Annotated in this window: 45 protein-coding genes; 21 read left to right on the top strand and 24 right to left on the bottom strand. The window is 35.1% G+C overall.

Annotation, left to right across the window (positions count from 1 at the left end):
* From A8143_RS17010 to A8143_RS05790, 3 genes are all read left to right on the top strand, one after another.
* On the top strand, positions 1 to 523 hold a 523-nt coding region (locus A8143_RS17010), incomplete at its 5' end, for a T9SS type A sorting domain-containing protein (protein ID WP_175437491.1).
* A 104-nt stretch (positions 524 to 627) separates the two neighbouring features.
* A complete protein-coding gene (locus A8143_RS05795) occupies positions 628 to 1,476 on the top strand; it encodes a hypothetical protein (protein ID WP_066756950.1) in 849 nt (282 codons plus the stop codon).
* A 93-nt stretch (positions 1,477 to 1,569) separates the two neighbouring features.
* Complete coding sequence (locus A8143_RS05790) at positions 1,570 to 3,684, top strand: T9SS type A sorting domain-containing protein (protein ID WP_066756947.1); 2,115 nt, start codon at positions 1,570 to 1,572, stop codon at positions 3,682 to 3,684.
* 57 nt (positions 3,685 to 3,741) lie between these two features.
* Here the strand turns inward: A8143_RS05790 and A8143_RS05785 are convergent, their stop codons facing one another.
* The 4 genes from A8143_RS05785 to A8143_RS05770 form a co-directional block, all read right to left on the bottom strand.
* Positions 3,742 to 5,175 carry a TolC family protein gene (locus tag A8143_RS05785; protein WP_066756943.1) on the bottom strand — a complete coding sequence of 478 codons (1,434 nt, stop codon included), beginning with the start codon at positions 5,173 to 5,175 and terminating at the stop codon, positions 3,742 to 3,744.
* Positions 5,162 to 8,329 carry an efflux RND transporter permease subunit gene (locus A8143_RS05780; protein WP_066756940.1) on the bottom strand — a complete coding sequence of 1,056 codons (3,168 nt, stop codon included), beginning with the start codon at positions 8,327 to 8,329 and terminating at the stop codon, positions 5,162 to 5,164. Before A8143_RS05780 ends, A8143_RS05785 begins: the two co-directional genes overlap by 14 nt.
* 24 nt (positions 8,330 to 8,353) lie before the next feature.
* Positions 8,354 to 9,460 (bottom strand): efflux RND transporter periplasmic adaptor subunit, encoded by a 1,107-nt coding sequence (locus tag A8143_RS05775; RefSeq protein WP_317040031.1) that lies wholly within the window; start codon positions 9,458 to 9,460, stop codon positions 8,354 to 8,356.
* Between the two features lie 105 nt (positions 9,461 to 9,565).
* Positions 9,566 to 9,937: a hypothetical protein gene (locus A8143_RS05770; RefSeq protein WP_066756937.1), complete on the bottom strand. Its 372-nt coding sequence runs from the start codon at positions 9,935 to 9,937 to the stop codon at positions 9,566 to 9,568.
* Between the two features lie 189 nt (positions 9,938 to 10,126).
* Here A8143_RS05770 and A8143_RS05765 point away from each other — a divergent pair, with 189 nt between their 5' ends.
* Positions 10,127 to 10,732, top strand: coding sequence for a hypothetical protein (locus tag A8143_RS05765; protein ID WP_066756934.1), 606 nt, complete (start codon positions 10,127 to 10,129; stop codon positions 10,730 to 10,732).
* Positions 10,733 to 10,735: 3 nt separating this feature from the next.
* Here A8143_RS05765 and A8143_RS05760 read toward each other — a convergent pair whose 3' ends face one another.
* From A8143_RS05760 to A8143_RS05725, 8 genes are all read right to left on the bottom strand, one after another.
* The gene (locus A8143_RS05760) at positions 10,736 to 14,248 is read right to left on the bottom strand and encodes a caspase family protein (protein ID WP_066756931.1); all 3,513 of its coding nucleotides are present in this window, start codon (positions 14,246 to 14,248) and stop codon (positions 10,736 to 10,738) included.
* A 119-nt stretch (positions 14,249 to 14,367) separates the two neighbouring features.
* Complete coding sequence (locus A8143_RS05755) at positions 14,368 to 15,957, bottom strand: hypothetical protein (protein WP_066756928.1); 1,590 nt, start codon at positions 15,955 to 15,957, stop codon at positions 14,368 to 14,370.
* Complete coding sequence (locus A8143_RS05750) at positions 15,941 to 17,383, bottom strand: FAD-dependent oxidoreductase (protein WP_066756924.1); 1,443 nt, start codon at positions 17,381 to 17,383, stop codon at positions 15,941 to 15,943. Before A8143_RS05750 ends, A8143_RS05755 begins: the two co-directional genes overlap by 17 nt.
* Positions 17,384 to 17,401: 18 nt before the next feature.
* Positions 17,402 to 18,943: an ArnT family glycosyltransferase gene (locus A8143_RS05745; RefSeq protein WP_066756922.1), complete on the bottom strand. Its 1,542-nt coding sequence runs from the start codon at positions 18,941 to 18,943 to the stop codon at positions 17,402 to 17,404.
* 23 nt (positions 18,944 to 18,966) lie between these two features.
* The gene (locus A8143_RS05740) at positions 18,967 to 19,623 is read right to left on the bottom strand and encodes a 3-oxoacid CoA-transferase subunit B (RefSeq protein ID WP_066756919.1); all 657 of its coding nucleotides are present in this window, start codon (positions 19,621 to 19,623) and stop codon (positions 18,967 to 18,969) included.
* A 5-nt stretch (positions 19,624 to 19,628) separates the two neighbouring features.
* Entirely contained in the window at positions 19,629 to 21,488 is a 1,860-nt protein-coding gene (locus A8143_RS05735; RefSeq protein WP_066756917.1) for a hypothetical protein, read from the bottom strand.
* 20 nt (positions 21,489 to 21,508) lie between these two features.
* Complete coding sequence (locus A8143_RS05730; protein ID WP_066756907.1) at positions 21,509 to 22,207, bottom strand: CoA transferase subunit A; 699 nt, start codon at positions 22,205 to 22,207, stop codon at positions 21,509 to 21,511.
* Positions 22,208 to 22,218: 11 nt separating this feature from the next.
* Positions 22,219 to 24,639, bottom strand: coding sequence for a transglycosylase domain-containing protein (locus A8143_RS05725; protein WP_175437490.1), 2,421 nt, complete (start codon positions 24,637 to 24,639; stop codon positions 22,219 to 22,221).
* A gap of 210 nt (positions 24,640 to 24,849) precedes the next feature.
* Here A8143_RS05725 and A8143_RS05720 point away from each other — a divergent pair, with 210 nt between their 5' ends.
* Positions 24,850 to 25,917: a mechanosensitive ion channel family protein gene (locus A8143_RS05720; RefSeq protein WP_066756903.1), complete on the top strand. Its 1,068-nt coding sequence runs from the start codon at positions 24,850 to 24,852 to the stop codon at positions 25,915 to 25,917.
* Here A8143_RS05720 and A8143_RS05715 read toward each other — a convergent pair.
* From A8143_RS05715 to A8143_RS05705, 3 genes are all read right to left on the bottom strand, one after another.
* Entirely contained in the window at positions 25,907 to 27,037 is a 1,131-nt protein-coding gene (locus A8143_RS05715; RefSeq protein ID WP_083261237.1) for a serpin family protein, read from the bottom strand. The two genes, A8143_RS05720 and A8143_RS05715, sit on opposite strands and share 11 nt — an antisense overlap.
* Before the next feature lie 139 nt (positions 27,038 to 27,176).
* On the bottom strand, positions 27,177 to 27,923 hold the full coding sequence (locus A8143_RS05710; RefSeq protein WP_066756898.1) for a uroporphyrinogen-III synthase: 747 nt from the start codon (positions 27,921 to 27,923) through the stop codon (positions 27,177 to 27,179).
* A 16-nt stretch (positions 27,924 to 27,939) separates the two neighbouring features.
* Positions 27,940 to 28,635, bottom strand: coding sequence for a DUF4271 domain-containing protein (locus A8143_RS05705; RefSeq protein ID WP_066756895.1), 696 nt, complete (start codon positions 28,633 to 28,635; stop codon positions 27,940 to 27,942).
* Positions 28,636 to 28,740: 105 nt separating this feature from the next.
* Here A8143_RS05705 and A8143_RS05700 point away from each other — a divergent pair, with 105 nt between their 5' ends.
* Positions 28,741 to 29,937 carry an acyl-CoA dehydrogenase family protein gene (locus tag A8143_RS05700; RefSeq protein ID WP_066756893.1) on the top strand — a complete coding sequence of 399 codons (1,197 nt, stop codon included), beginning with the start codon at positions 28,741 to 28,743 and terminating at the stop codon, positions 29,935 to 29,937.
* A gap of 47 nt (positions 29,938 to 29,984) precedes the next feature.
* Here the strand turns inward: A8143_RS05700 and A8143_RS05695 are convergent, their stop codons facing one another.
* Positions 29,985 to 30,749 (bottom strand): CFI-box-CTERM domain-containing protein, encoded by a 765-nt coding sequence (locus tag A8143_RS05695; RefSeq protein WP_066756890.1) that lies wholly within the window; start codon positions 30,747 to 30,749, stop codon positions 29,985 to 29,987.
* Between the two features lie 58 nt (positions 30,750 to 30,807).
* A complete protein-coding gene (locus tag A8143_RS05690) occupies positions 30,808 to 31,572 on the bottom strand; it encodes a DUF2797 domain-containing protein (RefSeq protein WP_245676473.1) in 765 nt (254 codons plus the stop codon).
* 265 nt (positions 31,573 to 31,837) lie between these two features.
* On the opposite strand from A8143_RS05690, the gene A8143_RS05685 reads away from it, so the two are divergent.
* The 5 genes from A8143_RS05685 (at position 31,838) to A8143_RS05665 (ending at position 35,642) form a co-directional block, all read left to right on the top strand.
* Positions 31,838 to 32,584 (top strand): MlaE family ABC transporter permease, encoded by a 747-nt coding sequence (locus A8143_RS05685; RefSeq protein ID WP_066756887.1) that lies wholly within the window; start codon positions 31,838 to 31,840, stop codon positions 32,582 to 32,584.
* Complete coding sequence (locus A8143_RS05680) at positions 32,584 to 33,342, top strand: ABC transporter ATP-binding protein (protein ID WP_066756884.1); 759 nt, start codon at positions 32,584 to 32,586, stop codon at positions 33,340 to 33,342. The genes A8143_RS05685 and A8143_RS05680 overlap by 1 nt, the downstream gene beginning before the upstream one ends.
* 19 nt (positions 33,343 to 33,361) lie before the next feature.
* Positions 33,362 to 34,393, top strand: a complete 1,032-nt coding sequence (locus tag A8143_RS05675; protein ID WP_066756881.1) for a hypothetical protein — start codon at positions 33,362 to 33,364, stop codon at positions 34,391 to 34,393.
* A gap of 4 nt (positions 34,394 to 34,397) precedes the next feature.
* Positions 34,398 to 35,012: a DUF1684 domain-containing protein gene (locus tag A8143_RS05670; RefSeq protein WP_066756877.1), complete on the top strand. Its 615-nt coding sequence runs from the start codon at positions 34,398 to 34,400 to the stop codon at positions 35,010 to 35,012.
* A 117-nt stretch (positions 35,013 to 35,129) separates the two neighbouring features.
* Complete coding sequence (locus A8143_RS05665; protein WP_066756875.1) at positions 35,130 to 35,642, top strand: thioredoxin family protein; 513 nt, start codon at positions 35,130 to 35,132, stop codon at positions 35,640 to 35,642.
* A gap of 34 nt (positions 35,643 to 35,676) precedes the next feature.
* On the opposite strand, the gene A8143_RS05660 is transcribed toward A8143_RS05665, so the two are convergent.
* The 3 genes from A8143_RS05660 to fbp all read right to left on the bottom strand — a co-directional run bounded on the left by A8143_RS05660 (position 35,677) and on the right by fbp (position 38,443).
* Entirely contained in the window at positions 35,677 to 36,678 is a 1,002-nt protein-coding gene (locus A8143_RS05660) for an NAD(P)H-dependent glycerol-3-phosphate dehydrogenase (protein ID WP_066756873.1), read from the bottom strand.
* 202 nt (positions 36,679 to 36,880) lie between these two features.
* Entirely contained in the window at positions 36,881 to 37,378 is a 498-nt protein-coding gene (gene tpx, locus A8143_RS05655) for a thiol peroxidase (RefSeq protein ID WP_066756870.1), read from the bottom strand.
* Positions 37,379 to 37,444: 66 nt separating this feature from the next.
* The gene (fbp, locus tag A8143_RS05650; RefSeq protein WP_066756869.1) at positions 37,445 to 38,443 is read right to left on the bottom strand and encodes a class 1 fructose-bisphosphatase; all 999 of its coding nucleotides are present in this window, start codon (positions 38,441 to 38,443) and stop codon (positions 37,445 to 37,447) included.
* 86 nt (positions 38,444 to 38,529) lie between these two features.
* On the opposite strand from fbp, the gene A8143_RS05645 reads away from it, so the two are divergent.
* Positions 38,530 to 38,769, top strand: coding sequence for a hypothetical protein (locus A8143_RS05645; RefSeq protein WP_066756866.1), 240 nt, complete (start codon positions 38,530 to 38,532; stop codon positions 38,767 to 38,769).
* Between the two features lie 74 nt (positions 38,770 to 38,843).
* Here A8143_RS05645 and A8143_RS05640 read toward each other — a convergent pair whose 3' ends face one another.
* The gene (locus A8143_RS05640) at positions 38,844 to 39,035 is read right to left on the bottom strand and encodes a hypothetical protein (protein WP_066756864.1); all 192 of its coding nucleotides are present in this window, start codon (positions 39,033 to 39,035) and stop codon (positions 38,844 to 38,846) included.
* Between the two features lie 55 nt (positions 39,036 to 39,090).
* On the opposite strand from A8143_RS05640, the gene A8143_RS05635 reads away from it, so the two are divergent.
* The 4 genes from A8143_RS05635 to A8143_RS05620 all read left to right on the top strand — a co-directional run bounded on the left by A8143_RS05635 (position 39,091) and on the right by A8143_RS05620 (position 42,561).
* Positions 39,091 to 40,047 carry a hypothetical protein gene (locus tag A8143_RS05635; RefSeq protein ID WP_066756862.1) on the top strand — a complete coding sequence of 319 codons (957 nt, stop codon included), beginning with the start codon at positions 39,091 to 39,093 and terminating at the stop codon, positions 40,045 to 40,047.
* Between the two features lie 91 nt (positions 40,048 to 40,138).
* Positions 40,139 to 40,828 carry a phosphoribosylformylglycinamidine synthase subunit PurQ gene (purQ, locus tag A8143_RS05630; protein WP_066756860.1) on the top strand — a complete coding sequence of 230 codons (690 nt, stop codon included), beginning with the start codon at positions 40,139 to 40,141 and terminating at the stop codon, positions 40,826 to 40,828.
* Between the two features lie 151 nt (positions 40,829 to 40,979).
* A complete protein-coding gene (locus tag A8143_RS05625; RefSeq protein ID WP_066756854.1) occupies positions 40,980 to 41,348 on the top strand; it encodes a BlaI/MecI/CopY family transcriptional regulator in 369 nt (122 codons plus the stop codon).
* The gene (locus A8143_RS05620) at positions 41,341 to 42,561 is read left to right on the top strand and encodes a M56 family metallopeptidase (protein WP_066756851.1); all 1,221 of its coding nucleotides are present in this window, start codon (positions 41,341 to 41,343) and stop codon (positions 42,559 to 42,561) included. The genes A8143_RS05625 and A8143_RS05620 overlap by 8 nt, the downstream gene beginning before the upstream one ends.
* 97 nt (positions 42,562 to 42,658) lie before the next feature.
* On the opposite strand, the gene A8143_RS05615 is transcribed toward A8143_RS05620, so the two are convergent.
* Together A8143_RS05615 and A8143_RS05610 are read right to left on the bottom strand one after the other, a co-directional pair.
* On the bottom strand, positions 42,659 to 45,028 hold the full coding sequence (locus A8143_RS05615) for a ribonucleoside-diphosphate reductase subunit alpha (protein WP_066756848.1): 2,370 nt from the start codon (positions 45,026 to 45,028) through the stop codon (positions 42,659 to 42,661).
* 85 nt (positions 45,029 to 45,113) lie between these two features.
* The gene (locus tag A8143_RS05610) at positions 45,114 to 46,091 is read right to left on the bottom strand and encodes a ribonucleoside-diphosphate reductase small subunit (protein ID WP_066756845.1); all 978 of its coding nucleotides are present in this window, start codon (positions 46,089 to 46,091) and stop codon (positions 45,114 to 45,116) included.
* A 490-nt stretch (positions 46,092 to 46,581) separates the two neighbouring features.
* Between A8143_RS05610 and A8143_RS05605 the strand changes: the two genes are divergently transcribed.
* From A8143_RS05605 to A8143_RS05585, 5 genes are all read left to right on the top strand, one after another.
* Positions 46,582 to 47,277 (top strand): ComF family protein, encoded by a 696-nt coding sequence (locus A8143_RS05605; protein WP_066756954.1) that lies wholly within the window; start codon positions 46,582 to 46,584, stop codon positions 47,275 to 47,277.
* 9 nt (positions 47,278 to 47,286) lie between these two features.
* A complete protein-coding gene (locus A8143_RS05600) occupies positions 47,287 to 48,324 on the top strand; it encodes an NAD(P)/FAD-dependent oxidoreductase (RefSeq protein WP_066756843.1) in 1,038 nt (345 codons plus the stop codon).
* 111 nt (positions 48,325 to 48,435) lie between these two features.
* The gene (locus A8143_RS05595) at positions 48,436 to 48,846 is read left to right on the top strand and encodes a BrxA/BrxB family bacilliredoxin (protein ID WP_066756840.1); all 411 of its coding nucleotides are present in this window, start codon (positions 48,436 to 48,438) and stop codon (positions 48,844 to 48,846) included.
* A gap of 90 nt (positions 48,847 to 48,936) precedes the next feature.
* Entirely contained in the window at positions 48,937 to 49,245 is a 309-nt protein-coding gene (locus A8143_RS05590; protein WP_139134276.1) for a hypothetical protein, read from the top strand.
* Positions 49,246 to 50,292, top strand: a complete 1,047-nt coding sequence (locus A8143_RS05585) for a M42 family metallopeptidase (protein WP_066756834.1) — start codon at positions 49,246 to 49,248, stop codon at positions 50,290 to 50,292. It begins immediately after the preceding gene.
* An 80-nt stretch (positions 50,293 to 50,372) separates the two neighbouring features.
* Here the strand turns inward: A8143_RS05585 and A8143_RS05580 are convergent.
* On the bottom strand, positions 50,373 to 51,105 hold a 733-nt coding region (locus A8143_RS05580; RefSeq protein ID WP_139134275.1), incomplete at its 5' end, for a T9SS type A sorting domain-containing protein.

Genomic DNA, 51,105 nt, shown 5'->3' with positions numbered 1-51,105 from the left:
CTTAAATCTTGAAGATGGAGGATCAGTGGATTTAGCTCCGTTTATGGATAATACGGATAATCAAAATTTAACGGCTGCAACATTGACAGGAACAGTACTAGAAATTGAAATTGAAGGAGGAACATCTGTTTCTGTAGACTTGTCAAGTTTATTAGCGGACATACAAGCGCAACTCGATGATCATGAAGAAAGAATTACTGCACGAGAAGAATGTGAATGTGGTCATGTCGGTATTTCTCCTGAAGAGAATGAAGGGTTTGTTGACCGACCAATATTGTATCAGAACATTCCAAACCCATTCAACAATACCTCAATGATAAAGTATTATATTCCGCAAACTTCCAATAATGGGAACCTTGTAATTAGTGATAATATGGGGCAAATTATCTCTATGATTGAATTAAATGATAAGGGGTATGGTTCAACGCACGTCAACGCCGAAGGTTTGGCTCCTGGACCTTATTATTACACATTGTATGTCGATGAAGTTTTAATTGATACAAAAATTATGATCGTTCAATAAAAACATCAAAATTTTAATAGAAACCTCACCGTTCTTCGGTGGGGTTTTTTTATTTAAAAAAAACAATTTAGGGAATTCATTGTTCTAATTTAAAACAGAATTTTATGCGTTATTTATCATATTTGTTGCTATTTTTTAGTTGGTTCAATATTAGTTTGATACAAGCTCAGAACAGTGAGATTCAAACAATATCAGCGAAAAATTATAGTTTAAAGGCAGTGGCAGAAATTGGTTTTTTAGCCGTATTGGATCATAAAATACAATTTGGTCAAAATGGCACTTATTTTAACTATAGGCAGGATGGTGGGCAAGATGTCCTTTTTCCAATTATTCGGCCTTCATTAGAGTTGACGTTGAAAGAGAGAAATATTATCACTTTTTTATATCAACCGCTTCGTTTAGAGTCTACAGTTTATTTGAATGATAACCTTATTGTCGATGACTTGGTTTATCCAGCTGGGACGAGTGTAAATTTATTATATAACTTCCCCTTCTATCGAGCAAGTTATATGCGCGAGTTGATGCCAGATAATGAGAAATGGAGTTTTGCTCTTGGTGGAACAATTCAAATTAGAAATGCAACCATTTCATTTGAATCGACCAATGGAAATCGTTTTAGAACAAATAGAGATGTAGGTATTGTTCCAGCACTTAAGTTCAGAACTCGCTATCAATTTAATGAGAATGTCTATTCTGAAATTGAGGCGGATGGAATCTATGCTCCGGTGTCTTATTTAAACGGAAGTACGAATGAAATTATCGGTGCAATTCTGGATGCAAGTTATCGTTCAGGTATTAAAATTCATCCTAATGTGAATGCGTTTTTAAATCTCCGTTATTTGGGTGGTGGAGCGGTTGGAACATCAGAAAATGACCCAGGTCCGGGTGATGGATATGTGAAAAATTGGCTTCATTTTGGAACGGTTTCAACAGGCTTTGTTTACGAATTCTAGGTATATCAAGTTATTAAGTTTCTTATAAATTGCTTATTGATTGAAAGTTATTGATAATGGTTTAACTTTGTGCTTTCAATAATAATGTGACTTATGAAATTTAAATTGACTCTTGCTGTATTTTTGTTTGCAGTAGTTGCAGTAGCTCAACCTGCAGGAGAACTTGACCCAACGTTTGGCGATGAAGGCAAAATTTTACAATCAATAAATGTGGGTGAAGATAAGGCTTATGGTGTTGCGCTACAGGATGATAACAAAGTTGTCGTTATTGGTTCAACATTCGACGCGGCTACAGGACTTGATTTTTTATTAATACGATTTAACGAAGATGGATCTTTGGATACTGATTTTGGAGAAGAAGGAATTGTCCAAACTGATGTTCAATTCGGTAGTTCAGATGTTGCGTATGATGTCGTCATTCAGGGTGATGGAAAAATTATTCTCGCAGGATCAAGTGATGATGGTGTCGACCAGAATGCCGCACTAGTTCGTTACCATACGGATGGAACAATTGACGCTGATTTTGGGACGGATGGAGTGGTTTTAACTGATTTTGATGAAGGAAAATCGGATGAGATAAGGGTAGTTAAAATTCATGCTTTAACAGGAAATATTATTGTTGGAGGCTCTGCGATTATCAGTTCGACAAAATCTAAACCTGTTGTTGCTCGATATTTAAGCGACGGTTCCCTGGACGAATCGTTTGAAACAGACGGTATTCGTTTGCTTTGGATTGATGATTTAGATTATCAATACCTCTTCTCTGTGGAGGATTTAGCCGTAACCTCTGCAGGTAAAATTACAGCTGTTGGTTGGAGAGATTTTCCTGATTTATCTTGGGATTCAGATTATTGGGCAGGTCGTATTAATGCTGATGGCACGATGGATCCAACTTTTTCTTCAGATGGTGTGAACGTTTATAATGGTGCATTTAATGGACATGATCGGGCTTATGGTTTAATATTAAATCCTGATAATAGTTTTTTTATCGCAGGTGGTGGATATATAGAAACCCTGAGATATGATGAAACGTTGATTGAGATTAACGAGTCTGGTTCGGTTGGTGATGATTATGCCATTGCAGATTATGGTAGTTGGTATAATGATATCGCTTACAGTTTAGCTAATGATTCAGAAGGTCGGTTCATTCTTGCCGGTTCAACCAAAAATGATGATGAAGCAGAGTTTACAATTACTCGGTTTACGTCGGGATTTGAGCTTGACGCTGATTTTGGAAGTGGAGGGAAGGTCACAACGACTTTTGGGTCAAATGATTTTAATGAGTCCTTTGACATGTTGATTCAACCAGATAATAAAATTATTGCTGTTGGTTATAGTGGCAATGATGTCGCGATTGCTCGTTATTTGGGGGAAGATACCCCCGAATTAAATGAATTTATACTACAAACTCCGGCGGCAGGTGCAACTAATCAGAATTATGCTTCGCTCGCGTTTAATTGGACAAATGCATTTGGAGCAACCGGGTATGAATTTGAGTTTGATACTTCTCCTGATTTTACAGACGCGCCAGAAGTTTATACCCCAGTGTCTTCAGCCTACACCGTTACTGATTTATTGCCTGATACCGAATATTTTTGGAGAGTAAGAGCAACTGATGGTGATGTTTGGGGTGATTATTCAGAAGTATGGAGTTTTACTACAAACTCGCTCGATAATTTTAACCTTGTGTCTCCAGCAAATGGTGCAACGGATCAAAGTGAATCTAGTTTAGATTTGGACTGGACAACTGCGGTTGGTGCGCTGGAATACGAAGTTCAATACGCACTAAATCCAACGTTTACCGAATCTCCAGTTACTTTTACGACGGGTTCTTCAAATTACACTTTAACGGGATTAGCATTAGAAACACTTTATTACTGGCGCGTAAGAGCAACTAATGATGGTGATAACTTTGGTGACTGGACATCGGCATGGAATTTCACAACAGCTTCGGATGTTGGTATTGATGATTGGTCAGCGGACAATTTAAAAGTATATCCCAATCCTTCTAATGGGGTTTTTTATGTCGAATTTTCTGAATTAGCGTTAGGTGAAGTTTATCAAATCATGGATGTAACTGGAAAAATTGTAGTGGAAGGTGATGTAAACCAGATAATTATACCATTTGATATACAGCTCAATAAAGGTGTTTATTTTCTTCAACTAAAAAATAATCCTAAAAGTTTAATCAAACTAACGATTCAATAAATTTAAAACCCCAACCAAATGAGCTGGGGCTTTTTTTTAAGATGTGATTAATTAAAATTATTGCCAACCACCACCCAGTGTGCGATATAATTCAATTAAGTTTTCAAATTGTTCTTTTTTAATTTCTATTAGCTCCAACTGAACAGCTAATACATCTCGTTGAGCAATTAAAACTTCCATGTAATCTGCTTTTGCAGAACTGAATAATTTATTGGCGATTATAATTGATTCATTTAGTACTTCTACTTCTTTTAACTTTAATTTAAATCCTTGGTTTAAATTATTCATTTTGGAAATTTGATTAGCGGTTTCAATAAATGCATTCAAAACAACTTGTTCATATTCATATATGGCTTGCTCTTGACGTGAATTAGCATTTAAATAATGCGCTTTGATAGCTTTTCGATTGATTACTGGAGCAACAAGCTCACCAGCTAAACCGTATATAATCGATTCAGGGCTTTGGACAAAGTATTTTGCATTAAAAGCTTGTAATCCAAATCCTGCTTGAATTCCAATAGAGGGGTAGAATGCTGCTCGCGCAACTTTGACATCTAGCTTGTTGGCCATTAACTTATATTCTGCTTGGCGTATATCAGGGCGATTTGTGAGAAGTTGTGATGGAATTCCAAATTGTACCGAATCGGGTGTTTTTTGATCAAAAGAATTTTTATTTCGATCAATTTTTTGGGGAACTCTTCCTACCAAATAATTAATCTTATTCTCTTGTTCAAAAATTGCTTGTTTAATTAAATAAGCTTCCCCCTTCGTGTTTAAAACCTCCGCCTCAAATTTTTTGACGGCTAGTTCGGTAGCATCACCTGCTTGTTTTTGAATACGAACCGCTTTTAAAAAGTTGTTTTGTACATCAACATATTCATTGATTAGTGCAAGCTTATTGTCTAGCTCTAACAATTTATAATAAGCTGATGCAATTTCTGCAACCAAATTTGTGGTCATAAATTTTTGACCTTCAATAGAGCACATGTACCGATTTATAGTTGCATCCCTTGCATTTCTTAGTTTTCTCCAAATATCAATCTCCCAACTCGCTGTTCCACCAATTTTAAGGTCTGATAACGGTTCAGGCATTTCTTCCCCAGGTGAAATTTCCGTGTTTGCATCATTAGCACCTTGACTTGTATAGCGTCCCACTTTTTCAACTCCACCACCAAGTTCTAAATCTAATTGAGGTAAGTATTCTCCTTTCTTAGCTTGTATTTCGTTCCTTACCCTATTAACTTCTTGTTCAAATATTTTTAATTCCTGATTATGTATAAGGGCAGAGTCAATTAATGCAATAAGCTGCTTATCCTTAAAAAACTCCTGCCAACTGAGATCAGCAATCGTTATGGAATCTTTGTTCTTGAAGAATGATTCTGGTAAAGAATTCTTCTTTGTTAAGGTATTTACTTTAGGAATTCCACATGAATTTATAAGAATCACTCCCAAAACTAAAATAGTTCGAATGTATTTTTTATTCTTTTTCATAATGTATAAAATCTTCGGTTAATGGTTGGTCATCTTCATTTTTAATAAGTGATTTTGAATCGGCAATTTTGGCGAAAATGAAATAAAGTCCTGGGATAATTAAAACTCCAAATACGGTTCCAAAAAGCATTCCTCCTAATGCAGAACTACCGATTGTTTTATTTCCTATTTCTCCGGCGCCATGTGCTAGCATTAATGGGATTAAACCTGCAACGAATGCGAATGAGGTCATTAAAATAGGTCGAAATCTAACTTTTGCACCTTCAATTGCGGCGTCCAAAATTGTCGACCCTTCTTGTCTTTTCTGCACGGCAAATTCAACAATTAATACTGCATTTTTACCTAATAAGCCGACTAGCATAATTAATCCAACTTGGGCGTAAACATCATTTGCTAATCCCATTATTTTTAAAAGTAGGAATGATCCAAAAACCCCAATGGGTAATGAAAATACGACTGCTAATGGCAATACGAAACTCTCGTATTGAGCGGCTAAGACTAAATAGACAAAAATTAAAACTACAATAAAAACATATAGCGATTCATTTCCGCGATTTGCCTCATCGTAAGACAATCCCTCCCATGCTATGTCGTATCCATTTGGCAACGAATTTTCAGCAACTTCTTTAATGGCTTGAATCGCATCAGCTGTTGTATAACCTTTGGAAGGTAAGCCACGTATTGACGCAGAGTTGTACATATTGTAACGGGTTATTTCATTAGGTCCTTGTGTTTTTTTTAATTTCATGAAAGCCGAATATGGTACCATTTCACCGTGATCATTTCGTACGAACAAGTTTAAAACATCAGAAGGTAGTTGTCTAAATTTAGGATCAGATTGAACATAAACCTTAAAGAAACGTCCAAATCGTATAAAGCCTTGCTCATAGGTACTCCCAATTAGAATATTCAAATTTTCCATAGCATCCCCAATAGAAACACCTTTTTGCATGGCTGCTTTATTATCAATTTCTAATTCGTATTGCGGATAATTTGCCGCAAAAAATGTAAATAATCCGGTCAATTCTTTACGTTCCTCAAGTTTTTTCATAAAGTTTTGGTTTACTCGGTCAAAATCGTGGTAATCGGTTGTCGTGTTTTTATCGAGTAAACGGAGCGAAAATCCTCCAGAAGATCCAAAACCAGGAACCGCAGGAGGTTCAAAAAATTCAACAATTGCTCCTAAGTTTTTGGCTTTAATTTCTAATTCTTCCATAATCTCATGGACAGAATGATGTCTTTCAGACCATGGTTTAAGGTTAATTAGACAGGTTCCTGCATTCGACCCTCTGCCCTCAGTCATTATTTCATATCCTGCTAAGGAGGAGACAGATTCTACACCATCCATTTCTTCGCAAATTTGTTGAAGTTGATGAGAAACAGCATTCGTTCGTTCGAGTGTAGCTCCAGGTGGTGTTTGAATAATCGCATAAATTGTACCTTGATCCTCATTTGGAATAAACCCTGCTGGAAGAGTTTGATTTATGCTAAATATTCCAAAACCAAATACAATTAAAACTAAAAATGTCACCATTCTTCGTTTAACAATTCTGCTTAAGAAACGTACATATCGATTGGTTAAACGATCAAAACCTGCATTGAATTTATTTAAGAACCAGTTAATAGGAGTTTTTCGCTTAGCTTTACCATGGTTGTTTTTTAAAAGAATGGCGCATAAAACTGGTGTCAAAGTCAAAGCAATAATGGCCGATAAAACGATTGAACTTGCCATTGTAATCGAAAATTGCCTATAAAACGTACCTACTGGTCCAGACATAAAGGCAATGGGAACGAAAACGGAAACCATTACTGCGGTAATCGCTATAATTGCTCCGCTAATTTCACGCATTACAAGTTTTACAGCCTGATAAGGATTAACATGATCCGAATCCATCTTAGCGTGAACAGCTTCTACAACAACTATTGCATCATCCACAACAATTCCTATAGCCAAGACAAGAGCGAATAAGGTGATAAGATTTATAGATAAACCAAAGAGTTGCATCACAAAAAATGCACCGATAAGCGAGACAGGTACGGCAAGTATAGGGATAAGTGTTGATCTTAAATCGCCAAGAAAAATAAAAACAACCAAGGCAACTAATATAAAGGCATCTCTTAAAGTGTGCGTAACTTGTTCTATTGATGCATCCAAAAACGTTGAGACATCATAACTAATTTTGTATTTTACATCGGGAGGGAAATCTTTTTCCATATCCAACAGTTTAGCTTTCACTGCTGCAATTACTTCAGTAGCATTACTTCCAAAAGATTGTTTTAGCATAATAGACGCTGAAGGATGACCATCGAGATTAGAATAAATGTCAAAAAACTCACTGCCTAACTCAACATTACCGATATCTTTTAAGCGAATACTTTCTCCTTCAGCATTGGCCCTTATTATTATATTTTCGTACTCAACGGGTTTATTATATCGTCCTTTGTAAGTGAGAACATATTCTAAAGACTGAGCTTCAATTCCGGAACTTCGACCAATTCGCCCTGGTCTCCCAATTATACTTTGTTCACCTAAAGCTTCCATTACTTCTTCTGTCGAAACATTGTAAGCCCTCATTCTATCTGGATTCAACCAAATCCGCATTGCATATTTTCTGCTACCTAAAATTTGAGCACGCGCAACTCCATTTATTCGATTGATTTCAGGTATCATATGAATGTTTGCGTAGTTGTAAAGAAATTTTTCATCGAGCTGATGTCCATCACTGTATAAGTTGACGTACATCAACATGCTGGGTTGAATCGGCGTAATGACTACTCCTTCTCGCTGCACAAGTTCGGGCAGTAGGGGCATAACTTGATCTACCCTCGTTTTGACGCGAATTACTGCTTCATTAGGATCTGTGCCGGGTTCAAATATAACACGTAAAGTTGCTTCACCGGCGCTAGTAGCGTCTGTGGCCATATATCGCATTCCTTGAACACCATTAATGGAATTTTCTAAGGTTACTAAGGTTGATTTTACAAGTACTTCAGCACTTGAACCTGGGAATGCAACGAAAATGTTTACGGTAGTAGGTGCAATTTGCGGAAATTGTGAGGTTGGTAATTTTTGAATTGATAAGACGCCAACAAAAACCATAATGATGGATATGACAATTGCCAGAACTGGTCTGTGAATTATATTTTTAAACATGTTTTAGGATTTTAGCGTTGATTATTATTCCGCATAAAGATTGAGGTGAGATATCACTTCCTTGGGATCTTTGAATTTGTATTGAATTTTATCACCTGCCTTCACTTTTCTTAAACCGTCTAAAAGAATTTTATCACTAGGTTTTAAACCGTCTTTTATTGCGTAGAGGTGAGGAAATTCTGCCTCGATAGTTATAGGTTGCGCATGTAAAACATTTTGGTCATCCAATAAAAACACATAGTTACGGTCTAAAATTTCATAGGTCGCTTTTTGAGGAATAAGCATTGCGTTTTCTAGGTCTTCCTCCATGATAATATTCCCTGTTTCACCATGTCTTAACAGTCCTTCAGGATTGGGAAAAGTAGCTCTAAAGGCGATGTTACCTGTTTCATGATTAAAGTCAGCTTCGATAGTTTCAACCACACCAGGATAGTTAAAGTATTTACCATTGGCCATTAGCAGTTTTACTTTCAAAGCTTTTTCTTCTCGGGCATTCTCTTTAAAATTTAAATATTCGACTTCTGGAACATTGAAGTAAATCCACATTTGACTATTGTCTGATAGATGAGTTAACAAATCTCCTTCGTCAATTAAACTACCTAGTCGAGCATGAAATCGATCGATTATTCCATTAAACGGAGCTCGTATTTCAGTGAAATTTAAATGAACTTCAGCTAGGCTTAATGCTGCATTTGCCTTTTTATAGTTGGCTTCAGCTAAAGAAAGTTGGTTTTTTGATACAACATTACTATCTGCAAGGATTTTAGTATTTAAATATTCAATCCTCGCATATTCTGCCTCTGCCTGAGCTCGTTCATATTCTGCCTCATAAATCTTAGGCATGATTTTGAATAAAAGGTCCCCTTTTTTAACGGATTTCCCTTCGTCAATATAAATTTTTTCGAGAAACCCTCGTTCTTGAGCTCTAAGTTCTATATGATTGATTGAATGAATTTGACAAACATATTCTTTATAATTGATGGTGTCTTTTACTAAAGGCGAAGTAACCTCATAGACTGATGTTTCATGTTCATGCCCTTGCTCATTTGCACTGGCATTGCAACTTGAAATTGTTAAACTTACAATAGCACAACAGCTTATTGCAAGTCCCAAAATTTTTATTTTATTCACGACTGTATTTAATCTTTAATTTAATTTTCTAGTTCACAATAGTCTTGCTGACTATGTTGAAAGTGTGTTACTTTCATTGACCTTATTAAGCCAAATAGCTAGAAATCATAATAGAAATACATCGTATAAAAGATACCACTTGAATGCCTTTTGCCCAGAGAATTTATAAGCAATTGGCCTAATTTTTTGGTTAGGTAGATAATAGATTTGAGAGAAACCGTGACTTTTGGAAAACGTATGTTTTTTATTTTCTTTATCCTCCTCTTCTTCGACTTCATCCAAAAGTTCAATTGAAAATTGGTTCTTGGAGCTAATTGAGAATAGCGCTTTCTTTACCTTTAAGTTAGTTGATTGCTCAAGACTTAATTCGGAATTACCTGATTTTTTGGGAAAAGGGCGCACAAAAGATGTTGCACTTATTACTAATAATAACAATGCAATTAATCGCGATAAATATTTGAATAGCCTCTTACGCATTCTGAAGCAAATGTATATTTAAAAAAAGTAGAATTAAAAAATTATAACAAGAATTTAACTTTTATTCATTAGGTATTGCTTAACTAACGCTAATAAATAAGTTAGATTCATATATTGAATGTATTATTAAGGATTTATATGTTATTTTATCAGATGTCAATTCAAGATCCAAGAAAATAGTGATTAAAAATGCAGCTTTTTAATGCAAATCATCCAGTGAACAGAAGTTATATCATTTGGGAACATGTCGTCAAAACTGTTTTTGCTTTGGTTGGTACTTTTGCGCTTCTCATTTTTGGTCCAATGATTATGGGAGGAAGAAATACACGACATGGAGGTGGTGATACTGCTATTCATATCCTAGATTTTTTTATGTCAAATTTATGGATACAGGTCTTAATTTGTTGTACAGTTGCTTTAGTTTACAATTTTAAAATTTATCGAAAGAATAATCGTGTTAATTACTTGATATCGGCTGAAGTATTCAATGATAATATCCGTTTAATGACCAATACCTTTTATTTTAATCGCCCAAATGAAGTGATAGTAGCTCCGTTCGATTTAAAAGTAAAAATTCTATCCAAGTATAACGACGTTGAAGGTCGTTATCATTTTTTCGAATTTATACATCAACCTAAAAACGAGCAAATATGTTGCATAAAAAGCAATTCGTTTCTCTACGAAAATATGCCTTTTAAAATTCGAGAACTGATCCAAGAATTAAAAAAGCGCGGTACTAAAGTTGAACAACTCCAAAAAAAGCACAAGTCGGCTTTCGATACGATTTTTAAATAAAGACTACCAGATTTGAAAGTCGAGCTCTAAATTTTTAATTCTAGTATTAGGTATTTGGCGTCCATGGGACAGAGACTTAACTTTTTCAACTACGTAAGACTGTAATTCTAATAGCATTATTTTACCATCTTGATTTAAATCTGCAGTGCGGTTTTTTAAACCATTTAGTAAACAGTAAGTAAATAGGCCGTTTTTCCATTCCTCACTTTCCATAGCAAATTCTGCGCCGCCAGCAGATGAGATTACAGTAGCTCCGGTGCCTTTTCGAAGGTCATTGAATAATTCAGACGACAAACGACCCGGGCTAGCATCGGTAGAATTGTCTCCAATTTGAGGGCCAACTGAACGGAATGAAATGTCGTTGTTGTTTTCTGATGATTCATTTTCAGAAAAAAATATTTCTTCTTTATCAACCTCACCACTGTGGCATGTATCCATAATTAAGATTTTTTTATTTGCATTTATGCCGTCAATAATTTGTTCGAGTTTTTCATAAGCAAGACCAGCTTTTTCAGGGGCATTAAAATCAATATTAAATGTGCCAAAATAATAATCGAAATTAGCATCCAAGACACCATGACCAGCTACAAATACTACAACTACGTCATTTGCTTTGGCTTGAGATAAGAACGATTTCAATTCCAAAACGTTTTTATTGGTTACAGCTTCGTTTGTAAGTGTTTGGGTTATTATTTTATTATAAATTCCACTTGTGTTTTGTGAGAACAGGGTAGCTAGATCATTGGCATCTTTTACCGGATAATTCAAATCATATCGGTCGTCTTGATAATCTGAGGTGCCTATAGTCACTAAATATAAATCACGTGTCGGTAATGGCCCTTCTTTTTCTACGTAAAATGTTTGTATTAAACTTTCATAACCATTACTGTTTTGACAAGCTATTTGAATTTTATTTAAGCCATGCACTAAAGGAATTGAAGATTGAATTTTTTTAAAATTACCCGAAACCATTTGCCCTTTTTTACCATAAAAAGGAACATTGTTTACCCAAATATTATAATTCGATAAATTGTTGCGATCCTCGATTTGAAACTCTAATTGAAGTTTTTCTTTACTGGTAATAGCAGGAATAGCGGCGAGATTGGTTATTTTGGTTGTAGGGATGTCCTCTAACTTAATTGTTTTAGTTGGATGAATGCCTAACTTTTTAATTCGTTTTTGGTAAGCCTTTTCGTACAGTTGAATTAAATCATCATCCTGACAACCCATGTTTTTGAGTACTAGATCTGGTCGATTAAAAATGGCATCAAACTGTTCAAAAGGATAGGCCCTATTCCCAATCCTAAAGGTGACTAAATCATATCCTTCTTTTGATACTTTGTAATAATTGTTGACCGTTTTAAAAATATAATTATCGCCATCAGCAACTAATAGCACCTCTTCTTTACCTGTTTTTGGATTGATGAGTCGAAATTGTCCATTCGTAAATGTAATACCAACCATACCATTTGGGTTTATAGAAATATTAGTAATTTGATTTGGCTGTACGTGAATACTTTCAACGACACTTCCATTGATTACATTCTCAAAATAAACCAGGTTATCTTTTATGGTAATGGCATAGTTTTCCGGTTGATCAATAGGGGCAGAATAACCGTCAATTTTTAGTGAAGTAGTAGAAAATAGGTCAAAGTTTTTTGTTCTGTATTTGCGCAAGCCAAGCATCGTTTTTACAATCATAAATTGGCCATCTTTCGTGAAATTCACAAAAGGACTTTCCACATAACCTAAATTATCAGGTAAGCTATTTTCAAAAATCAAATCCCAATTAGTTGTATTAAAAACGAAGGTTTTACCAGTGTTAAAACAAACCGCAAATAAAGTTCCATCAGGGCTGAATGCCATTGAGTTTGCTTCGTATAAATATTTGAAATTTCCAGTGGGTGCAGGTGTGCTTAATTTTCGTAGAAATTTTTTTGTTGACAGGTCAATAATTGAAACTGCCGAATCCCCACTTCCAATGACAACGAGAAATTTTTCATCAGGCGATGTTTGAATTTGATTTATAGAGATTTGATACGAAAATAATGGCTGTAAATAATTTGGTCGGCTTTCTTTGAGGTCATATAATCGAATCTCATCTTGTTCTAATTTAGTGATTAGATAACTTCCTTTTTTACTAAAACGAATCAAATCTCTTTCTTTAAACATGCGTTTGGCTATTCCCAGGCCAATTTCTTTACCTTTTCCATTGCCTGCACCTTTTAAAGCGCTCAAGTCACCTTCGCTTACCCGTTCAACAACACGTCTAAACTTATTTACCTTACTCAAAGTAATATTTTCGGTATTTGGTTTGCGCATTCCCGCTAACTCTCGTTTCGGTTCTTGCAATTCAATTTCACCATATTTTTCGGCAAGGTTAAAGTCCCAAAATGTAAGCTTACGATCTTTACCTAAAGTTGCCAGTTTATTTTGTTCTGGATGGAAATCAAAGGCGTATATGGGATTTACTTTGCCTTCCAGTGTTCTGTACAATGTACCTCGGGTTAAATCCCAAATATGAATGACATTTTTTGAATCTATAGAATTTGTAAATGGTATTGATCGATAACCCGAGGTAGCCATAGTACTCCCATCAGGACTGATTTTTATGGCTTTAATTGGAGCTTGATTGGGGTTTGAATCGCCATCATGAGAATACTCCTTCAATAATTCACCATTTAAATTCCAGACTTTTATCATACTGTTTTGTCCTACAGTTACTAATTTTTCTGAGGATGGATTGATGTCAATTGCTGAAATGGGTAAGATTGAAGCATTAATCGACCTGATTTCATTTAGGTTATCCGGCGATAATAATTGGATTTTCCCATTCGTTGAGGCAACAATTAATGCTTGATTCTGCGGATGAACATCAATTCCAATTATAGAAAAACGGCTGACTTGTTTAGTTTGTAGGTTTTCACTTTTGCTTATCGAATAAATGTGTAGGTTCCCTTTTTTGTCACCAATTATAATCTGATCTTTATGCTGTTTAATTCTTGTGAAATGTTCGTTAGCTGAATAAAGCGGTTTAAATTTTTGTAGTTTCTCGGATTCCCAATAAATTAATTGACCGTCATCACTTACGCCAAACATGGCATTATCCTTACTGGCATCTATTGAAAACTCTCTAATGGGAGCCTCCATACTTATTGAATCTTTTATCTGCCAAGAGATTAAATCCCATAAAATGATCTTGTTATCCTTGGACGAACTAATTAAAGTTGTACCGTCTTTATTAAAGGACAAAGCAGTAGTTTCACCGTCATGTCCGTCTAGTTTACCAATGATTTTACCAGAATTTAAATCCCATATTTTTATGGAATATTCGGATTCCGATCCGCATGCCAATAAGCTACCATCCGGGCTATAGGTTAAAGAAGTTATCAATCCTTGGATTTTTTGCTGAGTGATAATTTCAATTGAGCTATTTGTATCATTTTGACCGAATACAGTAAGCGTGTTACTGGAATACAAAAAAGATAAAATTAATATGGACCAAATTACTTTCATGACAAATAAAGAATGGTACTAGTAATTATTATATTACGTTATGAATTTATAAAAAGCGGGTAGCCAATACAAAACTAATCAATCTAATAAGTTAATGCATTGAAAAAATGAAAAGTAACTCAAGGAATTAAAACTTTATTCCCAAAAATTAGTTGATCATTTTTACGGTATATTTCCTGAATAAATGTTAGTTTTTCTTTTGTTTGATGAAAATAGAGAGCGGTATCATTTCTTCTTAAATCCATTATGTCGCTCATATAATCGTAATTTAACGCTGGTGTTGTCGTGTAACAATGATTAGCATAAAAGACATATTGGGGAGTTACAGGGATATTTGAAAAATACGCCCAATTTGGATAATCATAATTCCGCATGATTTTTGCAATCTCCAAATGGTTTTTAAAACTTGCAGACGTTTTATGTTGCGTTGTAAAGCGCTGAATAGAAAATGAAACGCAGAAAACGGCTAAAATTATTAGTGTAATTTTAAAATGATTTGGTTGTATAATATGTTTTTCATTGATTTTATTAATCAAAATACCAGCAATAAAAAGAAAAAACACCGCTGTTTTTAATCCGCCAAATGAATGCATGACATTGAAATTATAAAAGAGCAAATAGTGCATCAAGATTGAAATCGTAAAGGCAAAGAAAATTTTCTCTCCATAATTAATAATGAGTAATTTGTTTTTGCTAACCGTTGTAATCATAAAATAAGCAAAAAATACGATTAATGTAAATACCCATAAGTACCTAAATTGTCCGTCAAATAAGTTAATCATGTACTCGAAACTATCAGAGTTGTGTAAGTTAAACTGTTGAGATGAGTCTTGTATTTGACCATGACCACTGCGTTCAATAAATTTACGTCGCGATTGTTCGAAAAATTCCTTCCATCCAGCGATGCTGCTGTATTGTATAAGCGTAAGACCAATTGCTAATGCAGTTGATAAACCAGCTCCTATAAACGCGAATAAATAGCGTTTTTTTTTCTCCTTGTACGCAATAAAAGCAGATGTTATGCCTAGTATAAAACCTGAAAAAACCCCTAACCATTCGGTGTAACTTGCTAAGAATATGAATAGGCATAAGAAAAATAAGTTCCAGTTATCAAGATTTTTCCAAAATCGAACTGCAAAAATGAGCGTCAGTAAGAAAAGGGGTATAACCATTATGTCAACAAAAAATAAATGTCCATGAATCCACATAAATCCATCCATAAGAAGGTATAAACAGGCCGTTATTATACCACCAAAATTAAAGTGGTTTTTATTTTTGTTATTTTGAAGAAGCTGTATTAGGTAAAGTAGGAGCAAAGCAGAGACTAGATGTAAAATCAAACCTATTGTCCGGGTGTTTTGAATGTTTTGTCCACCTAGAAATTTGTTTCCATAATAAAGAAAATAAAAGGATAGTGGAGGGTAAGAAACATAATATACATCACCGTTTTCAGCAAATACGCCACCCAGATAATCTCTGTAGTTATTCCCTTTCCCTGGTTTTGTGTAAACCGGGTTAAAATTATATGCTAAAGGACCACCGTGATCAGCCCAAATTTGGGTTGTGATTAGGGCATGAGCGGTAATCCACTCTTGATCTCCCAATGGTTGTTCGCGATAATCATTTCGAATGAAAATACTAATGACAAAAACAAACAATAAAATAACATGTCCCAACCAACGATATGTCCAATTATTTTTCGTTTGCATGGGTAAAATTTAATCCGCTAGCAGTAATTGTAGATTTTTCTTGATATGTTTCATAATCGGTGTTAATTTTCCATAGATTATGATTCTTTTGAGAAATTATATTTTCAGCCGCCAAAATACCCATTAAAATACTATGATCTTGATTGTTATATTTAAATGAACCATAACGACCAATTACCGTTAAGTTGTGAATTGTGGAGAGGTGGCTTTCAACTTTGGAGAGTGATTCTTTATATCCCGTCTTATAAACTGGATAACATTTTGGGAGGCGAATGACGTGACCATCACTTATTGAAAGGTTTTTAATTAATCCTGTTTGGTGCAATTCATTTTTTGCGAGTGAGATAATTTCATCCTCAGATGCTAGCCAAAGTTCATCATCATTATAACTCCAATATTCAACAGCAACAATAGTGGATTTTGCTGCACAGTTAATTTCCGGAACCCAATTACTGAAGTTGGTAATTCTGCCCATTTTTAAATTTTTAGCATGAATATACACCCAATTATCTGGAAAAATATTTTGACCATCAATCTTTAAATAAACTAAAGTAGTATTTCTAAATTTCAACTCTTTTGCTGCGAGCTTGACGGTTTGAGGTACTTCACTGAGGTTTTCTACTAAATGCGTGATTGGCATTGTTGAAACGATATGATCAAATTCTAAGGTTTCACCATTATTCAACTCAATGCGATTGGCTTTATTATTGGCAGTAATGACCGATTTTACTGGACAATTTAAATAAACCTTGTTATTGGCATTTTCAATTGAACTTTTCATGCGCTCGTAAACCATACCTGTACCTTCTATGGGATATGCGAATTGATCAACTAGCGTTTTATGCTTCGGATTTTGTGATGAAAATAAAGCATTTTTTAAGGCTTCATAAAGCGATAGTTTTTTTATACGTTGCGCCGCAAAATCTTCATCTAAATCTTGACAAGATATACCCCAAAGTTTTTCGCTATACGTCTTAAAAAAAATTTCATAAAGTCTTCTTCCAAATCGTTGAATGACCCATGTTTCGAATGACCCATCTTTCGTGGTTGGAAAAATTTTTTCCTTTAAATAACTTCCAACACATAACGTAGCTTGACCAATTCCAAGTTTTTTAAGCGCATCAAATGCGCGTAAAGGGTAATGGTAGAATTTATTTTGATAATAAATTCTGGTTAAACGATCGACCATGCGATAATCTTTACCAACTACTTCAAGCCATAGTGAATTTACGCGGGCATCATCACTGAAAAATCGATGAGGTCCTAAGTCAACTTTTTGATTCCATAACGGAATTGTTTTGGATAACCCACCTACACTAGAAGAGGCTTCGAATACGGTTACATTAAAACCTGCTTTTGTCAGTTCATAAGCAGCCGTTATTCCTGCTGGTCCCGCTCCTATTATGGCTATTTTAGTATTTCTCAAAGTGTATTATTCGAATGGTTATTGTCGGTACGGTCTGAGGTCATAGATAAATATTTTGTTTGTATCGGCAATAGGATAGTCCTTAAAATCTTGAATGTAAATTGAATCCCTAACTTTGAATTCGCGCTCATTTACAATTAAAAAATCAGCGCCTTTAGCCATTAAAGAGTCAATTGGCATTAACCCACTATAAGTTTGATAGCCTGACCAACCTTTTCGTTTCATTAGGCTAAGGGCAAAACTTGGAGATTTATCGGAAAATGCAATGACTAAATCGTCTTTTTCTATACCATTTCGACTCAAAAAGCTATCTGTACCTTCATAGTTCTCAAAAAAGTATTTACCATTTAAAAAATCGTCTCCCCTGCGATGTTGCATTCGATTGAAGGTGTTTTCTAAAGCAATCATAAATAAACCAAAAACAAGTATAGAAATAACATTGATCACTGTGGTTGATTTAATTGTTTGCGACAGATGATAAATGAATTTCCCCAAGGTTAGTGGAAGAAAAAAAAGTGTAGGATAAATATAGTAATCGTGATGTTCGAACATGTTAAAAAACAACATATAGAAAGCGATACATCCTAAAAAAGAAAAAAGGTAAAAAATATTGATTAAGAGAGTTTTTTTGGTCCACCAAGCTAAATTGATAATTATTAGAATAAGGAAAGTGATTTGAAAGTCAGGATGTAAATAATCAGCTAACCAATGAACTCGAATTGCTTCTAATGTGATTAAATTTTCCGTAGCTGAAAATTCCCAAAATGCTCTAGTATTTGATAGGAAATAATCGCTATTAACGGCCTTGTTATAAAGGTTTACATATAAAAACCATCCTATAGTGGCTAAAACGGGAACTAGATAACTCAACTTAAATTTAACAGAGCTAATTTTTAAAAACAGTTGATTAAAAAGAATAGTGAGCAGAATTGCTAAGTAAGGAATGAGAAAGAATGGTTTCATCATTCCTGCAATAGCAATAAAAATAAGGCTACCGATGAGGGATTTGTTTTTTTGATTTTGTGTGTGTCTTAGCAATAACCACATGCCAACGAAAAGAAAGTACATCGCAGCAGGGTCTGGTAAAAAGTCAATCGAGTAAATAGTATAGATCGGACTTATAAAAAATGAAAGTGCTATAATTAGACTAAACAACCAATGTTTTAAATAGTGTTGGGATATCTGAAACAAAGAAAATAATCCGACCATTAAAAGTACAATCCAGTTGATTTTAGCGATAATTTCGTGAGGTCCAAATAGTGTTTGTTGAAAGGCTATTAAATAGTAAAAGAGAGGGAATTCGGCTAAAGCTTTACCTCCAGAATTAAGTTGGTTATAATAGATAGAATGATCAAAAAAATTCAGCCCATTATAATAGTAATTTGTGATTTGCGCGTAGGTATCGCTTTTTCTCCAATAATGAAAACCTATTATTCGATCTTTGATGTGTCTATTAATTTCTAAATGAACAAATAGCAACCAAACTCCGGAAACAAACAATAAAAATTGGATCCAGACATTCGATAAAATAGTTTTAAGGTGTTTTATTTTATCGAGCATTGGAAAGAATTAATTTATAGGAATTAAAGCACCATTTCGGGTACATTGTCAGGTACCACTAGTTCACCTTCAGTAGCATCAATAATCTCTTGTACACTTACACCTGGAGCACGTTCAACTAGATGAAATTTACCTTCTTCTATTTTAATTACGGCCAAGTTGGTAACAACTCGAGTAACACATCCCACACCAGTTAGCGGTAATGTACATTCTTTTAAAAGTTTAGATTCACCTTTTTTGTTTGTATGCATCATCGCCACGATAATGTTTTGGGCAGAGGCAACTAAATCCATCGCACCTCCCATTCCTTTAACCATTTTGCCAGGAATTTTCCAATTTGCAATATCTCCATTTTGAGCAACTTCCATGGCACCTAGAACTGTGAGTTGAACGTGTTGTCCTCGAATCATAGCAAAAGATGTTGCAGAGTCAAATATTACGCCACCATCCATGACTGTAACAGTTTGTTTGCCAGCATTAATTAAATCCGCATCTTCCTCGCCCTCTATTGGAAATGGCCCCATGCCTAATAATCCATTCTCTGATTGAAATTCAACTTCAATTCCTTCAGGAATATAATTGGCAACTAAGGTAGGAATGCCAATTCCTAAATTTACATACCATCCATCTTGTAATTCTTGAGCAATTCGTTTTGCAATTCCAATTTTATCTAATGCCATAGTCTTTAGTATTGATTTGGAAAATCTCTTTTCAGTTGATAAAGATAACACTTTCCGTTAGGAATAGAATAGGAAGTTTTATCAATGTTCCAAATGTAAAATTTTAATGTTTTAGCTTTTTCAGGAATATAATGAAGTAAAGTGCCTTGCAAAAGGTTGTTTTCATCCCCATTCCAGTTTTTACGAAGCCAGTCTAATGCAATATACTCGTTATATAATGAATTGCCTTCTTCATCAAATATTCCAGCTGATAACCAAGAAACAAAGGGTTTGGATTGTGCGTTTAAGGTCAATTCTGCTCCAAGATATAGTGTCTCGTTTTGGAGTGAATCAATTTCAATTTCAAATATATTAAAATACTCGTCATTGATGAAACCTGTTGTTGATTTTGCCTGCTCAGTAAAAATGAGTTTTTTGTCTAGTTTTTTCTTACGTTCAAATAAGGTTAAATCTACTTTAGGGTCGTTAAAGACGGGTTTGTAGTATTCTAAAAGAAGTGGATTATCAACTTTACCATCGCGAATTAATTGAAAGTCGGCATCCAAGTTTATATGGTAATTGGTGTGAATTTTTCCGTATTGCCCTCCACGTAAAGCAGATTGATAGTACCAGCAAAATTCCTGTGTTTTATACCCGCCAATTGTTGTGGGAAATTTAAAATCAGTTGGTTGAGATATGAAATACTCAAAAAGTTCAGGTGCAGTTCGTTCTTGACGGGAAAATATAGGTTCGCTTGGGTTTATTTGCGATGTAAATTGAATGGGGAAGTAAATTAAAACAATCCCAATAACACCAATGACGTTCTTTTTGTGAGTCAATTGATTAAGTAAGAAAACACAAGTTGGAATGAAAAGAAAATAAAGGTACATTGCAGCTCTGTCCTCAGGGAAATTCACACCCATACCATAAGAAAGGAACAAGATTGAAAATACAGCAGTTACTAGTAAGAAAGGAAAATAACCAACTGGCTTTTTTATTACATCACATGATTTGTTTGCAATGATTTGATAAATTAGGTAAATACCAGATATGCAAAATAAGGTTGTTAGAAGGATAGCAATAAATAGATTGTATCCTCCCAAGAAAAAATGACTTAAAGAAGAAACTGTGAAGTCATAAAATCCAGTGTCACCACCGTAATATAAGGCTCCACGACCTTTGAGTGCAAAGGAAAATTTGATTAAATATAAAAATGGTGACGCGAAGAGTAATAAGATGGCTAGTTCTTTAAGAACACTTAATTTGGAAGTTTTAAAATTTTCTATGATCCTATAAAAACCTATGAGCGCAATGGTGATTAAAGAAGGAATGATAAGCGTGAGGTTAGCGGAAGTTGCCAGGAAGAGAACAAGTAATAATAAGGCCAAAGAATTTTTATTGCCAACCTTCTGAAGTCGGATAAAAAGATGAATAGCAAGAAGGAACAAAGCAATTGACAGTCCATAACCTCTACATTCTGCTAAATATTCTAAGAGATAAGGGGGAGTTGTTAAAGCGAGTAACATGCCCCATCTCAAAATACTACTCTTAAGATTATCTGAAAGTTTAAATGCGGCAAAAAAGAGCAAGGCAAATGACAAAACATTTGGTAATCGTAAGGCAATTGGTGACATGCCAAATAGTTTATACGAAAGAGAGCCTAAGAAGGAGTTTAAAACATGATTATTCGCATCCCAATGAGCATATGGCGGCAAGTAAACATCCGTTTGGATATAATAATAAAAAGTAGCCAATTCATCGTGTAGTACGGGTAAATAGATGGCTTTTATAAATAAATAAATCCAGAGAAAACCAAACAACCCTAGCGCAATCCACTTCTCAACTCGCGTAAAATGGTTTGTATTAAATAGGTTTAAAATTTGCATGAGCGCATTGACATAATGGCTTATGACTTCGGTCTTGTCGTGCGTTGCTCGATTCTTTTTTCGAATCGTTCTCCTTTAAATACACGTTGAACAAAAATTCCTGGTGTATGAATAAAATTAGGATCTAATTCACCTGCAGGCACAATTTCTTCAACCTCGGCAATCGTAATTTTTCCCGCCATCGCCATCATTGGGTTAAAGTTACGGGCCGTTGCTTTGTAAATAAGGTTGCCTGCCGTATCCGCTTTCCATGCTTTTACAATCGCAAAATCTGCTTCTAATGCAGATTCTAAGATGTGGGGTTTTCCATTAAAAATTTTCACTTCTTTACCTTCTGCAACTTCAGTTCCAAAACCGGCTGGGGTATAAAATGCTGGGATGCCAGCTCCGCCAGCACGACACCGTTCGGCTAATGAACCCTGAGGAATTAAATCAACTTCCAATTCTCCACTTAACATTTGTCGCTCAAATTCGTCATTTTCACCGACATACGATGAAATCATTTTTTTGATTTGTTTTTTTTGTAAAAGTAAACCTAATCCAAAATCATCAACACCGGCGTTGTTTGAAATGCAAGTTAAATCTTTGATGCCCATATCAACAAGCTTTTGAATGCTGTTTTCAGGAATACCACATAAACCAAATCCGCCTAACATTATTGTTACACCGTCTTTAATACCAACTAAGGCTTCGTTTACATCTTTTACTATTTTATTCATATCAATACGTATTATAATTCTGGTCCTACTTCTTCTATTGTGCAGTTGAATTTACTCATGTCGTAATTTGGAGGAGCCTCAAAGTCTTTTGTGGAGAGATTGATGGATTTGTCTTTATAAACTTGTTGCATATAGTATCCATAAATCGGAAGGGCCATTCTTGCTCCTTGTCCCCAAGGATAACTTCTAAAATGGATGTCTTTATCATCCGCTCCTACCCAAACACCGGTAACAAGTTCGGGTGTCAATCCCATAAACCAACCATCAGATGCTCCGTTTGTTGTACCTGTTTTACCTGCTGTTGGATATTTAATTCCACCCCAAGGCTGACTGCTTCTTAAAGAACTACTTGTAGCGTAATATTTATTGTTTTGATGAATATTAGGAGCTCCGTTCACAGCACCTTTCATCATGTTAATCATTGTATACGCTAATTCTTCTGGCATTGCTTCACGGATGTCGTATTCTAAATCTATAATAACGTTACCGTTTCTATCTTCAACACGCATCACGTAAATTGGTTTGATGTATACGCCTTTGTTCGCAAAAGTACTTTGTGCACCGACCATATTGTAAAGTGATACATCCATTGGACCTAGACACATAGCTGGAACAACATCTTCAATTCTTAAATTTATACCAACTTCTTTTAACATTTTATTCATGGTTGTAGGACCAGCCAATGCTCCCATGTCTTTCATTATTGCTACAGTTATATTGTTTAATGATCCTGCCAAAGCACTTTTCGTTGTAATTAAATCTCCAGTGTTTTTTGTTCCAGTTTGTGGACACCAAGACTCATCTCTAGTTGCACTTACCGGTACGTCTATACAATACTCCATGTCGATATAAGCCTTACATGGATCAATCTTTCCTAGACTAATAGCAGCAGCATATACAAAAGGTTTGATGGTCGATCCAACTTGTCTTTTAGCTTGTTTAACATGGTCAAAAGCAAAATGATTAAAGTTTGGACCGCCAACCCAGGCTTTAACAAAACCTGTTTTCGGGTCCATGGACATAACACCTGCCTGTAAAATGGATTTATAATACTTAATGGAATCCATGGGAGTCATAATCGTATCAAAATCGCCTTTGTAGCTAAAGACTTTCATCTTAACAGGTGTGTTAAAGGATTTGTCTATTTCTGCTTCGCTAGCACCTGCCTGATTTAGTCGATAATACCGGTCTGAAGCTTTTACTGCTCGATTCATAATCGCAGCTATTTGTTCTTCATCAATTTCATTTCCAAATGGCGGTCTTTTGTTCTTTGCATTATTCTTGTCAAACTGCTCTTGTAACGTCGACTCCATGTGTTCTTGAACTGCATGCTCAGCATAGGTTTGCATGCGGGAATCAATGGTAGTATAAATTCTCAAACCATCACGATAGATATTATATGGAGTGCCATCTGCTTTTTGGTACTTATAGGTGCCATCGTCATTGGTTTCTTTAAAACGATCGGTTAATTCTTTTCTTAAAATTTCTCGAAAATGGGGAGCTAAACCTTCTTTATGATCAACAATTTGATAGTCAACTTCTATTGGTAGATTTTTTAACGAATCGTATTGAGCTTCATCAATTTTCACTAATAAAGATTCGTTCCCTTTTTTACTGTTTTTGTACCATTGGTGTAACACTGTATTTCTTCGGTTGTAGGCTCTTGTGCTATCCAATTCATATTGACGTCTTCCATCTTCATCATCGTCGTAATCTTTATATTGAAACTTTAGCGGGTTAAACATTCCAGGGTTTTTACACATCCCAACAAGCATGGCAGCTTCTTCCATTTTTAAATCTTCCGGTCTTTTGTTGAAATAAACTTGCGATGCTGACGAAATTCCTACTGCGTTGAAAAGAAAATCGAAATTGTTCAAGTACATGGTTATAATTTCCTCTTTTGTATAATGAGTTTCTAGACGAACAGCGAGAATGTTTTCACCAAATTTTTGTTTAAGTCTTCCCCATTTATTTCGTGCAACCCCTCCATTCATCGTATCACTTGCTGTATATAAAAGCTTCGCTAATTGTTGTGAGATGGTACTGGCCCCTCCACCATCTTGACCTAGAGCAGCTTTCGATAGAGCACGACCAATTCCTTCTGCATCTACTCCAGCATGTTTGTAAAATCGTTCGTCTTCAGTAGCAATTAAAGCTGAAATTACATAAGGTGAAATTCGATTATAATCAACACTTTTTCTATTTACACTCCAAAAACGGCCCATTTCTTTGCCGTCAGAAGTATAAATTATAGAGGCTTGCTTATCTGGAGGGCTCGCCAATTCTTCGTAAGAAGGTATTCCTGGTCTCGCCTGATTGAGCATAAAAAGGATAAAGAATAGTGGGATAAATGCAGCTAACCATACAATTAAAAGTATAATTCTACGGGTTCGTTTTGCTAATACTACTTTTTCTGTTTTTTTCTTATTCATTGCCATCTCAAAGCGATAAAATTAAGAAATTAAATGGGGAATTTCGGTATGGCTGGTCTAGAATGAATAAAAACTTATTATTTATTCTTATTTCTTTTGAATTCTCGTATTTTCAATGATTATTTGAAAAAAATATTCTGCTGTTTTTTTCATCGATAAGAACCTATTTTTTATAGAATTAATAGTTTTGACCAAATTAAATAAAGTGTAATGGATAATTTTTCGGATTTTTTTAATCGTACCTATTATGGCAACACGGTACAAGAATATTTTATTGCTTTTGGAATAATATTGGGTGCAATTTTAGCAGGAAAATTAGTGTATTGGATTTCAAAGCGTTTTATTTCAAAATTAACAGCGAAGTCTAAATCTAAATTAGATGATATTATTGTTGATAAGGTGGAAGAACCGGTTGTGTTTGGATTGGTTTTAGGTACATCTTGGTGGGCAATAAACACTCAACTTACCAATGCAGGAGTATTTTTTGATCATGTTTTCGGCTTTTTAATTGTAATCAATATCACATGGTTAATTGCTCGTTTATCAGATGCTTTAATTGAGGAGTATGTGGTGCCAATGACTGAAAAAACTGAATCTGATTTGGATGACCAATTGCTTCCAATTTTTCGCAAAGGCTTGCGAATAATAATTTGGGTTCTTGGAATTATTGTAGGTTTAAATAATGCGGGTTATGATGTCGGAGCAGTGATTGCAGGTCTAGGTATTGGAGGTTTAGCATTTGCTTTAGCCGCGCAAGATACTGTGAAAAATTTCTTTGGTGGAATAATGATCTTTGCGGACAAGCCTTTTTCGATTGGTGATAGAATACAGATTGGTTCGATTGATGGAATTGTAAAGGAAATCGGTATTCGATCAACGCGTATTGAGACATTGGCAGGTAGAATAGTAACTGTGCCAAACTCTATGTTTTCTGACGATGCAGTAGAGAATGTAGATAAGGAACCTAACAGGAAAATTGTGTTAAATATTGGTTTAACTTATGATACAAGCGCGGAGCAAATGGAAAGGGCAATCGCAATTTTAAAAGAAATCGTTCAAGAAAATCAAACGATATTAGATGAAAAGGTGTTAACCAGTTTTAATGCTTTTGGAGATTTTTCGCTTGGAATTCTATTCGTTTATTATATCCGTAAAGAAGCGGATATATTAGAGTCACAAACGATCGTTAATTTGGCAATCTTAAAAAAGTTTGGTGCGGCAGGTTTGGATATGGCATTTCCTACCCAAACCCTTTATCACCAATCGATTAATCCATAGTTTTTAACTGATTCATTTTACCCATAAATAAGATTGTTTCAGTAGAATCTTCTTGGATAAAATAGTAGAACGGTTTGTCTATTCTCATTTCCATAACTGGGTTGGGTATGTGTATGGCAGAGGTCGTTCTTACCATCCCGATAACTGTTGCAGCGGCAGCTTCTGTTCCTTCTTCGTTTACAATTATTTTAGCCTTGTGTAATGCCGTACCAATTTTCAGGTCCTTTTGTGTACGCATTCTACCGAAATTGGCGCGATCACTAAAGGCAGAGCCTAATCCTAATTTGATGAGTTGATTTTTTAGCTCAAAAGTTTTAGTTTCGAACGTAAATCGAGGTAAATGTAACTTAACCTCTTGATTGTATGAGTTTAGTTTTAGTCTTTGATACGTTTTTTTGTCGAGTTTATGATTTTTCATCTTGCTCGGCAGTATTATAATCATAGAAGTCTTGCCGTCGGCATAGGGTATTCTGATGATTTGTTCTCTTTCATTCTCATAGGCCATGTACATTCCTCGATTAAACATTAAAGGTGTTTTAGATGTACTACCATCTAAATTGGTAAATTCTTCTTCTTTTGTTACGTCTTTATCGAATGGTTTTTTCCAAGATTGTTTAAAGTAAATAGCGTTTACTATGGCTAAAGTAAATGCTTTGACATCGGCTGGTGTTACCATCTTACTTATCATTCCGTTAGTCGCTTCTTTAATCCAGTTGTTAATCTTTTTTGCACTTTCGTCGGGGTGATTTAGAAAATCTGTATGACCTATAATGGCGTTGTGTTTTTTGGATACGCTATTAATATATTTGTCCAATATTTTGTAACCTGTTTGTATCCAAACGGCATTATTAATCTCAGCGTATTTTTTTAATTCATTAAGCTGTAAGATGAAATCATCATTCGTTTCAGAAAAGCCGAATGTTTTTTGAAATGCTTTTTTTGTTTCTCCTTCTGAACCTTCGTAAGCTATTGAAAAAGCCGCTAATATGCTGGTTGGTGAGAAAAGGATATTATCATCTTGTTCAAATTGATTAAAAAAGTGGAATGCAAAGTCGTTTTGTGAAATCGAGAAAAAAGGAGTTAAGCTTAATAACATTGTAATCAAAGTGTGTCGTATCATAATTTAGTGTTTGGCATTCGGTACAATGCTCTTCTGTTAAAGTTCATTTATTAGATGCAAGACTGTAAATAATTCCATAATTAGAGCAAAAAAAAAACGCTCGGTTTTGCCGAGCGTTTTTTGTAAGGAATTTAATTTATTATTTTTTTTTGCCGTTTTTAATGAACTGTTCAATTGCCATGGTCATGCTCGGTGCTTGTGGCTGTGGGGCATGAATGTCAAGACGCAAATTGTTCTGCTTTACGGCGTTTGCTGTCGTTGGTCCAAAAGCAGCAATTTTAGTTGTGTTTTGCTTAAATTCTGGAAAGTTTTTCAATAAAGATTCGATTCCAGATGGGCTAAAGAATACTAAAACGTCGTACTTTACATCTTCAAGATCTGACAAATCAGAAGCAACTGTTCGGTAAAGAACAGCTTTTTGAAAATTAATTTTATTCTCTTCTAATGTGTCTGGAATATTAGCTCTGAGAATATCAGAACATGGGAGTAAAAATTTTTCGTTTTTATGCTTTTTTAATACGTCGACAAGATCGCCAATTCTTTGACGACCGAAAAATATTTTTCTTTTTCTATAGACAACATATTTCTGCAGATAATAAGCAACTGCTTCTGACATACAGAAATATTTCATTGCATCAGGAACTTTGAATCTTGTTTCTTCAGCTATTCTAAAAAAGTGGTCAACTGCAGTTTTACTTGTTAAAATAACAGCTGTGCATTTGGCTAAATCTACTTTTTGCTCTCTAAATTCACGCGTAGATACTCCTTCTACATTTATGAAAGGGCGAAAATCGATTTTAAGTTTATATTTTTCCGCTAAATCGAAGTACGGAGATTTCTCACTTTCGGGTTTTGGTTGAGAAACTAGAATTGTTTTTACACTCATAAATCCTTCCTCTATTTTAATTTAATATCTCGCTATCTTGGAGAATCACTCGAAATCCGACCAGTAATGGTATTATTTCGAGCGTGCAAAGATACAAAATAATATAGAAAATAGAAATATTATATTGTATGGCGCGAACCAAACTTTGTAATTCCCTTACTGTTATGAGTAGCGCAACGATTATCGTAAGCACAATTAATAATAAATTAACATAACTAGCAGGGATATAGTGTGTAAAGATTAGGATAGGAGTTAAAATAATACCTCCAACCTGAAAGAAAATGAAGTGATTAAGAAAGTGTTCTTGTAGACCTATACGCGTATTTGTAAGGATTACAGTTAAACGAATTATGAGGAGTTTGACGATGGCAGACGCAAGTAAAATGAGGGCGATGGAGTATATCCAAGTGTTTTCAAGTTGCGTTGTTGCCATCCAAATTATTACCGATACAGCATTAATATAGGTGAGATTTAACAGGATAGCAGGAAGACGTTTAAAATTCAACTCTTCTCTCAAGTTGTTTATCAGCTGTCGATTGTGAAGTGCCGTGTCAAAAAGGGCATTTATATATCCTGGGGTTGTGGTTCGAACAATTGCAATAATAATTAGATTGAGTCCCATCAAGACCCAAAAAGCAAGGTTGAAATTATCCGTAATCGGCATAGCGTCCCCAACTTTATCAACATATTGTATAATATTTTCGCTGTTCACACCGCTAAATTAATGTAAAATTGCTTGAATAAAATTTAAGTTTATACGTTTAGAGCAAATCTTGTTAAATTTTTTACTTTTGCGATAGATTAGAAATTAAGAATTATGGCGACGGATTTATATACACATCCTGATTATTTTAACATGGACGATTTGCTATCTGAAGAGCACAAACTCGTACGTGAAACAACTCGTTCTTGGGTTAAACAAAATGTATCTCCAATTATCGAAGATTATTACGAACGTGCTGCTTTTCCAGAACATTTGGTAAAACAACTTGGTGAAATCGGTGCTTTTGGACCTTATATCCCAGAGACTTATGGTGGTCCAGGTTTAGATCAAATTTCATACGGTCTAATTATGCAAGAACTAGAGCGATGTGATTCTGGTTTACGTTCTACTTCTTCCGTTCAAAGTTCGTTGGTAATGTATCCAATTTGGAAGTACGGAAATGAGGATCAAAGACAAAAATACCTTCCAAAACTTGCTACAGGTGAGTTTTTAGGTTGTTTCGGTTTAACTGAACCTGATCATGGATCTAATCCGGGAGGTATGATTTCGAATTTTAAAGACATGGGTGATCATTACTTGCTAAACGGTGCGAAAATGTGGATTTCGAATGCACCAAAAGCGGATATCGCTGTGGTTTGGGCAAAAAATGAGGAAGGTCGTATTCATGGTTTGATTGTAGAAAAGGGAATGGAAGGTTTTTCTGCACCAGAAATGAAAGGAAAACATTCTCTAAGAGCATCGATTACTGGAGAATTAATTTTCGATAATGTAAAAGTTCCAAAAGAAAATTTATTGCCAAACAAAAGTGGTTTAGGTGCTCCTCTTGGCTGCTTAGATTCTGCTCGATTCGGTATTGCGTGGGGTGCTCTTGGTTCTGCTATGGATTGTTATGATCAAGCTTTGAGATATTCAAAAGAACGTACGCAGTTTAACGTGCCAATTGGTGCATTCCAATTAACACAAAAGAAATTGGCTGAAATGATCACGGAAATCACAAAAGCACAGTTGTTGACTTTTAGATTGGGACAGCTTAGAAATGAAGGTAAAGCAACTTCAGCTCAAATTTCTATGGCGAAAAGGAATAATGTTGAAATCGCGCTAAAAATTGCTAGAGAGGCAAGACAAATATTAGGCGGAATGGGGATTACTAATGAGTATTCTGTAATGAGACATATGGCCAATTTGGAGTCAGTTGTAACTTATGAAGGAACTCATGATATCCATTTACTTATAACTGGAATGGATGTGACTGGAATTCCAGCATTCACAAGAGAAATGCCAAATAAATAATTGGATTACGATAAAAAAGTGAGCCGCTGCCGTAGGTAGCGGCTTTTTTATGCCTTAAAAAATGGTCTTAAAGTTAATTCAAAGCAAGATAGTGTTAAGCGAATAAATCGCTTAATTAGTTTTTGATGTTTTACAAGTCGAACGAAGTGAGGTGAGTTCTTGTAGTAGAGAAGAATGAATTTTTTACCCCACCTTCTTTTCGAAAGGTATTGATCTCTAAAAGCTCTAAAGGTTTGAACTTTAGGGTGGTCGTATGACTCATAGGCCATGGTGGCGATGTAGCACGCCTCTTCAACCGCATCTTCTGCAGCATTATTCAAGGCTTTAATCATAAGTTGGAAAAGTACATAGGCCAAAACACCTGCTAGAATTACTAAAACAAAAATTACAATAAATAAGGTGGTGATTGTTTTGTCGTTTTTATTTTCTTCTTCATCATCTTTTCTTGTGCGAATTTCATGTTTTCGTTCTACGACTTTCTTAAATTCAACCTTTTGTAGTTCAAGAGGAATATTGTCAACGATATGTTTTGAAGATAGGGTTTGGTGAGTTTTATGATCTTCTTTTAAAATTGAAAAATCACTAGAGTTTTTTTCATTATTCGTTAAGTTAAAACTGTCTACACTAGGGTTTTCTGTTTTTGAATGTATGGGGATCAGGTGGTCAGTTTTGGATTGCGTATATGACTCTTTTTTAATGACTTTGTTTTTACCGTAAAATTGATTAGGGTTGTTTATTCTGTGAGAAAAATTTACGCAAGAAATCAGTAACGCGCAAAATAGTGAAATGTAGGCAAGTTGTAATCCTTTCATAAAAAGTTAATTTTAAGAAAGATAACTAAAAAAAAGAGTAGTCAGATTCGCAGGTCAATCAGAATTCAAGATTCACCTCATATCCCGTATGTTTTCGAATGTTTAAGACCCGGTCTTTATCTAAAATGAGGTATTGTCCCTTTATACCTAAAAGTTTACCTTCAATAATTGGTTGTTTATCAAATCCTACGCTCTTAACTTTTTCGGGAAACTTTTCGACAGGGTAATTGATGGAGGTGATTTCATCATCTTCAATCATGTATTGGGATAAATCATTTGGTAGCATTTCTTCAATTTGCCACTTTTCTTCTTCTAAGTCGTAGTCTGCTATTTCATTCTTAAGCATTCTCCGCCAATTGGTTTTATCCGAGAATTCATTTTTCAGAGCAACTTCGATTTCACCAGCCAATTGACGGTAAGGTGTTTCTGCTACTTTTATTGCAAAAGATGCGCCTTGATCAATCCAGCGGGTAGGAACCTGTGTGGCGCGAGTTACGCCGACCTTTAATCCGGATGCTACTGCGAGGTATACAATGTGGGGCTGAACGTGATTGGCCTCTTCCCATGCTAAATCTCTTCCTTTGCCTAAATGACCCTCGCAGAGTTCTGGATTAATTATACAAGGACTAGATTCTGGTGCATTCATAAAGCAATCATAGCAAAATCCTTGAGCAAATATTTTTCGTTCATTTTTACAAGCCGAGCAAACCGTTTTCCCTGTGAACGTTAGTTTAATTTCGCTGTTGATCAAATCATTCATAACGATTTTTTGGTCACTATCTTCTAGGGTGTATTTTACGAATTGATCTAATTCGGTACGCATTTTTTTTAGCAGCATAATTTCTTTTATTCTAATACAGTGTTCTCTTGTTTTAGTAATCATTTAAACAAGCAGCATTTGTCAATTATTCTTCGGTTAATGCCAAAAATAACAAATAAATGAAGGCTTTATTTTCTGTGGTTCAACAAAGTTATTCTTGTAAGTTAAATCTTCTTTTTTACCATTCACAACCGACTTCTTTTATTCGGTCGAATATCTGTATTATTTTACCGATTAAAACCCATTTATTACTTATTTTAGCGTCGAAATGAATTTATTTGAACACATAGGGCGCTTCTTTTTGATGTTGAAATCGGTTTTTGCAAGACCCGAAAAAGGGAAAGTATTCCGAAAAATGTTTTTTTTCGAGGTTGATGCAATAGTAATTAGTTCGATTCCTTTGGTGGCTTTCTTATCTGTGTTTATGGGAGGGGTGATATCATTGCAGACAGCGGCTAACATGGGGTCTCCACTGTTGCCAGAATACACAATTGGTTACATTACCCGGTCATCTACTATTTTAGAATTTTCTCCCACCATAATCTCTCTAATCATTGCTGGTAAAGTGGGCTCGAATATAGCTTCAGAGATTGGAACAATGAGAGTGACAGAACAAATTGACGCCCTAGAAATTATGGGGGTAAATTCAATTGGATATTTAATGTTGCCAAAAATTTTAGCAACAACATTCTTTTTTCCTTTTGTTGTAATTATTTCAATGGTGCTTTGTCTTGTGGGGGGATGGGTTGCCGGCGTTCAATCTGGATTATATTCAACCCATACCTATATGGTGGGAATAAGGGCTTTTTGGCATACTGATGCGTGGTATGTTTATTATGCATTAGTAAAAACCGTTGTTTTTGGATTCTTAATCACATCAATTGCTTGCTATTTCGGATACTATACGCGAGGTGGATCATTAGAAGTAGGAAAGTCAAGTACCCGAGCTGTAGTAGCGGCATCTGTTGCGATTTTATTAGCAAATTACATACTAACACAATTGATTTTGGTGTAATGATTATAGTGGATAATATATCAAAGTCTTTTGGAGATACGCAAATTTTATTTGATGTTTCAGCCAAGTTTACGGAAGGTCAAGTAAACTTAATTATTGGTGCTTCTGGACAGGGTAAATCTGTACTAACAAAATGTATTGTAGGCTTACATGAAGTCGATCAGGGAGCTGTTTTGTATGATGGTCGAGATTTTTCTGCTATGAACAGAAAGCAACGGATTGAGATTAGGCAAGAAATAGGAATGCTTTTTCAAGGGAGCGCACTTTTTGATTCTTTAACGGTTGAAGAAAATGTCATGTTTCCGTTAAAAATGTTTACCGATATGTCTCAGGAAGAGATGCGAGAAAGAGCTAATTTTTGTCTAAAAAGAGTGAACATAATTAATAAAAATGATTTATTGCCGGCAGAAACTAGTGGTGGTATGCAAAAGAGAATTGCCATCGCAAGAGCCATCGCAATGAATCCGAAATATTTGTTTTGCGATGAGCCAAATTCAGGCCTTGATCCCAAAACTTCTATCGTAATTGATAATCTAATAAAGGAAATTACGTATGAATATAATATGACCACAGTTGTGATTACTCACGATATGAATTCTGTAATGGAAATTGGTGATCACATAATTTTTATCAATCAAGGTAGAAAATGGTGGCAAGGTAACAACAAAGAGATTATCAGAACAGATAATCAGGAAGTTGTTGATTTCGTGTATGCATCAGCATTCATGAAAAATTTGAGAGAAAAGTTAATCAATTAATTTAAAAAAACTAAGTATTATGAGTGAAGAAGAAGAAGGAGGTAAAACGTTCATCGACACTTCGATGCGCGATAAAAAACCAACCACAGTTGATCAGCCTGAAGGAAAAAAAAGAGACGGGTTGTATATTGTAATTATCATCCTGTTATTATTAGGAGGAGGGTATATGGGATATGTACTGTCTGAAAAGAATAAGGATTTAAACCAATGTACCAATGATCGTCAGGCAATTGAAAATGAAATGGCAGATCTGAATGATATGATGTATGATCAAGGTTTGGATAGAGGTGAAGATGTGAAGAAAAATCTCGAAAATATGCTCACGATGTATGAGAGAATGGAAGGAGATAATCAAGCAATGAATGATAGCATCGCCATTCAACGTGATAAGATTAAAACTTTAATGGAGGATTTGGAGAAATCGAAAGGCGATAAACGTCACTACATGAGTAAGGTGTATAAATTGGAAAAAGAAACCGAAACACTTCGCTCAATTATGAAGGATTATATTAGAACAATTGACTCGTTGAATACAGCTAATGGGGTGCTGACAGAAAACTTAAATATGACCTTGGCTGACCTTGAAAAAATGACTGAATCGCGTAATTCATTCCAAAATGAAGCGGAAGAACTTGGTGATAAAGTGAATAAAGGGTCAAAATTGAATGCTTTTGGCTTTTTAACAGAAGGTATCCGTGAAAAAGGTTCTGGAGCCTATAAAGAGAATAATCGAGCTTCAAGATGTACGCATATTCGCTCTTGTTTTACACTAGGAGATAATGCAATTGCGTCGGCTGGAAATAAAACCGTTTATATGCGTGTGATAACCCCTGGAGGATCTGTTCTAAGCTCAAGCAACAGTAATACATTAAAGACGGAATCCGGGCAATCTCTTTTGTATTCTGATAAAAAGCTCGTAAATTATCAGAATAAAGCAGTTGATTTATGTATTTTCCATGAATTATCTGTTGAATTAGAAGGAGGGAATTACCTCGCAGAAATTTATTGTGAAGGGGTTAAAATAGGATCGGATAGCTTTGTACTGAAGTAGAATTTTGAAGAACGCTATTTATATAATTATTTTGGGACTAGCTTCTGTGCTTCAAGCGCAGGAGCTAGATTCTTTATGGTTAAAAGAGATTAAAGTTTTCCAAACTGAACAGGACGAACACTATTTCAATAAAAAAACCAGTCCACTCAACAAAAAAGAGCGAAAGTCGTTCAAAGGGCATCATTTTTTTCCAGTAGACATTGATTATTGCGTTGAAGCTAGTTTTCATAAGATAGAAAAGGAAGATACTGTTGCGATGCAAACTTCATCAGGATCAATAAAATATTATAAGCCATACGCTTATGTGAGGTTCATGTTGAAAGATACCCTTTGTGAACTTACGTTGTATCAAAGCTACTGGTTAAGGGATAAAGATGAGTATAAGAATTATTTGTTAATGCCTTTTACTGATGCTACTAGCGGGAAGTCCTCATACGGTGGAGGTAGATATTTGGATATTGAAATTCCTAGTAAAGATACAATTACTCTTAATTTCAACTTAGCCTATAATCCCTATTGTGCTTATACATCGGGATATAACTGTACAATACCACCAAGAGAAAACAGGTTAAACGTTCATGTTCTGGCGGGATTGGCCGCACCTGAAAATCACGATTAGCTTGTAAACCTAAAAAGTGTGATTTTTGTAAATAAATGCGTTTAACAAATTAATAACACACTTTTAAGGATAAAATTCGTTACTTTATTAGATCTAATTAAAAATAAAGAAGAAATTATGAGATTGATGTTTTTAACCTTATTAATTGTGTCGTTCAATTTTAGTTTTGCTACAGTTAATGAAGAGGTAAAAGGGGGATTGACATGGTATACCGATTTAGCTAAAGCACAAGAGGCATCGGAAAAATCGAATAAACCTATATTTGGCTTTTTTACAGGTAGTGACTGGTGTGGTTGGTGTAAAATGCTGCAAAGAAATGTATTTGTTAAAGAGTCGTTTATTGCTTGGGCAAAAGAAAATGTGATATTGTTAGAATTAGATTTCCCAAAAAAAGTACAACAGTCTGCTGAATTGCGAACGCAAAACAGGAATCTAGCTACAGCTTTAGGTGTTCGTGGATATCCGACAGTATGGCTTTTTACGGCTTCAGTTAATCCTGAGGATGGAGGGTATCACTTGACTAGAATGGGTAAATTAGGTTATCCTAGAGCAGAAAAAGGAAAAGAAGCAGAAAAATTTTTAAGCGATGCTAACGCGATATTAGCAGCTGTGGAAAATACCGCGAATTAAATCGAATTAAATAAATTGTCGGAGAGCTCGGTTTTTAACTGAGCTTTTCGCATAATATTCTAATTTCAATTAAAGGCGATATGCGTTCGTAAAGGATGTTATTTACGGCTTCTAAGATTGGCATCTCAACGCCATATTCCTTGTTTATTTCAATCAAACATTTCGTTGCATAATACCCTTCAGCAATCATGTCCATTTCCATCTGGGCAATCTTGACAGAATACCCTTTACCAATCATATAACCAAACGTTCTATTTCTAGAAAACTTAGAATAGGCTGTCACTAATAAATCACCTAAATAGGCACTAGAGTTCGTGTCTCGGTGTATAGGATGAACTTCATCTATAAAGTTTTCAATTTCTTGAATTGCGTTTGAAATTAAAACAGATTGAAAATTATCCCCATATCCTAAGCCTGCACAAATACCACTCGCAATTGCGTATACATTTTTCAAAACTGCAGAATATTCTGTTCCAAATATATCATCAGAGACTGCAGCTTTTATATAACGAGACCTTAGTCGTTCTGCAACGTATTCTGCAATGTCTTCATCTTGCGAAGCGACGGTTAAATATGAAAGCCGTTCCAAGGCTACCTCTTCAGCATGACATGGTCCGCAGATTATGCCGATGTTATCATAAGGAACACCAAGATAATTGTGATAAAATTCCCCAGGTATTTCATTTAATTCAGGAATAATACCCTTAACGGCTGAAAACACGAATTTGTTCTTTAGCTTTTTTGAAGGAAATTTTTCAAACAACTCGTGTAAAAAAGCTGAGGGAGTAGCGATTATAATGATGTCTGATGGTTCGATAATTTCAACTAAATCTGTGCCCACGTTAATTCGCTCTAAATCAAACTCAACGGCTTGTAAGTACTTAGGGTTGTGTCGATGTTTCAGGATGTGGGCAGCTGAAGATTCGTTATGCATCCACCAGTTGATAACATGTTTTTGGTTGGTTAATATTTTAACCAAAGCTGTTGCCCAACTTCCACCACCAATAACTGCTATTTTTTTTTCTTTATCTCCCATTATTGCAGTAAACAAAAATATAAAAAACTTGGAATAAGTAACATGAATTGATAAAGGAGTTGTGGATGGTTGTTAATTCTAATTTTAACGATTCATAGAAAATGCGATGAATGTGACTTAAAGTTAATTTGTTAGCTCGGTTAATGAATAAAAAATGCCACAGCATTTTTTGCGTGGCACCAACAGTTAGAGTTAAAGGATCTTAAAGCGCAGCGAGTGCAGCTTCATAATCGGGTGCTTCTCCTATTTCAGGTACTTGTTCAGTATATTTAACTTCACCATTTTCGTTAAGAACGACAATTACTCTAGAGTGAAGTCCTTCAAAACCACCGTCTTCAATCATTAAACCATAGTCTCTGCCAAATGAACCATCAACAAAATCTGAAAGATTTATAACATTATCTAGACCTTCTGCTCCACAAAAACGTTTTTGCGCAAAAGGAAGATCACGGGAAATGCAGAGCACTTTAGTGTTTTCTAATTGTGAAGCTTTTTCGTTGAAATGTCGCACGGATGATGCACAAACACCAGTATCAACACTTGGAAATATATTAAGGATCACTTTTGTTCCTTTATAGTCTGCCAATGTTGATGTCGACATATCTGTTGCAACTAGTTTAAAGTCTGGAGCCTTTTCCCCGACTTTTGGTAATTCTCCGTTGGTATGAATCGCCGTACCACCTAATGTAATTTTAGCCATTTTATTTCTGTTTAGTTTGATTTAAAGTTAACTAAAATATTGAGGTTTACAGTGGAGAAACGCAAATTATCCGTTCGTTTTTATGCATTGTTCTGCTTTATCTACTAAAGCCGAATTTCCAACAAAATAAGGGACACGTTGATGTAGGTCGGTTGGATCTATTTCCATAATTCTATTCTTACCATCCGAAGCTGATCCCCCAGCTTGTTCGGCTATAAAAGCTAACGGATTACATTCATACAAGAGACGGAGTTTACCATTCGGTGCCGTGTCAGTAGAAGGGTACATATATATGCCTCCTTTGATTAAGTTTCTATGGAAATCGGCAACTAAAGATCCTATATAACGTGCTGTATAAGGACGGTTAGTTTCAGGGTCTACCGTTTGAGCATATTTTATAAACTCTTGAACGCCTTTTGAACTCCTGTAGAAGTTACCCTCATTCATGGAGTAAATTTTTCCATTGTTCGGGAATTGCATATTTGGGTGGGAGAGTAAAAACACACCGATTCCAGGGTCGAAAGTGAAACCGTTAACGCCATTTCCGGTAGTGTAAACAAGCATTGTTGAAGAGCCATATATCACATAGCCTGCGGCTAATTGTTCTGTTCCTTTTTGTAAAAAATCTGCATCTGAAAGTGGTCCGCCTACTGGAGAAACCCTTCTATAAATACTAAAAATGGTCCCAATTGAAACATTTACATCAATGTTCGAAGAGCCATCGAGGGGATCCATTGCAACAATATATGAGCCTTCTTCATTAATTGGAATATAAGCATCGTTTTCTTCGGATGCAATTCCACATACAACCTTACGTGCAGCAAGTGCCTTTATAAATTGATCATTTGCGTAAACGTCTAATTTTTGTTGTGCTTCACCTTGGATATTGTCCGAGCCAGCAGCACCAACAATATGACTTAATAAACCAGCCTTGTTTACTTGTTGACTGACAATTTTTGAGGCCAACCGAATTGCACTTAAGAGTCTTGAAAATTCTCCACTTGAACCTGGAAAATCTTGTTGTCTATCAATGATAAATTCTCCTAACGTTTTTACTTGCTCCATATCTTGTAATGTTGAGGTGCAAATAACGCTATTTTATGGGATATTACCAATTCATTTTAATACCTTTGTAGTATATACTTATTGGGATGAAAAGAAAAATATATTTATTTACACTTTTTTTGTTCTTCATACAAGATTTATTTGGTCAATGTGCCATGTGTAAAGCTGTTGCGGAAGATCAAGCCGAAGATGGTGGTAGTACGATTAATGAAGGTATATTGTATATTATGACCGTTCCTTACATTATTTTATTCTTTGCTTTCCGGAAAAAAATATTTTCTTTTTTGAGGGAGTTAAAGTCCGCAGGAATACCTGAAAATCAGTAAGTTTAATTTGAATGATTCCAAAAAAAAAACCTTCTCGATAAACAAGAAGGCATTAACTTTAATAAGTTGTAAGGTTATTTAATTTGGTTTGGATCGTTTTCAGCAATTTTATTGTATTGCGATTGTCTGTACATCCAATACCCGAAGGCAAGAAAACCAAAGATTAGTGCGGCAGTCCAAAAAAGATCACCAATTGGCTCTAATGTATATTGAAATAACCAATATGCCCCGTCGTAAATTCCGTAAAAAATATCTGATGAACTCATAAAATATCAATTTGTGCAACAAATGTAATAAATAAATTAGATTAATTTTAAGCCCATGCTAGTAAATTTGTTTAAATCAAAAACACCCGTTGCCATTTTCAGTTTGCCTTTGCTGATTTGTGTTTTAGGTCTCCCACTTTTTTTTAATACAGCTGATACTCCGGCAAGTTTTTTTACTTGGGAGGCAGGTTTTATAGGTTGGGTTTATAGCAATGTTATTTTCCACTATTTATTTTCAATAATTATTATTTATCTTGGGGCAATAGAGGTCAATCGATTGGTTAATGTATATGGGTTCTATGGGAAAAATACTTATTTGGCCGGACTTTTTTATGTTCTTCTAATTTTTACTTTTACACATTTCCATTTTTCTTTGGATTTATTGGCAATTCTTTTTTTGGGATATGGTTTAGGTTTTTTGTTTAGAATTAATCGTCAAGATAAAGCAAATTCAGCTGTTTTTATGGCGGCTTTATTTATTGGAGGAGCGACAGTTTTTACACCGGTTGTAGCACCTTTAGTGTTGTTGCCATGGTTTACTTTGGTAATTTTTCGTTCTTTTATATGGAGGGAATGGATGATGTTGATTCTTGGAATTGCTTTACCTTGGTTTTATCATTACGCAATTGTTTTTTTATCAACGGGCCAATTAGATATTCGTAGAGAAGGACTGACAATCATAAATGATTCGTTTCAATGGTTTCTTCATCATACTTTCTTAATTGGCTTTATTGTTCTTGTTTTGTTATGGGGCTCTTGGCAATATGCCGTAATAGCAAGGACAGCTCTTTTAGCTTTTAAGAAGCGTAGTCGCATTTTATTTCATTTTGTTTGGCTCTCATTAATTCCTTTTGGCTTAAGTTGGTTTTTGTTTGATGAACCTTACTTTGCTTTTGTAATCCCATATTCCGTTATGTTATGTGTTGTGTTTTTGAAATTGTCTTCAGCTTTATTCGCAAATATTTTACTTGGACTCTGGTTAGTTTTGCTGTTTTGGGACTTCTTGGGATAAATGATGCGCACTATCCACGCAATATTTTATTCAGTTTTGCTGAATTCTTTAATTAATAATTACCTTTGCAAAGCATTTTAAAATCTGATAAATGAAATTTGGAGTGGTTACTTTTCCTGGTTCTAATTGCGATCAGGATATGATTGATACCTTAGAGATTAGCTTGGGTCAAAAAGTTGAAAAGTTATGGCATAAAGAAAACGATCTCAAAGGGTGTGATTTTATTGTACTACCGGGTGGTTTTTCTTTTGGAGATTACTTGCGTTCTGGTGCAATTGCAAAATTTTCTCCAATTATGAACGAGGTAATCGCTCATGGGCAAAAAGGTGGTTATGTAATGGGTGTTTGTAACGGTTTTCAAATTTTATGTGAAACGCCGCTGTTAGATGGGGCATTGCTTCATAACGACAATCAAAAATTTATTTGCAAAAATATCTTCTTAAAACCTAATTCGTCAGATGCTGCCATTACAAAGGATTTAGATCCTAACAAAGCCTATAAAATTCCAATCGCGCATGGTGAAGGTCGATTTTTCGCGCCAAATGATGTGATCAAATCAATTCAAGATAACAACCAAATCTTATTCCAATATTGTGATGAGGAAGGTAATGTAACTGATGAATCAAATCCAAACGGATCAATAGAGAATATTGCAGGAATAACCAATGTCGGTAAAAATGTTTTTGGAATGATGCCGCATCCAGAACGTGCTGCAGACGAGAATCTTTCTAATATTGATGGTAAATTCTTTTTTGAATCTATATTGGCAAACTTGAAATAAAATAAATTAACGATAACTAAAGGCCGTTAGCAGTTCTGTTAACGGCCTTTTTTTGTAAAAAAATTAGAAATCTCACATTTATATTTATAAATATAGTTGTATAATTATAAAAATAGTTATACTTTTGATTCGTCGACACAAATTAGAATGTATGAAAAAAGAATTAACAAAGGCGGAAGAGCAAATCATGCAAGCCATCTGGAAAGTTGAAAAAGGTTTTGCAAAGGATATTCTTGCGGAGCTAGATGATCCTAAACCAGCTTACAATACGGTTTTAACAGTTATTCGTGTACTGGTGCAAAAGGGTTTTGTAAAGTTTAAGACATACGGTAAATCAAACGAATATTATCCAACGATTTCAAAAGAAACTTATTCTTTACAACGTGTTCAAGCTTTGAAAAAACGTTTTTTTAATAATTCAAATGCCCAGTTTTTATCCTTTTTTATGAAGGAGAATAAATTGGATTTGAATGATTTGAATGACATGCTTTTGGAACTAAATGAAGATGACAATGACTAGCGGGATTTGGTTTTATATTGAGGTAAATATTTTATTAGCCTTCTTTTACGTGGTTTTCCTGCTGATAAAGCAACGAATACCTTTAAAATGGGCCAGAATAACCTTGATTTTATTGCCTTTAATTGCTTTTTGCGTTATCGTGTTGAAACGAATTGTTGACCTGTCGGAATATAGCTATGTGCCTGGGATTATACAATTAAACCCTGTACAGGTTTCTTCTGTTTACGAGGTTAACGGTTTTTGGCCTAATTTAAACTTTTGGTCAATCTACGGTGTGGTCACTGTTATACTCTTTGTCATTTTTCTTATGCGTCTTATTCGATTGATTCATTTGTTTAGAACGCATAAGTCAACAACTAGTGGGGGGTTAAGGTGCTATTCAATTCCTAACCAAACCTCTTTTTCTTTTTTCAATAACATTCAAATTGAATCAGGTTTATCGGATGATGAAAAAATGTTAGTGTTTGAGCATGAAAAAGAACATGCCCGACAGCTTCATTCCTTGGATATAATTTTACTTGAACTATACCACATTTTCTTGTGGGTGAATCCTATACTGTTTCTTATGAAACGTTCATTGGTTTTTATGCATGAGTATCAAGTCGATCAAGTTTTGTATCGAAATTACAGGGTAAAGTACTTAAGATTTTTAGTGAATTATGCTTTAGGGTTTTCATCTCCGAATTATTTATTAACGAGCCGCTTTAAAAAACAATTGGCGGTCAAAAAAAGAATTCAGATTATGAAAACACAAAAAAAATCAAAAAAATGGTTATTCATTTTTTTACCAATAGTTGCTTTTGGTTCAATGTTTATGCAATGTACGAAGTCCATAGAGCCAAAGAGTAGTGATCCTATTGAGCAGAATGAGAATTCAATTCCTTTACTTGATAAAAATAACGTGTATGAAGTTGTTGATGAATCACCAATTTTCAAAGGAGGACAAGAAGGCATGTCTGCCTTCATAGTGGAGAATGTTACATACCCGAAAGAATTGGTTGATGAAGGAGTGGAAGGAAATGTTTTTGTTGAGTTCATCGTGAATGCTGATGGACGAATAGAGAATCCTTTAATTAAAAGGGGAGTTCATCCAGAATTAGATGCTGAAGCACTAAGGGTCGTTTCTTTAATGCCAGATTGGACACCAGGAAAATTAGACGGTAAAGATGTCGCCGTTAAATTTGTATTACCGATTAGCTTTAGGTTAAATTAGTGTAAGAAACCAATTATTACGCTAAGTCTTTTAAAGTTTTAAAAAAAGCCCGTTCAATTGTTTCGAACGGGCTTTTTCATTGAGTATGTCTGTGAGATTAACCAGAACACATTTCGCAGTTGTCTGGATCATCTAGCGAGCAGGCTATTTCTTCCATGCGCTCTTCTTCTGTTTTCGCAATTATTTTTGGAGCACTTGCCGCATTTTTATCAAGTGTAAATTTGATAGCGTCTGTAGCTGCTTTTGTTCGAAGGTAATACATACCTGTTTTCAAACCAGCCTTCCATCCATAAAAATGCATTGAAGTTAATTTTGCAAAATTTGCATTTTCCATAAACAAATTCAGTGATTGAGATTGACAGATATATGCCCCACGATCAGCGGCTTGATTGATCAGTACTTTCTGAGAGATTTCCCAAGCTGTTTTATATAGGTCTTTGATGTCTTGTGGAATTTCATCAATATTTTGAATTGAGCCATTAGAAGCCATCAATTTATTTTTCATCGTTGAATCCCACAAATTTAGTTTTACAAGATCCTTCAATAAGTGTTTGTTTACGATGATGAATTCGCCTGACAAAACACGTCTCGTATATATGTTTGACGTATAGGGTTCAAAACATTCGTTATTACCTAGTATTTGTGCAGTTGAAGCAGTAGGCATTGGCGCTAAAAGTAGTGAGTTTCTAACACCGTGTTGTTTCACCTCTTCTCTTAATATGTCCCATTCCCAACGGTTAGATGGTGTAACTCCCCACATATCAAATTGGAATTCTCCTTTAGAGATTGGTGAGCCTTCAATTGTTGGATAAGGTCCATCCTTTATCGCGGTGTCTTTTGACGCTGTTACAGCAGCATAATAGATAGTTTCAAAAATTTCTTTGTTCAATTGACGTGCCTCTTCCGAATCAAAAGGGTATCGCATCAAGATATACGCATCGGCTAAACCTTGTACACCAATGCCAATAGGTCGATGTCTCATATTAGAGTTACGCGCCTCTTCAACTGGATAATAGTTTTGATCAATTACTTTGTTAAGGTTGATAGTTAAATGATAAGCCATTTCGAATAACTTGTCATGATCAAAAGTTTTGTTTTCTGCGTTAACAAATTTAGGTAAGGCTATTGAGCCAAGGTTGCAAACTGCAACTTCGTCTGGAGCGGTGTACTCGAGTATTTCAGTACAAAGATTTGATGACTTAATGGTGCCTAAATTCTTTTGATTAGATTTTAAGTTTGCAGCATCTTTGTATACCATATAAGGTGTCCCGGTTTCAATTTGTGATTCTAAAATCTTAAACCAAATATCCTGTGCTTTAACCGTTTTTCTTCCTCGGCCCTCAGTTTCGTATTTAGTATATAATTTCTCAAATTCCTCGCCGTAAGTATCAGATAGCCCCGGACATTCATTAGGACACATTAAGGTCCATTCTCCGTTTGCTTCTACTCGTTTCATGAACAAGTCAGGAACCCACATAGCATAGAATAAATCTCTAGCACGTTGTTCTTCTTTACCGTGATTCTTTTTTAAATCTAGGAAATCAATGATGTCCGCGTGCCAAGGTTCAATATAAATAGCAAATGATCCTTTTCGTTTTCCTCCTCCTTGGTCGACATATCTCGCGGTGTCATTAAATACTCTTAACATTGGAACAATTCCATTTGACGTTCCATTAGTTCCTTTAATATATGATCCTTTCGCACGGATGTCATGAATCGATAACCCTATACCACCTGCTGATTGAGAAATACGAGCGCATTGTTTTAAAGTGTCGTAAATCCCCTCAATACTGTCTTCTTTCATTTGCAGTAAGAAACAAGAGGACATTTGAGGTTTTGGTGTTCCAGCATTAAATAGGGTAGGAGTTGCATGTGTAAACCAACCTTCAGACATCGCGTTATACGTTTTAACCGCAGACTCAATATCTCCTTTGTGAATACCAACCGAGACTCTCATTAACATATGTTGTGGACGCTCAACAATTTTATTGTTAATTTTTAAAAGATAAGCTCTTTCTAATGTTTTAAACCCAAAAAAATCATACTTAAAATCACGGTCGTAAATAATGTGCGAATCGAAATATTCAGCATTGTCCTGAACGATTTCGTAAACATCTTCTGCAATTAATGAAGCGCTTTCACCTGTAATTGGATCGACATATTTGTATAAATCTTCTATCGTATCCGAAAAAGATTTTTTCGTGTTTTTATGCAGATTGGACACGGAGATTCGAGACGCTAACAATGCGTAATCGGGATGCTCAATGGTTTTTGATGCCGATACTTCGGCTGCTAAATTGTCTAATTCATAGGTGCTTACGCCATCATATAGGCCTTCAATTACTTTCATAGCTACTAACTCAGGCTGAACAATAGGGCTAAGTCCGTAACATAATTTCTTTACACGAGCCGTTATTTTATCAAATTTAACTGGCTCTTTTCTTCCGTCTCTTTTAATTACATACATAAGGCGTCCTTGGTTTTTAATGTGATCTCAACCTTTCAATAATGTAAAAGGTCATAAACACAATAGGGTTTTTAATAAAAATTATCTAGAAATCTTCGTCTAATGAAAAAGATTGGTTTTCTCCACTGTTTAAAACTCCCGCTTTTTGATACTCTGCTACGCGTTTTTCAAAAAAGTTAGTTTTACCTTGAATGCTGATCATATCCATGAAGTCGAATGGATTACTGGATTTATAAACTGGTTCGCAATTAAGCTCTCCTAATAAACGATCAGCGACAAACTCAATATATTGCTGCATTAAGTCAGCATTCATACCAATTAACTTTACAGGAATAGCATCCGTTACAAATTCTTTTTCGATTTCTACTGCGTCAGTAATAATTTTAGTAATGGTCTCTTTGGATAATTTATTTACTAAGTGATTATTGTAGAGTAGGCATGCAAAATCACAATGCAAGCCTTCATCTCTAGAGATGAGCTCGTTTGAGAAACTTAATCCAGGCATAAGTCCTCTTTTCTTTAACCAGAAAATTGAGCAAAATGAACCTGAAAAGAAAATACCTTCTACAGCTGCAAACGCAATTAATCGCTCGGCATAAGACCCTTCCTCTATCCATCGCAAGGCCCAATCAGCCTTCTTTTTTACACATGGAATGGTTTCGATTGCATTAAATAGGTAAGATTTTTCTTTACTGTCTTTGATATAGGTATCTATCAATAATGAGTATGTTTCAGAATGTATATTTTCAATTGCTATTTGAAATCCATAGAAAAATTTTGCCTCAGTGTACTGTACTTCTGAAAGAAAGTTTTCGGCCAAATTTTCGTTAACTATTCCATCGGAAGCAGCAAAAAAGGCAAGTACGTGCTTGATAAAGTGACGCTCATCATCATTTAACTTCTCATTCCAGTCAATTAAGTCCTGCGATAAGTCAATTTCTTCTGCTGTCCAAAAACTCGCTTCAGCCTTTTTGTAAAATTGCCAAATATCATTGTGTTCAATCGGGAAGAGAACGAAACGCTCATTATTTTTTTCTAAAATTGGTTCAACTGCTGCTGCCATTCTTACTGATTTTAATTCGTTATTTCTTTCGCTTTTTTACAATCCAAACCGAATTTTTTGGCTGTAAAAAATCAACTCACACTAGGTGTTCTATATCCAAATTTGAGGGGCTATTTATAGTTGCGAATTGAGATACCAAAGTTGCGATTTTTTATCGAAGTATCAATTATAAATAATTCACAACGACACGCTAGTTTTCAACAATCTTCTCTTGTTACCGTTTTTAAAACATTGGAAAACAAGTTGTTGAAAAATAAAATATTTTATTTGCTCTTTTTCAAATTAACATCAAATTAACGAAAAACGAACAATCTATTAACAACTTGTTAATTCGTTTTTTTGTTAAAAATTCCTCCCAAACTGGACTTACAATTTACGATTATTTGGAGGTATGAATCAAGGTAAAATAGGTCTTAATTATAAACGTGGTATTGTTAAAAAACTTTTGTAAATTTAGTGTACCTAAAACTAAAAAAATCGATATATGAGAATGGGGGATAGAATAGGGTTTTACACCCGGTCTTTTTTTAATGTTTTCTATCCAAATTATTGCAATTTATGTGATGCAAGTCTAAATAGTCAAGAAAATCATGTCTGCTTGAATTGTCTCTATGATTTGCCTTATTTGAATGGGAACAATTTGAACATGGATAAACTTAATCGATTATTTTGGGGGAGGGTTCAGGTGGAGCATGTTTATAGTTTGCTGGATTATCAAAAAGGAAATCAATCACAACAGGTTCTTCATCAGTTAAAGTATAAAAAGAAGCGAAAATTAGGTTATTTTTTTGGTCGTATATTGGCGAATGAACTCATGCAAAATGAGCGATTTGATAAAATTGTGCCTGTTCCTTTACATCCAAAAAAATTGAAAGAAAGAGGGTTTAACCAAAGTTCTGTTATTGCTAAAGGTATTAGTGATGGGCTGAATGTTCCTGTTGATGAAAATATTATGGATCGAATTGTGTACAACCCGAGTCAAACCAAATTTTCTAAGTATGATCGTTGGAATAATGTTCGCAAAATATTTGAGCTCAAAACACCCAAATCAACATTAGAAGGGGTACATATTTTACTTGTTGACGACGTCATGACTACCGGTGCAACCCTAGAAGCTTGTGTGCAGGAATTTAATCGAATTGAAAATTGCACAGTTAGTATTGCTACCTTAGCAGCTCGAATTTAAAAAAGAAAGATGCAAAAAAAGGATGAAAATGTCATTGTTGGTTGGGGTTTGGCAGGTGCGGTTCTAGCATGGACAGCCTATTTTAAAGGTCGTTCTTTTCGCGTTTTTGATTCGGGTTCTAACCATTGTACTCGAGTCGCAGCCGGACTTGTTAATCCAATTATTTTTAAAAGACTTACAAAGAGTTGGAATGTGGATAAATTAATGCCTTTTGCAGGTGATTTTTATGAAAAAATTCAACGGGAACTCGAAGTCGAACTATTGTCGTATAAAAATATTCTTAGGGTTTTACGTGATGTAGAAGAGGAGAATGATTGGGCGGTAAAAGTTAATGACCCTGACTTTAAAAGTTATATGGGGCACGAAAATTCCACGACAATGGAAAAAATTTATGCTCCAAATGGTTTTGGGAAAGTAAAGACTTTTGGAAATTTAAAAACGGGCTTGTTCCTAGACGCTTCCAAACGTTTTTTTATAAATAAGGGCGTCAAATTTATAGAAGACAAATTTTCGTATGCCAACTTGAACGAAGAGGAATTGTATTTCTTTTGCGAGGGTGCGGAAATTGGGTCTAATCCTTTTTTTAATTATTTACCTATGAAGCCAACTCATGGAGAGGTGTTGATAATTAGGTCGTTTAATTATAGTTGTATGGAGACCGTTAATAAAAACCTTTTTATTCTGCCGATAGGTGATAACTTGTATAAAATAGGTTCTACGTACAATTGGGAACTGAATCAACCTATACCAACAAAAGAAGGAAAAGATGATTTGTTGAGCCGATTAAAAATGTTTGCAAATTTTGATTTTGAAATTGTTGATCATCAAGCTGGTATTCGACCAACTGTGGCGGATAGGAGACCACTGGTAGGAATGCACCCAAAACATAAAAATGTTTATGTATTTAACGGGTTAGGTACTAAAGGTGTAATGATTGCTCCATATTATGGTAAACAGTTCTTAGACTTTGTTTTTGAGGGAGGTATATTGGATGATGAAGTGAATATAAGGCGTTATTCACACAAATATATTTCCAATAATTCTTAACTTCAATTCTTATTGTTCGCTAAATAATGTGCAATTTTGTATCATTAAATGTTGTCACACTTATTTGGGCAATGAATGATAAGTTTTACTAATTATAAAAAGAAATAGGATATGTATCCAGCAGAGTTAACAACACCAATGAAAAATCAGTTGGTAGAAAGTGGTTTCAAAAGTCTTGAAACACCAGAAGAAGTAGATGCAGCGATTAATCAGGATGGTACTGTATTATGTGTGATTAATTCAGTTTGTGGATGTGCGGCAGGTACAATGAGACCTGGAGTGATTTTGTCTACCAAACATAATAAATTGCCAGATAATATGGTAACTGTCTTTGCAGGGGTAGACGGTGATGCGGTCTCTCAAGCAAGAAAATATACCTTGCCTTATCCTCCTTCTTCACCATCTATCGCATTGTTTAAGAATGGTACTTTGGTTCATTTTATTGAAAGACATCATATTGAAGGGCGTTCAGCTGAAATGATTGCGGAAAATTTAGCGATGGCTTTTGACGAGTATTGCTAGTCCCTAAAAAAAGTGTTTAAACCGAATTTAACCGAAGTGTTAGATTCGGTTTTTTTATGCTTAACTTTAAAATTAATAAAGAAATATTTTATGAATAAGAATTTACGAGTGTCCTTGTATTCATTAGTGACAATAGCGGTGTTTTGTACTTTTTTTTATTTGTATCCAGCCGCAATTTTTGAGGCCAAGATTGTGGAGGTTGGAACGTCATATGTAAATGATATTTCGTTGGCAGGCTTTTTTAATGCTCGTGATTTGCCTACGGTCGTTTCTATTAAACATCTTGTGAATGTAACACCAACATGGAAAGGCTGGTTGTTACTTATTATTATATTGGTGGGTATTCCAATCATGATAGGATTTCGTTTAAACTTGTTAAAGGACACAAAGAATAAATAAATGAATTTAGAATTATTAGCAAAAGTTTGTAAAACACCTGGTGCGCCGGGTTTCGAACAAAAAGTTAGAGAGTTAGTTGTAAATGAGGTGACTCCACTCGTAGATGAGATAGAGGTTGATAATATGGGAAATGTTTACGCAATTAAGCGTGGTAAACAGCGGAAGTCAGCTATGGTCGGTGCACACATGGATGAAATTGGTTTTATTGTTACGCATATTGATGATAAAGGATTTATTCGTTTTCATACCTTGGGAGGTTTTGACCCTAAAACATTAACAGCACAACGCGTTATAATTCACGGTAAGGAAGAGGTTGTTGGAGTTATGGCTTCTAAACCGATACATGTTATGACACCTGAAGAACGTAATAAAAATCCAAAAATTACTGATTATTTTATTGATACAGGATTATCTAAAAATGAAGTTGATGCGTTGATAGAAGTTGGTGATTCAATAACACGGGAGCGAGAGTTTATCGAAATGGGGAATTGTGTGAACTCTAAGTCGTTAGATAATCGTTTGGCTGTTTTCATACTAATTGAGACGTTGAGAAACTTAAAAGACAAAGAAGTTCCTTATGATGTTTATGGTGTTTTTACCGTACAGGAGGAAGTGGGAATTCGAGGAGCAAATGTTTCGACATTAAAAGTAAATCCGGATTTTGGATTTGGTTTAGATACGACAATCGCTTTTGATTTACCCGGAGCTGCGGAACATGAAAAGATAACAAGGTTAGGAGAGGGAACAGCAATAAAAGTTATGGATGCCATGACCATTTGTGATTACCGTATGGTTGCATACATGAAAGAAATAGCTAATAAGCATAATATAAAATGGCAGCCAGAGATTTTGACTGCGGGAGGCACAGATACTGCAGGAATTCAACGAATGACAGCTGGAGGTTCTATTGCAGGGGCGATTTCAATTCCGACACGTCATCTTCACCAAGTTATAGAAATGGCGAATAAAGATGATATTAAAGGTTCAATAGATTTATTAACTGCTAGTCTTTTGAATTTGGATCAATATGATTGGGATTTTAAATAGATTTTACAACATTTAGAATAAAAAAGCACGGCCAAGAGGACCGTGCTTTTCGTTTTTTTTAGCGTTAATGCTTAATAAACCTACTGTTTAATAATTTTCAATGTTGATAGTTGATTTTCAACTTGAATCGAAATTAGGTAGGTTCCGCTTTCATAATTTTCTAAAGAAATTGTTTCAATTTGGTTACCAACACCAGTTAAAAGTGTTGCTCCCTGAATGGTTTGAAGGGTGTAGTTAAATTGACCTTCCATTTCAATTGTTACATTTTCTGTAGTAGGATTAGGATAGATTGCAATATTTTCATTTAAATCATCAATACTTAATTGAGAATCAAGGAAAATGATCATCTCTTCTGTACAACCCGATGCACCTGTAACAATAACAGTGTATGCGCCAGGTCCAACACCAATAAGATCTTCGTCATCATCCATATCACCTAGTCCATCATTGTCCCAATCGAAAGTGAATGGAGCGACACCGTCATGAACAGTTAAGTCAATTTCACCATCTGTTCCGTCGGTTGGTAAAGTGTTTTCAAAAGTCAATGACATTGGTTCAGCTACCGTGATGGTGATAGTAGCTTCGTTCGTACAGCCAAAGCTGTCTTTACCAATTACAGTATAAGTATATGATCCAGCTGTTTCAGGTACAAATGGAGTTCCGTTAGTAATCGAAGCAGGAGACCATTCATACTCACTTGCTCCGCCACCAGTTAAAGTTACCGGTTGACCTAAGCAAATAGCATCGTTATCAGCACTTGCGGTTACGTCAGGTAATCCAACAACAGAGACTTCAACTGAAGCAGTTGCAGGG

The sequence above is a fragment of the Crocinitomix algicola genome (assembly GCF_001661595.2).
GTDB classification, from domain to species: Bacteria; Bacteroidota; Bacteroidia; order Flavobacteriales_D; family Crocinitomicaceae; genus Crocinitomix; species Crocinitomix algicola.
This window is presented reverse-complemented; position numbering and strand designations above follow the sequence as displayed.

Coding starts and splice junctions, on each gene's coding strand:
- A8143_RS05795 (WP_066756950.1), top strand. CDS start 628: ATGCGTTATTTATCATATTTGTTGCTATTTTTTAGTTGGTTCAATATT.
- A8143_RS05790 (WP_066756947.1), top strand. CDS start 1,570: ATGAAATTTAAATTGACTCTTGCTGTATTTTTGTTTGCAGTAGTTGCA.
- A8143_RS05785 (WP_066756943.1), bottom strand. CDS start 5,175: ATGAAAAAGAATAAAAAATACATTCGAACTATTTTAGTTTTGGGAGTG.
- A8143_RS05780 (WP_066756940.1), bottom strand. CDS start 8,329: ATGTTTAAAAATATAATTCACAGACCAGTTCTGGCAATTGTCATATCC.
- A8143_RS05770 (WP_066756937.1), bottom strand. CDS start 9,937: ATGCGTAAGAGGCTATTCAAATATTTATCGCGATTAATTGCATTGTTA.
- A8143_RS05765 (WP_066756934.1), top strand. CDS start 10,127: ATGCAGCTTTTTAATGCAAATCATCCAGTGAACAGAAGTTATATCATT.
- A8143_RS05760 (WP_066756931.1), bottom strand. CDS start 14,248: ATGAAAGTAATTTGGTCCATATTAATTTTATCTTTTTTGTATTCCAGT.
- A8143_RS05755 (WP_066756928.1), bottom strand. CDS start 15,957: ATGCAAACGAAAAATAATTGGACATATCGTTGGTTGGGACATGTTATT.
- A8143_RS05745 (WP_066756922.1), bottom strand. CDS start 18,943: ATGCTCGATAAAATAAAACACCTTAAAACTATTTTATCGAATGTCTGG.
- A8143_RS05740 (WP_066756919.1), bottom strand. CDS start 19,623: ATGGCATTAGATAAAATTGGAATTGCAAAACGAATTGCTCAAGAATTA.
- A8143_RS05735 (WP_066756917.1), bottom strand. CDS start 21,488: ATGCAAATTTTAAACCTATTTAATACAAACCATTTTACGCGAGTTGAG.
- A8143_RS05730 (WP_066756907.1), bottom strand. CDS start 22,207: ATGAATAAAATAGTAAAAGATGTAAACGAAGCCTTAGTTGGTATTAAA.
- A8143_RS05725 (WP_175437490.1), bottom strand. CDS start 24,639: ATGAATAAGAAAAAAACAGAAAAAGTAGTATTAGCAAAACGAACCCGT.
- A8143_RS05720 (WP_066756903.1), top strand. CDS start 24,850: ATGGATAATTTTTCGGATTTTTTTAATCGTACCTATTATGGCAACACG.
- A8143_RS05715 (WP_083261237.1), bottom strand. CDS start 27,037: ATGATACGACACACTTTGATTACAATGTTATTAAGCTTAACTCCTTTT.
- A8143_RS05710 (WP_066756898.1), bottom strand. CDS start 27,923: ATGAGTGTAAAAACAATTCTAGTTTCTCAACCAAAACCCGAAAGTGAG.
- A8143_RS05700 (WP_066756893.1), top strand. CDS start 28,741: ATGGCGACGGATTTATATACACATCCTGATTATTTTAACATGGACGAT.
- A8143_RS05695 (WP_066756890.1), bottom strand. CDS start 30,749: ATGAAAGGATTACAACTTGCCTACATTTCACTATTTTGCGCGTTACTG.
- A8143_RS05690 (WP_245676473.1), bottom strand. CDS start 31,572: ATGCGTACCGAATTAGATCAATTCGTAAAATACACCCTAGAAGATAGT.
- A8143_RS05685 (WP_066756887.1), top strand. CDS start 31,838: ATGAATTTATTTGAACACATAGGGCGCTTCTTTTTGATGTTGAAATCG.
- A8143_RS05680 (WP_066756884.1), top strand. CDS start 32,584: ATGATTATAGTGGATAATATATCAAAGTCTTTTGGAGATACGCAAATT.
- A8143_RS05675 (WP_066756881.1), top strand. CDS start 33,362: ATGAGTGAAGAAGAAGAAGGAGGTAAAACGTTCATCGACACTTCGATG.
- A8143_RS05665 (WP_066756875.1), top strand. CDS start 35,130: ATGAGATTGATGTTTTTAACCTTATTAATTGTGTCGTTCAATTTTAGT.
- A8143_RS05660 (WP_066756873.1), bottom strand. CDS start 36,678: ATGGGAGATAAAGAAAAAAAAATAGCAGTTATTGGTGGTGGAAGTTGG.
- tpx (WP_066756870.1), bottom strand. CDS start 37,378: ATGGCTAAAATTACATTAGGTGGTACGGCGATTCATACCAACGGAGAA.
- fbp (WP_066756869.1), bottom strand. CDS start 38,443: ATGGAGCAAGTAAAAACGTTAGGAGAATTTATCATTGATAGACAACAA.
- A8143_RS05645 (WP_066756866.1), top strand. CDS start 38,530: ATGAAAAGAAAAATATATTTATTTACACTTTTTTTGTTCTTCATACAA.
- A8143_RS05640 (WP_066756864.1), bottom strand. CDS start 39,035: ATGAGTTCATCAGATATTTTTTACGGAATTTACGACGGGGCATATTGG.
- A8143_RS05635 (WP_066756862.1), top strand. CDS start 39,091: ATGCTAGTAAATTTGTTTAAATCAAAAACACCCGTTGCCATTTTCAGT.
- purQ (WP_066756860.1), top strand. CDS start 40,139: ATGAAATTTGGAGTGGTTACTTTTCCTGGTTCTAATTGCGATCAGGAT.
- A8143_RS05625 (WP_066756854.1), top strand. CDS start 40,980: ATGAAAAAAGAATTAACAAAGGCGGAAGAGCAAATCATGCAAGCCATC.
- A8143_RS05620 (WP_066756851.1), top strand. CDS start 41,341: ATGACTAGCGGGATTTGGTTTTATATTGAGGTAAATATTTTATTAGCC.
- A8143_RS05615 (WP_066756848.1), bottom strand. CDS start 45,028: ATGTATGTAATTAAAAGAGACGGAAGAAAAGAGCCAGTTAAATTTGAT.
- A8143_RS05610 (WP_066756845.1), bottom strand. CDS start 46,091: ATGGCAGCAGCAGTTGAACCAATTTTAGAAAAAAATAATGAGCGTTTC.
- A8143_RS05605 (WP_066756954.1), top strand. CDS start 46,582: ATGGGGGATAGAATAGGGTTTTACACCCGGTCTTTTTTTAATGTTTTC.
- A8143_RS05600 (WP_066756843.1), top strand. CDS start 47,287: ATGCAAAAAAAGGATGAAAATGTCATTGTTGGTTGGGGTTTGGCAGGT.
- A8143_RS05595 (WP_066756840.1), top strand. CDS start 48,436: ATGTATCCAGCAGAGTTAACAACACCAATGAAAAATCAGTTGGTAGAA.
- A8143_RS05590 (WP_139134276.1), top strand. CDS start 48,937: ATGAATAAGAATTTACGAGTGTCCTTGTATTCATTAGTGACAATAGCG.
- A8143_RS05585 (WP_066756834.1), top strand. CDS start 49,246: ATGAATTTAGAATTATTAGCAAAAGTTTGTAAAACACCTGGTGCGCCG.